We start from the raw sequence: 57,671 nt of genomic DNA, 5'->3' as shown, positions 1-57,671 counted from the left end.
AGATGCGATTCGCCACTGGTTTCTACAGGCCGCCGGACGTGGCTGGCTGGATGCAATGAGCGACGTCGAGCGCAACGACTTTCTCAATTTCGAAGGCAATGCCCAAGGGTTCCGGGTGCTCACGCAGCTTGAATACCACCAGTTTGAAGGCGGTACCCGGCTGACCTATGCAACCCTCGGCACCTACCTGAAATACCCCTGGACCGCGCGCCACGCCGACTCGCTAGGCTACAAGAAACACAAATTCGGCTGCTACCAGAGCGAACTGCCGATCCTTGAACAGATCGCACACAAGCTCGGCTTGCCGCAGCTTGAAGAGCAGCGCTGGGCGCGCCATCCGCTGGTGTACCTGATGGAGGCCGCCGATGACATCTGCTATGCCCTGATCGACCTTGAGGACGGTCTGGAAATGGACCTGCTCGAATACGCCGAGGTGGAATCCCTGCTCTTGGGCCTGGTGGGCGATGACCTCCCGGAAACCTATAGGCAGCTGGGGCCCAACGATTCTCGCCGCCGCAAACTGGCCATTTTGCGGGGGAAGGCCATCGAGCATCTGACCAACGCCGCCGCGCGTGCTTTTGTCGAACAGCAAGATGCGTTGCTGGCTGGTACCCTCAGTGGCGACCTGGTGGAGCACATGCATGGCCCCGCCAAGCGCTGTGTACTCGATGCCAAGGACATGGCTCGCAAGAAAATCTTTCAGGATAAACGCAAGACACTGCACGAGATCGGAGCTTACACCACCCTGGAAGTACTGCTCAATGCGTTCTGCGGTGCGGCACTGGAGCAATTCGGAGGGCGAACCCCTTCGTTCAAGCACCGGCGCATTCTCGACCTGCTCGGCAATAACGCGCCCGATCCCCACTGGCCTCTGCACACCTCGTTCCTGCGCATGATCGATTTCATCGCTGGCATGACCGACAGCTATGCCAGCGAGATGGCCCGAGAAATGACCGGTCTCTCCAGCCCGGTTTAACACCAGCAATCCAATGACCAGATGAGTGAACGCCCGGTCACTCATCTGGCTGCAGATCTGCGGTATGCCCGCCCACGTTGCAATTAAAGAGAGAGCCTACGCTCAGAACAGAAAAGCCCTATCGCTTGAGATACCGGGCTACCGAATAATTCGGCTCTGGTTCTTGGCCATTGCCGGCGAGAACACCTACCCACCTGAGGCCACTTGGCACCTTCGGCTCAAATCCAGGCTGTTCCCTGTCGGGCGCTCTCTTGAGTGAGCGTGAACCTGCCCCGCAGGTTTGATTTGCGCATGTGGCGCCGTCGCTTTTGCCCGGAAGATCCTGATGTCAAAAAATAATCTGCGCATTTTATTGGTGGAAGATCATCCTTTCCAATTGATTGCCACCCAGATACTGCTGAACAATCAAGGCTATTACCGTTTGACCCCGGTGCTGACCGCTGCTGAAGCGCTGGCGGCTATGGAAACAGCAACAGAGCCCTTCGACGTGCTGCTATGCGATCAATGCCTGCCTGATCTCCTGGGCCTTGAGCTGATAGATCTGGCAAGCCAGCGAGGCCTGATTCGCCGGGCGGTCGTGCTCAGTGGCTTGAGCCAAGAGCAATTGGACGCGCTGGAACGCACTGCAGATAGGCGCCAACTGCCGCTCCTGGGATGTTTGAGCAAGCCATTGGATGTCCAGGCCCTGACTGTATTGCTCGCCGCGAACGGCTTTTGCGAAGAAGCTTAAACACCGAATAAACATCCATTTGAAGCCAGCAAAAAAACAAGTTCTACCATGTAAGAAAACCCTGCATTCACTGTAGGGTAATTCCGAAACGCTATAAACAGCATGTACATTAATAGCAAATTTACACAGTTGAATTATTCATTATTTTAAACGTCATCTGATGATATTTGGATATTTACGTACGCCAATACGTTAATTCCTGTAGGAACTTTCCTATATCCACTTGGTAGCCCTATCGGTTCATGTGCCTGCCTGAACATCTGAGCTAAGGTGCGCGCTTTCTTCACTGCTTGTATGGAATTGAATTATGAACTCGGTTTTTATTGTCGACGACCACCCTGTTATTCGCCTCGCGGTACGCATGCTGTTGGAAAATGAAAATTACGATGTCGTTGGCGAAACGGACAACGGTGTGGATGCCATGCAAATGGTCCGCGAATGCATGCCCGACCTGATCGTTCTCGACATCAGCATTCCCAAGCTGGACGGCCTGGAAGTGCTGGCCCGCTTCAACGCGATGAACTTACCGTCCAAAATCCTGGTACTCACTGCACAGACCCCCAATTTATTCGCCATCCGCTGCATGCAATCGGGGGCCGCAGGCTATGTGTGCAAACAAGAAGACCTGAGTGAACTACTAAGTTCGGTGAGGGCCGTATTATCCGGCTACAATTACTTTCCAAGCCAGGCCCTGAATCCTGCTTCTCGCGCAGACGGGCCTCCTTCTGAAATCGAGCTATTCAAGCTGGTCAATGACCGCGAACTGATGGTGCTGCAACTATTCGCTCAAGGCAGAACCAACAAAGAAATTGCCAAAGGCATGTTTCTCAGCAATAAGACTGTCAGCACCTACAAGACTCGGCTCATGCAGAAGCTTAGGGCAAAAACCTTGGTAGAACTTATCGAGATGGCAAAACGCAATGCGCTAGTGTGAGATATCGGATGTCGAAGCGTTTAATGGATTATTTAAGGCTAGGCGCAGGTGTTTGCTTGAGCATTAATGTGCAGGCGGCTGAGCTTGCGTCCCAAAACTACACGTTGCTCAGTCGTTCCAGCCCCAGCCATATGGAGACCCGGCTGGACCGGGCTCAATGGCAGTGGCTGCAGAACAAACGTGAATTGAGGCTGGGCACTTCAGCCCCGGATTACCCGCCTTTTGACATGACCGGCACGGGGCACGATTACGAGGGATTTACCGCCGACTACGCAGGCATTCTTGCTCACGCGCTGGACACTCCGATCAAGGTCCAGCGCTTCGAATCCCGGGACGCGGCCATTCAAGCCCTGACTGAGGGGCAGATCGACCTTCTCGGCAGCGCCAATGGTTTCGAGGCCGAGGGCAAGAACATCACCCTGTCGGTGCCCTATGCCGTGGATCAGCCCGTGCTTGTAACCCGCGTGGGAGAAAACCGTCCACTCACCGAGGGCTTGGCCGGCTTGCGCTTGAGCATGGTTTACCACTATCTGCCGCTGAAGGAGGTCAAAGCGCTCTACCCGAACGCGATCTTGCAGACGTACCCCTCCTTTCAAAGTGCAATAAACGCGGTGGCATTCAACCAGGCAGACGTATTCCTCGGTGATACCATTTCGACCCACTACCTGATCAACAAGCGTTATCTGAGCAACGTGCAGATGGCCAACTTCGGGAAACATGAGGCTGACGGTTTCAGCTTCGCCATGCGCAGCGATGACACCCAACTGCTCGACGTGGTCAATAAGACACTGAAAGCAATCCCGATTGATGAACGGGTCAGCATTTCCAAACGCTGGAGCGCTGGCAGCGACGTGCTGCTCACCGATCAAAAGCTGCAATTGACCCAGCGCGAAGAGCGCTGGATTACCAGGCATCCGGTGGTGCGCGTCGTCATCAACGAGGCGTATGCGCCGTTGACGTTTCTGGACGCTAACGGCAACTTCCGCGGGATTACAGCCGATCTGCTTGAGCTGGTCCGACTGCGCACAGGTCTGAATTTCGAGATCAAACGCGTTCAGGGCATGGCCGAAATGATGAAACAGGTCATTGAGGGACAGGCCGATTTGATTGGCGCAATGATTCCCAGTAACGAGCGAGAAAGCCAACTCAGCTTCAGCCGCCCTTACCTGGACACCTCTTTTGTTCTGGTGACCAGCACAGAACCTTCCAGTCCAGCCCACCTGGATCAGCTTGCGGGCAAGCGCCTGGCCGTTAGCCGTGGCAGTCCGACCATGCCCTACCTTCAGCGCGAGTACCCACACATAAGCCTGGTGGAGACGGACAACCCCTTCCGGGCGCTGGACATGCTGGCCCAGGGACAGGTTCAAAGCGCAATTACCTCCCTACCCAGCGCCAACTATTTCCTGTCCTCGCAGCTGTTCGATGACAAATTACAGATGAGTGACACTGTCGGCGACGATCAGGCGCGTATCTCCATGGCAACCGCTCGCAATGCCACAGAGCTGAGTTCGATCCTCGATAAAGCATTATTGAGCATCGCCCCGGAAGACATGGCCGTAATTAACAATCGTTGGCGAACCTATGCCCCGCCAGGGACGGGTTACTGGCGCAATTACCATCAGCTGATTTATCAGATTGTGTTCGGCACTGGACTGTTGTTGCTAGGCTCGCTGGCCTGGAACGCCTACATGCGCCGCCAGATAAAACAGCGTGAAACGGCAGAACGCGCCTTGAATGACCAGTTCGAGTTCATGCGTGTCCTGCTCAATGGCACGCCTCACCCCATTTATGTTCGCGACCGTAACGGCCTGCTGCAAACCTGCAATGACAGCTACCTGGAGGCCTTCTCGACCCGACGCGAAGACGTCATCGGCAAAAGTGTCATGGACGGCGTATTGAGCAGTACGCTCGAGGCCCAGGAGTATGCCGCCGACTACCAACGGGTAATGGCCGACGGCACACCACTGATTCTTGATCGCGCGCTGCAGATTGGCGATCGCTACCTGACCATTTACCACTGGACCCTGCCCTTCCGGGACTCGCTGGGGGAGGTGCAAGGCATCATTGGTGGCTGGATTGACATCAGCGAGCGACGCCAACTGATCGAAGATCTACATGCCGCCAAGGACCTGGCCGATGATGCCAACCGCGCCAAAAGTACGTTTCTGGCGACCATGAGTCACGAAATCCGTACACCGATGAACGCCGTGATCGGGATGCTCGAACTGGCTCTCAAGCGTGCAGACCAAGGACATCTTGATCGTCCAGCCATTGAGGTCGCTTACAACTCGGCCAGAGACCTGCTGGAGCTGATCGGGGATATTCTCGATATCGCCAGGATAGAATCCGGTCGCCTCAGCCTGAGCCCCGAACGGGCCAATCTGCGGGAGCTAGTGGAGTCGGTGGTGCGCGTTTTCGACGGTCTGGCCCGCCAAAAGAGCCTGACCTTGCTACTGGACTTCGACAGTCGCATCAACGCCGACGTGCTGCTCGACCCGCTGCGCTTCAAACAGATTATTTCCAACCTGATCAGCAATGCGATCAAGTTCACTGAGCAGGGCCAAATCAAGATCAGCCTGCGCATCGATGACACCTCTGACTCGCAACAACTGCATTTGACTATGGGGATCCAGGACAGCGGCATCGGCATCAGCGATGACGATCAGCTGCGGCTGTTCGAGCCTTTTGCCCAAGCCGATAACTCCGGCCAACTGGCACGAAGCGGTGCGGGCCTGGGTCTGGTCATATGCCGCAGTCTGTGTGAAATGATGGGGGGCCGCTTGACCCTGAGCAGCCAGCCAGGGAAAGGCACACACGTCCAGGTTGAGTTGACCCTGACAACGTTGGATCAGACCCAGATCATCGAGCAACCTATTGAACTCCGGCCCAATGTCAGTACCCCATTGAATATCCTGGTGGTCGACGATCACCCCGCCAACCGGCTCTTGCTGTGCCAACAACTCGGGTTTCTGGGTTATCGCTATGAAGCCGCCGAACAAGGCGCTGCTGGCTTGCAAATCTGGTTGGACGGCCATTTCGATCTGATCATTGCCGACTGCAACATGCCCGTCATGAATGGCTATGACTTGACCCGCGCGATCCGCGCCCATGAGCAGGAAAAATCACGCCCTCGCTGCACCATTCTCGGGTTCACGGCCAACGCGCAACCCGAAGAGTTCCTGCGCTGCCGAAATGCCGGGATGGACGCCTGCCTGTTCAAACCCATTAGCCTGACGGCACTCCATGAGGAGCTGGCAAAAATAAATCCCCTGCCCCGGCGTCCGCGACAAAATATTTTTGCAGCCTTCAGTGTCGACGGCTTGGACATGTTGACCGGTGGGCGTCCGGAAATGATTCAACGCTTGCTCGCTCAGTTGCTTCTCAGCAGCCAGGAAGACCGCAAGGAACTCGCGGCGACCATGGCAAGTGGCAATCGGCAGCACCTTAGTGACATGGCCCACAAAATCAAAGGCGCAGCCCGAATCATCCAGGCCAGCGAAGTGATCGAACATTGCGAAGCACTGGAAGATGCCTGTAACGAAGCAACGTCGGCCGAGGTCATCACAGCCCGTCATCAGGCGATCGACGCCGCCATGATCGAGCTTGAACACGCGTTGCGCGCACAACAGGTTGACGGCAAATGAGTCATCAGCAGCCCACTCAATCACGCAGGCTTAAACCAAATGGTGCATTTGATCACAATGAGCGAGGCGCAACTCAAGACCTTCGCTGCTCACTCGATTGCGGGTTATGCACAAGATATTGAGCAGACTTACGGGCTAACGCCCAGCCTCGCGCTGGAGCACGCTACCGAGGGCTTTAACGAGTTGCTTCCAGACGGGCTAAACACCTCCGACCATCACCTGTTCAGCTTAAGAGCCTCATCAGGTGAAGACATTGGTGTGCTTTGGTTCGGAATTGATTCAGCCTACGGGATCAAGAAGCTCTTCATTTATGACCTCGAGATCCACCCTCAAGCACGGCGGTGTGGTCACGGAAAAAAAACACTGGAACAGGTCGAGCGCTGGGCACGCGCCCGTGGGATCAAACGTATCGAGTTGAATGTATTTGCGCACAACAAAGCAGGGCTCGCGCTCTACCGCATGTGCGGACTTGATCCGCACGAAATGACCTTGGGCAAACGTGTGGACTGAACGGCGGGAAAGGTGCCGAATAGCCACTAATCGAGCGAAGTCATCTGATTGCAGAGTCCACTGCCTTCGATATCTTTCCTTTATCACGTCGCAAAGAGAACACCTCCTCACTCAGCAACTCCAGTAAGCCTTGGCTATGCTGGAGTCACAAGCAATGCACCGCACGACTATGGAGAGATTTGCGATGCCCAGTCATCCGTGGCCCAATCAACGCAGCTACCCTCTGCATGTGCATATCAGCGTCATGTTCACCGTATTGCTCCTGCTCACAGGCGTCGTGCTGGGCATTTTCAACTACCTGCAAACGTCACAGATAATCCTGTCGAGCAGTGAGAAGCTTTTCAGCAACATTGCGCAGGATGTGCAAGTCGATTTACAGCGCACCTATCAGCCTATCCACAGCCTGCTCAGCCTGCTGGCGGTCTACGATGCAAATCAGTCCAGCACGCTGGAGCAGCGGCTGCCGCTACTCAAACCGTTTTCTCAATCGTTGCGGGACAACACAAATTTGGCGTCGCTGTATATCGGGTATGCGAACGGCGATTTCTTCATGGTCCGGCCCTTGCGCAGCGACACCCTGAAACGCTATTTCGAAGCGCCTGCCAAGGCGGCTTATCAGGTTTGGAGCATTGAACACGTCAACGACAGCCTGCGCTCTCAATCACTTTTTTTCGACGATTCACTGCACCTGATCAGCCACCGCGACAACCTCAACGAACATTACGATCCGCGTCAACGCGTGTGGTTCAAGAGTGCGCTCAGCGACACCGATCAGATCACCACGGCGCCCTACGTATTTTTCTCCAGTCGCAACGTGGGCACCACACTTGCCCGGCGCAGCAGCGACGGCACAGTGATAGCTGCCGACCTGACACTCGCGTCCCTGTCCTCGACACTGGCCAAGCATCAGGTCACCGCCAGCACCGAAGTTGTGCTCTTCGATGCCAGCGGAAATGCCGTGGCCTATCCCGACAGCTCAAAACTGATAGTAGAAAGCGGCACTGCTCACCTGGCAAAAGCTCGTGACCTGAGCCCGGCCCTCGCTCGCCTGTTCGACAACGGTGTTGACGCCAACAACCACTTGAGCGTGGGAAAGCGCTCCTGGGTCGTGGCCCAAAGCACCCTGCAGGAAGGAGGCCCGCAGGGGCTGAAGTTGGCGCTGTTAGTGCCGGAAGACGAATTGCTGGCCGACGCCCTGCGCCTGCGCTGGGAAGGGGCTCTGGTGACATTGACCACGCTGTTGCTGTGTCTTCCACTGGGCTGGCTGATGTCGCGAATCATGGTCAAACCCTTGCGGGCACTGGTCAGCGAAGCGGATGCGATTCGCAGCTTCGATTTCAAACATCCGACCAGCCACCGATCATGGGTGCTGGAGGTCGATCAACTTTCACTGTCCATGGCCCGTATGAAGGAAACACTGGCCAGCTTTCTCGAGATCACGGCCAGCCTGTCGGCCGAAACCCGCTTCGAGACGCTGCTGGAGCGTGTTCTGTTCGAAACCGTCAATATCAATCAGGCACAGGCCGGGCTGATTTATTTGCTCGACGGTGACAGCGGGTACCTTGAACCCAAGGGCCTGATCGTCAAGGGCGTCAAACACGACCCGCAGCAATACAGCATCGCCACTCACGACCCGCAAGCCAGTGAGACGCCCTTATGGCTGCAAGACCTCGCCATGAAAAAAGACCACTGCGTGGTCGCGCTTGGCTTTGATCAGGCACTCGATTTACAAAGCCTGATGAGCGCGCTGGAGGCGCCGCGGATACACCTGTTGGGCATTCGTTTGAGCAATCAGCGAGGGGAAACCATCGGCGTCCTCACCCTTATACACGCGGACACCGGCGCCGAGACCGATCTTGAAAAGCTCAGCCCTGATCGTATTGCATTTATCCAGGCAGTCTCCGGCGCAGCGGCCCTATGCATCGAAAGCCAGCGCCTGCAAGCCAGACAAAAAATGCTGCTGGACGCTTTCATCCAGATTATCGCGGGTGCCATCGACGCCAAAAGCCCTTACACCGGCGGCCACTGCCAGCGCGTGCCAGTACTTACGTTCATGCTTGCTCGCGCGGCGGCGGCCAGCCAACAACCGGCTTTTCGCAATTACCAGCCGACCGAGGACGAATGGGAGACCTTGCATATTGCTGCCTGGTTACACGACTGCGGCAAGGTCACCACGCCCGAGTATGTCGTGGACAAGGCCACTAAGCTGGAAACCTTGTACGACCGCATCCATGAAGTCCGCACCCGCTTCGAAGTGCTGAAACGCGATGCCTGGGTCGACTACTGGAAAGCCAAGGCGCAGGACGGCGACGAAGTGTCATTGGCCGCTGCCCGCAATGTTCAACTCAACGAACTGGATGCTGACTTCAAGTTTGTCGCCCTCTGCAATCTGGGCAGCGAAGCCATGGCTGATTCAGATTTAGAACATTTGCAAACGATTGCTGCACGGACCTGGATACGTACGCTGGACGACCGGATCGGCGTGTCCTGGGAAGAAAACAAACGTCAGGCTCGAAACCCGGCACCGGACTTGCCTGTCAGCGAATCTCTGCTGGCGGATCGGCCTGAGCATTTGTTCGAGCGGGCGGCAGCCGAAGATATCCCCGCCGACAACTGCTGGGGCTTCAAGCTTGAGGTTCCGCAGTACAAATTCAACCGAGGCGAGCTGTACAACTTGAGTATCACCCGGGGCACCTTGACTCGTGAGGAGCGCTACGTCATCAACCATCACATGGTGCAGACCATTCTGATGCTGAGCCGCCTCCCCTTCCCCAGCCATCTGCAGGGGGTCGCCGAAATCGCTGGCGGCCATCATGAAAAAATGGACGGCACGGGTTACCCGAAACGATTGAAACGCGACGAAATGAGTCTGGCAGCACGAATGATGGCCATCGCTGACATTTTCGAAGCCCTGACAGCGGCCGATCGACCGTATAAAAGAGGCAAAAGCCTGAGCGAAGCACTCACGATCATGGCTCAAATGTGTCGCGATGCGCATATCGACCCGGAGCTGTTTCAGTTGTTTGTCCAGACAGACATCTATCAGCACTACGCCTCTGACTTTCTGCAGCCACAACAAATCGATGCCGTCGACAAAAGCAGTATTTTGGCGAAAGCCGGATTGAGTACACAGGAATAAACGGGACATCGGCGCCAGAGCGTTGCACTCGGCGAAAAAAAGCAGGCCCTAAAGCCTGCCTTTTCTTACACCATCACACTACCGGATTGATCGACTTTTCCGGGTACCACACGTCGATCAACGGGCTGACGGTCAATTCTGTCAGTTCGCTGCGGCTTTTCAGCCAGGCTTCGACCTTGACACGCTGCTCTTCGTTGACCGAACCACGTTTGCTCAAGCAAACCAGACCGAAGTCATCGCCGCCAACATAGTTCAAACCGTTGGCTTCCATGGCATCTGTCAGGAAGGCGTCAAGGAAGGCATCAATAGCCTGATCGTCCAGGTCTTGTTTGAAGTCCAGGTTCAGCTCAAAACCCAGCTCCTGGAATTCATCCACGCAGAGTTTTTTGCGCAGACGGCGGGAACGGTTAGTGGCCATGGAACAATCCTCATAAGTAATAACGGGCGGCACTTTACCAGTTTGGGCCATTAAATGCCCGCCTCCGTGCCAATGTTTGCGTGCCGTCGGGGCCGACACAGCAAAATAACCCATCAATGGTAAAAAATAGCCGATTGGACGGCTACGCCACGGCGCAAGTCACCCGCGCTTGGGGCATAATGCCGCTCAATATCGAGCTTTTTAAGTACCGACCATTCATCTGTCGGTGAAACAGGGTATTGAATCGCCGTTTTCATTTCGGTTGACGTTGCGATGATTGAGGGAATCCATCCATGCCCTCCATTTACCCCCTCCTCAGTAGCAGGGTTTTATTTCACATGATCAAATCTTTACGTCACTTATTTTTCGCCGGCCTTTTTTTGCCCTTGGCGATGCCAGTCACTGCGGCCCCCGTCAATACCTCGCTACCGCCCAAGGTTCAACAGGCCCTCAAAGCCGCCAAGCTGCAGAATAATGCCTTGTCCCTGGTGATGCTGCCGCTCAACGGTCCCGGCACCCCGACCGTGTTCAATGCCGATGTCTCAGTCAACCCGGCGTCGACCATGAAGCTCGTCACCACCTATGCGGCGCTGGAAATGCTCGGCCCTACGCATCAATGGAAAACCGAATTTTTCACTGACGGCACCCTGAACAATGGCGTGTTGCGTGGCAACCTCTACCTCAAGGGTGGTGGTGATCCCAAGCTCAACATGGAAAAACTCTGGCTTCTGATGCGTGACTTGCGTGCCAACGGTGTGCAACAGGTGACTGGCGATCTGGTCCTGGATCGCAGCCATTTCATCCAGCCGCAATTGCCGGTGTTCAACGACGACGGCAATGATGAGAACAAGCCGTTTCTGGTCAAGCCCGACTCACTGATGATTAACCTCAAGGCCTTGCGCTTTGTCGCGCGCAACGACTCCGGCAAAGTGCTGGTGTCTGTAGAGCCACCGATTGCCAGCATTCATGTCGACAATCAGGTCAAGGCGCTGGCCTCGAACAAATGCACCGGAGACATGCGCTATAACCCGGTAACCCAGGCTGATGGCAGCATTACCGTCGTGGTCAACGGTCAGTTGGGCGAAGGCTGCAGTTCGCAGACCTATTTGTCGCTACTGGACCATCCGACTTACGCGGCGGGCGCAGTACGCGCAATCTGGCAGGAACTGGGCGGCACCATTCTGGGCAAGGATCGGGTCGATGTCGTGCCCGGCAACGCCAAGCTGCTGGCCAAAGCGTTTTCCCCGGATTTGGCAGAAATCATTCGTGACATCAATAAATTCAGCAACAACACAATGGCTCAGCAATTGTTCCTGAGCCTTGGCGCGAAGTTCCGCAATGAAGCAGACGGCGATGATGCCAAAGCCGCGCAACGCGTGGTTCGTCAATGGCTGGCGAAGAAGGGCATCACTGCGCCGCACCTGGTGATGGAGAATGGCTCGGGGCTGTCGCGCGCCGAGCGGGTCAGTGCGCGTGAAATGGCGACTTTGCTACAGGCTGCCTGGCGCAGCCCCTACGCAGCGGAATTCATGAGTTCTCTGCCGCTGGCGGGCATGGACGGCACCATGCGCAAGCGCCTCAAAACTACGCAGATGAGGGGCGAAGCGCACATCAAGACCGGCACCCTGAATACCGTCCGCGCAATTGCCGGTTTCAGCCGCGACATCAATGGCAATACCTGGGCGGTGGTCGCGATCCTCAATGACTCACGCGTAGGCGGCACATCTTCGGTGCTCGATGAAGTCCTGCTCGATCTGTATCGCCAACCGAAGCTGGTCAACACCGCCATTTCACTGCAACAGTAATCCTGATACCACGTCGCTCGGACGTCCCCCGCACCTTCACGCAGGCTTGCCTGCGTGAAGGTGGCGTATCACACGACAGAACTGTTTTACCTCATGACAACTCTGGCTCGACGCGATCACGCCCAGCCTGTTTGGCGGCATAAACGCCCGAGTCCGCCCGCAGCAATAGCGAATCACCGCCTTCAACAGGACGCCAGCTGGCAACACCGAAACTCGCCGTCACCACGCCCACACCCTCAATGGGTTCCCCCCGCAGTACCTGCCATAACTCGAGTGCGAGCGCATGTGCGTTTTCCCCAGTCGCGTTGGGACACAACACCATGAACTCCTCGCCACCTAGCCGACAGAACACATCATCTTGCCTTAAGCGCTGATTGATCCGCTGACAAAGCCCTTGCAGCACATGGTCGCCCATCGCATGACCGAATTGATCGTTGATGCGCTTGAAGTGATCGATGTCGAGCATGATCACCGACAACTCCCCGCCATGCCGATGAACCCGAGAGAGTTCGGCCTTGAGCCGCTCCTGAAAATAACGACGGTTGTACACGCCCGTCAGCACGTCCGTCACTGATAGCGCGCGCAGTTCATCCTCAACACGCTTCAAGTCAGAAATATCGGAGATAAAGCCATGCCACAGCACCCCGCCGTCGGGTAATCGCTCAGGCATCGCCTCGCCATGCAACCAGCGCTGGCCCTGGCGTGGCAGCTCGACGCGATACTCCTCACGCCACGGCGTCAGGTGCTCGGCGGAATAGCAAATCGACTTCTTGATTCGCTGCAAATCCATGGGATGGATCCGATCGAGTACGGCCTCTACACTTTGCTGCTTTACATCATGAGGCAGTTCGTAGATCCGCCACATACCGCTGTTGGTGTAGGTAAAGAAGGAACTGCCATCGCTGTTCAATTGGTATTGATAAATTCCTCCAGGCACCTGTGCGCTAAGCTTTTCCAGCAATTGATCGCGCGCAGCCAACGCTTGATGGGCGCGTTTGCCTTCAGTGATATCAACGCAGATTGCGAGATAACCCACCCATTGCTGACGCTCATCGCGCACCGCCGTGACCAGCATATTGACCACCAGCGAGCTGCCGTCACGACGCACCAGCGTCCATTCCCGTGCAGGATAGGCACCCTCCTCCATCGCCTCGACTAATATCGCCTCGGCAGTCGGCACCTCGCAACCATAACGCTGGCTCAATGCCTCGCCATGAGCTGAAAGCTCGGTGCCAAGGTGTAAATCCCCCAACGTGAACTGCCCCAGCACTTGATCGCCACTGTAGCCGAGCATCTGCTGTGCACCCACGTTGAAGGTACTGATGACGCCGCGCAGATCAGTCGCAATGATCGCCACCTGAGTCGCAGCGTTTAGCACGCTGCGCAATTCGGCCGTACGCCGCTCAACCAGCAGTAAGGCGCGTTGACGCTGATTGACCAGGCTATACAGCAAAACGCTGAGGATCAGACTCAGCAATCCCCCCAACACAATCACGCTGGTCGACGACGACCGGTTGGCAGCAATAAAAACAGCGGATGGACGAAGTTCCAGCAGATAACGTCGGTCTGCCATGCTCAACAGCGTACTGATGCGCAGATTGCTTTCCACCGCCTGGTTTGCCGACTGATACAGCAGCTCGGGCTGCTCTGGCGAAGAAAGGTCGAACAGCTGCAACGCCAGATTGTCGCGATCCTGGGCGGGCAACCCTTCGGACATCAATATGCGCAGACCGATCACCGCCATCACGTACCCAGACAATGCCTGTTTCTTCGCGCCGCCATCGACTACCGATAACAGCACGGGTGCCACCAGCAATAGACCACTGGTATTCGCGGGCTCAAGCCCCACCAGATCCATTCGTGGCGACACGGCCATGCTGCCTCGTTGCGCGGCACGCTCAAGCGTGGCTCGGCGAATACTTTCAGACATCACATCAAAGCCCAGCGGCAGCGGCTCTGTGCTTCTGGATTGGGTATACAGGACTGGGAAGTACTCAGGGCGATCAACAGCAGGCGTTAGCTGACCGCTCGGGGACAGATCGCGAACGGTGAAATCGGTCAGCCCCTGTGCGCGCGCGTGCGTCTCAAACTGCGAACGTTCTGCGCCAGGGACCCTTGGCGCCCAGGAATACGCCTGCGTAACCACCAGTAAAGGCGCCGCGTAACCATCGAACTCAGCTTGAGTGATCTGGTCGGAGAAAACGAAGAAACGGCGAAGGCCATCCAGGCGCTGGACTTGATCGTCGAAGCGCTCCTGAATACGACTGAAGCGTTCGCTGGCCAACAGATTGAAACGCTGATCAAGTCGGCGTTGGTGCATGTCGGCGCTGGCCGACACGAGCATCGCGGTCAGCACAGCACCTGCCGCAAAAGCCAGGATCGCTGCGGACGGCGCAAGCGCGTCTTCGTGGATCAAGCCGAGAATTCTGGACCGAACGCTGTTTGGCGACATAAGCAGAACTCATACGCCAGCGTTGTGGTGCAACCGTGGCCATGGCTCAGTTATAGCCATTTGCCACCAGTTTGCCTAGCCCCACGTGAGTTCCCCCCCTAACTAATTAAGCCAGGGGGGGGCGTATCGCGGGTTCAGCGGGCTGTAATACGCCATGCACGGTGAATCTTGCTGTTGCGAGCAAAGTCCGGGTCAACGGTTTGCGCCGTAATTTCTTCGACCGCATAGCGCTCGCTAAGATTCTCATCGAGCTGGAACTTGCGGAAATTGTTGGAGAAGTACAACACACCGCCCGGCGCCAGACGCGCCATCGCCAAGTCAAGCAACTGCACCTGATCGCGCTGCACGTCGAAGATCCCTTCCATACGTTTGGAATTGGAGAACGTCGGCGGGTCGATGAAAATCAAGTCGTACTCGTCACGACTTGCTTCCAGCCACGCCATGACGTCGCCCTGCTCCAGACGGTTCTTGTCAGAGAAACCGTTGAGCGACAGATTACGTCGAGCCCAATCCAGGTAGGTCTTGGACAGATCCACACTGGTGGTTGTGCGTGCGCCACCCTTTGCCGCATGCACACTCGCGGTCCCCGTGTAGGCGTACAAGTTCAGGAAGCGCTTGCCCGCGGCCTCACGCTGAATGCGCATGCGCATCGGCCGGTGATCGAGGAAAAGCCCGGTATCCAGGTAGTCGGTCAGGTTCACCAGCAGTTTGACACCGCCTTCGCTCACCTCAAGGAACTGTCCTTGGGCGCTCTGGCGTTCATACTGCTTAGTGCCGCTCTGGCGCTCACGGCGCTTGATCACCACCCGGCTCTTGTCGATATTCAATGCTTGGGGAATCGCTGCCAGCGCATCGAACAGACGGGCCGACGCCTTTTCCGGATCGATAGTCTTGGGCGCGGCGTATTCCTGAACGTGAACCCAATCGTGGTACAAATCGATGGCCAACGCGTACTCGGGCATGTCGGCATCGTAGACCCGATAGCAATCAATGCCTTCACGACGGACCCACTTGCCCAGCAATTTGAGGTTTTTCTGCAAGCGGTTGGCAAACATCTGCCCGCCTTCACTCAACCGCGCCTGTTCAATAACCGGCTCAGGTTTGCGAATGGGGTTGCCGTTCTTGTTGTACTTTTCGTACTTGCCGGGCGCTTCGACTTCAACCGATACATCCGCCTCGATCTGCTCACGCTCAATCTGACGCTGCTCAGGTGTGCGGCGCTCGCCGGTGACGAACTGATCCGGCTGAACCTTGATCAGCAATAATTTGCACGGCAAGGCGCCGTTCCAGAAGGCATATTGCTTGTGGCTGCGAATACCCATGCGCTTGCCCAGATCCGGCGCGCCGGTGAACACCGCCGCTTCCCAGTTCAGGCATGCCTGACGCAGACGTTCGCCGAGGTTCTGGTAGAGATAGAGCAAGCTCGCCTCATCACCCAGACGTTCGCCGTAAGGAGGGTTACAGATGACCAACCCTTTCTGGTTCTGATCGGGACGTGGCTCAAACGTCGCGACTTCGCCCTGATAGACCTTGACCCACTCACTCATGCCTGCGCGTTCAATGTTGTTGCGAGCGGGCTGAATCAGGCGTGGATCGGCTTCATAACCGCGAATCCACAGCGGTGGCTTGGCCAGACCGATATCGGCCCGCGCCTGCGCCTCTTCGTGCAGTTTCTTCCACAAGGCAGGGACGTGCCCGAGCCAGGCCGAAAAACCCCAGCGTTCGCGCTTGAGGTTTGGCGCGATATCCGCAGCCATCATCGCCCCTTCCACCAGGAAGGTGCCGACGCCACACATCGGGTCTGTCAGCGCGCCGCCTTGAGCAGCGATGCGCGGCCAGCCGGCCCGCACCAGAATCGCTGCCGCCAGGTTTTCTTTCAACGGCGCCGCACCCTGCTGCAAGCGGTAACCACGTTGGTGCAAACTGTGTCCAGACAGGTCCAATGACAGAATCGCCTCGCCGCGGTCCAGGCGCAGGTGAACGCGCAAGTCCGGGTTGAGCTTATCGACCGAAGGACGCAGGCCCGACGGGGTACGCAGCTTGTCGACGATCGCATCCTTGACCTTCAGCGCACCAAAGTGGGTGTTGTCGATCCCCGAACCGTTACCGCTGAACTCCACCGCGAGACTGCCTTCAGCGTCCAGGTGATCTTCCCATTCGACATCGAGTACACCGTGATACAGGTCCTCGGCATCTTTCATCGGGAACCGCTTGAGCACCAGCAACACCCGGTTGGCCAGGCGCGACCAGAGGCACAGTCGATAGGCCGTCTCCATGTCGCCCATGCCACGAATGGCCGAGGTGTGCTCGCGGGTCTCCTCGAGGCCAAGCCCGGTGGCTTCCTCAGCGAGCAAACCTTCGAGGCCCTTGGGGCAGGTAAGAAAGAGTTCGTAACGGTCCGACATGGGTAATCCAGGGCCTTAAGCGATAAGCGGCGGGGCAACGCATTGCCCGACCAGATTTTAAACAGACGCCTTTCTTGGAGACCGCCTGCGTGGCACACATATTGTGCCGGTCCACCGTCATCGGCGCGTTGCGTCGATGCAGCAGTCAGTCCATCAGCTTGGTGGCCAAAAGACAATTGATCGTTCGATCATCGACCATTTAGGTTGAAGGTCGCTGTAATAAAAAGTCACATCCTGACCCTTCGTCGTTTTACGGCTGAAAGCAATCCGCCATCATTCGCGTTTGAAAAACCGTATCGGCCTTCATTCAAAGCCTCGGCTCAGGGGGCCTGTGGCAAAAAAAACCTGCGAATGAGTGTCATGCTTATGGCATTACCACGCCAATAGTTACGTTCTTATGACAAAACGATCATTCACAGAGCTAAGCGCATTGGTTAGAACTCGTCACAGGTTGTCACCGCAACGGTGACAACACCAAGCCCGCGACGCCGGCAGCGGGCACCAACGGCAGAAGATTCTGCCCGACCTCAACATGAGGTCATCAGGGACATTACAGTCAACAAACGAGGGCAACACCCTATGAGAAGACTTAAGCGTGATCCGTTGGAAAGAGCATTTTTACGCGGATATCAATTTGGTGTTCATGGTAAATCCCGTGAGCTTTGCCCCTTTACTCTACCGTCGGTACGCCAAGCCTGGATCAATGGCTGGCGAGAAGGACGCGGCGACAACTGGGACGGTATGACCGGCACTGCGGGTATCCACAGACTCAACGAACTTCACGCGGTCGGCTAATCAGGTACATTCCGATCAAGTTTTTTTAAAATTTTGAAAGATGACCTAAACCATGCACGCCCCACCCGGGCGGCGGGCTAAAGCCCAAGGGGTTCCGTCAAGGAACCCCTTTTTTATGCGCTGTGCCGGGACGACATCCCCGCTATTGCATCAACCGACTGGCGAATCAACGCAGGTCCTTTATAAATAAAGCCCGAATATATCTGCACCAGACTCGCACCTGCAGCGATTTTCTCAGCCGCATGCTTGCCTTCTGTGATCCCACCCGCCGCAATGATCGGCAACCGCCCGGCCAATTCACCCGCCAGTACTCTGACCGTATGGGTACTCTTTTCACGAACCGGCGCGCCCGACAGGCCACCTGCTTCGTCCGCATGGGGCAACCCTTCAACACCTTTGCGACTGAGCGTGGTGTTGGTCGCAATCACCGCATCCATGCCTGATTCAACCAGCGCAGCAGCGACCTGCACGATTTCTTCATCCGTCATGTCAGGCGCAATCTTGATGGCCAGCGGCACGCGCCTGCCGTGTTTTTGCGCCAGGTCCTCCTGACGCAGGCGCAGGGCTTCGAGCAATTGCTTGAGCGAGTCACCGAACTGCAGACTGCGCAAGCCAGGCGTGTTCGGCGAACTGACATTCACGGTCACGTAGCTGGCATGGGCATAGACCTTATCCAGACAGATCAGGTAGTCGTCCACGGCGCGCTCTACCGGGGTATCGAAATTCTTGCCGATGTTGATCCCGAGGATGCCGCGGTACTTGGCAGCCTGTACCCGGCTGATCAGGTGATCGACACCCAGATTGTTGAAACCCATCCGGTTGATGATTGCCTCGGCATGCGGCAGACGGAAAATCCGTGGTTTCGGATTGCCCGGCTGTGGGCGCGGGGTCACGGTGCCGACTTCGACAAAACCAAAGCCCAACTGCGCAAACCCATCGATCGCCGTGCCATTTTTGTCCAGCCCCGCGGCCAACCCGACCGGGTTAGGGAAGTTCAGGCCCATGACCGTTACCGGTAACTGCGCAGGCGCCTTGGTAAACAAACCATTGAGCCCCAAACGCCCGCCCGCGCCGATCAGATCCAGCGACAGGTCATGGGAGGTCTCGGGGGAGAGTTTGAACAATAACTGGCGGGCCAGGTTATACATGGGCGGGATTGGCTCGTGAGCGGCTGAATTCAGGGCAGCGATTATAGACGGGCTAGGGCTCATAGGCGAGTTCGAACTTGCAGCGCGCTTGCCCTGTGCCCTTTCTGAAACGGCAAGCGCATTGGCGAGTCTGAAACTTCAGGTTACCAAGTCACATTGACCGGAACCAGGCTGAGCGACAGCTCTCCGGCTCGACACAAAGTGATACAGGGACTTGTCATGAGCAAGGACAACTCAAAAAAAACTTTCGACAGTTTTTTCGCATCAAGCCGGAATCTTCCGAACGGTGGTGGCTCGTGGGCAGCCTGGAATAAACCCTCTGAGCCAGAGCGGATTTACATCGCCGAAGATCGATGGCCGCCCCCCAAAAAACGTACAGACCTAGTCTTTGCCAAGTCCTGCATTTCTGGCAAATGGTGCCGCACTGAAGCCGGTACCGCCCCAGAGCCCACCTCAAACTTCGGCAACGTGATGGTGGCGGGTGCCATGCTTATTCCATCTGCCAACACCGCTATAGCAACGGCCCTCGGTGCCGATCTGGCGCTGGGTCGAATGGCCGGTGGCGGCATCATGCAGCGGGGGCTTAATTGGGCAATACGCGGCGCGGGCGGCCCTGCCAGCATTTTCATACTGGGGATGCTCCCGGCCAAAATGGGCGACGGCACACTCTACACCGACAATCAGTTGCGCAACATGACTCACGCGCCCACGCGTGTGCGCTTCCAGTTCCGCCGCGATGCCGAGGGCGCGCTGCAGGTCTACGGCATCCATACCGGCGCCTCGGGCGACGACACAGTACGCACGGTGCAGGCCACGTGGAACGCCGACAAAACCGCGATGGAGACCAAGCTCAACGGCATCACCATTCTCTGGACCCCGCGGCGCAGCGGACTGGTACAAATGCCGCCGCTGGTTTATCCCGACAACAATGGCGGACGGTTGGGCACTATCCTGGTCCACCCGATCCCCGAAGGCACAGACTCGCAGATTGAAGGCCTTCCCGGAGAGGACATCACCACCGACGACTGTATTCTGGTGTTTCCAGCAGATACGGGGCTGAACTCGCTGTATTTGGTGCTTTCAAAGCCTGCTGGCGGGGGTGATATCAAGTACCACAAGCCGCCATTGGTGTTGCCTGCATTTCCAGATACCTTTCCTGTTAAATCCAAAAGCAGCGTTCAGGGTGGTGGAGGTATGCGTAGCCGCTGGAAAGACCGCAAGGGCCGAATGTACGAGTGGGATAGCCAGCACGGCGCTGTTGAAATGTACGATCCGCAGGGGAAACACCTTGGTGAATTCAACGCGGAAACGGGCGAACAAACCAAGCCAGCAAAACCCGGCAGAACCACACCAAAATAGGATATGAGGCCAATTATGTTTTTATGGATCAGTGGGTTTTTAAAAGGCGATGATGAGGACGACTCGTTAAAATACGACCTCACCATTCAGCCTGAGCATGAAGCCGCTGTAATGGGAATTCTTGGCTGGAAAAATATGAATGAGAGCCCAGATGGGGAATGGTTGCTAACCAGCAAACAAGCACAGCAGATAGCCGTAGCGATCAATGAGCAATTGCCAATGGGACTAGACCTGTTTATCGGAGTACGGGCATAGCCGTAGGTCCCATCTTGATCCATGACATTTATCGTAATCAGTGGATTTTATCCCGAACCCAATCCGGAAATTCATTGCAGTACGAAAGAGCTGTACCGCAAGAGTTAGAGTCAGCAGTACTCGCCGCAATGGGGTGGGCGTCCCTGACGGACGTGCCTATGGGCGAAAACGATCTAACGTAAGGTCAAGCCGTAGCGGTAATGGCGGCACTCAGTGAGCCCATCAAAGATGACTTGATGTATTGCATTGGACTTTACAGCTAGCGCACTACAGGTCATGTGTCGCGGCAAGGATGGCATATGCCTTGCACATCCCACCGTTATCTACACTCGTTCCAACGGCGGAGCGAGGCATCGGACAATGGCGTCGTGACTGTCTTTGCTTGTGCAAAAGACTGCACGATGCTTTTTTATGGATGGCGCTTTGACCATGAATAAATCGGCATGAACACACTACCGAACAACGCTCTAGCCTGGGTCGCAGGCAGCGACGCGCCGGAAAAAAATACCATCGACCTGGGCTTCATGGCCCTGACCGACTGCGCACCACTGGTGGTTGCAGCCACCCAAGGGTTTGCTCAGCCCTATGGCTTGACCCTGAACCTGAAACGCCAATCGTCCTGGGCCAATCTGCGCGACAAGCTGGTGAGTGGCGAACTGGACGCCGCTCATAGCCTTTACGGGCTGATCTATGCGGTGCAATTGGGAATCAGCGGCTCCGTGAGCACCGACATGGCGGTGCTGATGGGCCTGAACCAGAACGGGCAAAGCATCAACTTATCCAAAGCGTTGCAGGACGCGAACGTGACCAGTCCTGAGGCGCTCGATCGGTACGTGCACCAAAGCCGTACAAAACTGACGTTTGCCCAGACCTTCCCCACCGGCACACATGCCATGTGGTTGTACTACTGGCTCGCGAGCCAGGGCATTCATCCGCTGAACGACGTCAACAGCGTCGTCGTGCCGCCGCCACAAATGGTCGCGCACCTGCAAGCCGGGCGTATCGACGGCTGCTGCGTCGGCGAACCCTGGTGCGCCAGCGCGGTGAATCAAGGCCTTGGCTTTACCTTGGCGACGACGCAGACGATCTGGCCCGACCACCCGGAAAAAGTGCTCGGCTGCACCCGTGAGTTTGTCGAGCAGTACCCCAATACCGCACGGGCGCTGGTCATGGCAGTGCTGGAAGCCAGCCGCTTTATCGAACAAAACGATGAAAATCGGCGCAGTACCGCGCAATTGCTCAGCGGCAGCGATTACTTAGATACGCCGGTGGATTGCATAGAACCACGCCTCATGGGGGATTATGCCGACGGTCTCGGTAATCGCTGGCATGACCTGCATGCCGTGCGCTTTCATGGCGCAGGCGAGGTCAACCTGCCTTACCTGTCCGACGGCATGTGGTTCATGACCCAGTTCCGGCGCTGGGGCCTGTTGCGCGAAGACCCTGACTATCTTGGGATCGCCACGCAAGTACAGCAACTGAAGCTGTATAGCCAGGCAGCGGCCGCTGTCGGCGTTGCAGTCCCTGAGTCTGCCATGCGCAGCAGCCAGCTGATTGATGGCAAAGTCTGGGACGGTAGCGACCCCACGGCCTATGCACACAGCTTCAAGCTGCACGCGCTGGCCGATGCCGTCCCCACCCGTGTCAGTCGCTGAAGGAAGTCGCGAACATGCTGCGTATCCTGCTGATAAATGACACGGCAAAAAAAGTCGGACGTCTCAAGGCCGCACTCAGCGAGGCCGGTTTCGAGGTGATCGACGAGTCCGGGCTGACCATCGACTTGCCTGCACGGGTAGAGGCCGTGCGCCCCGACGTCATTTTGATCGACACCGAATCCCCCGGCCGAGACGTGATGGAGCAAGTGGTACTGGTCAGCCGCGATCTGCCGCGCCCTATCGTGATGTTCACCGATGAGCACGACCCGCTCGTCATGCGCCAAGCCATCAAATCCGGGGTCAGTGCCTACATCGTTGAAGGTATCAATGCCCAACGACTGCAACCGATTCTGGACGTGGCCATGGCCCGCTTTGAGAGCGATCAAGCGCTGCGTGCCCAATTACAGGCACGCGACCAGCAATTGGTGGAGCGAAAACGCATTGAATTGGCCAAAGGCCTGCTGATGAAAATGAAAGACTGCAAAGAGGAAGAGGCCTACACCCTGATGCGCCGCCAAGCCATGAGCCGCCAGCAGAAGCTGATTCAGGTGGCTGAGCAGATCATTGCCATGAGTGAGTTACTGGGATGAATTGACTGCTATCACGCGCTGCGCGAGAGCAATCCCCTGATGATGGCCCGGCTTTTGCTTCAGAGATTACACAGGTAGCCAACGGCGGTTGCCCCACTTACGACAAAGACGTCGCATACCCCTCTCGCAAACGCGAATCGGGTTGCGGCGTTTTTTTTTGCATTCGGGCCTCAGGCCACCACTCTTTTTTGCAGATGAGGTGTTCAATGAATACAAGCTTCTGGAAAGCCGGCCATAAGCCGACTCTGTTCGCAGCCTTCCTGTATTTCGACCTGAGCTTCATGGTCTGGTACCTGCTCGGCCCAATGGCCGTACAGATCGCCGGCGATCTGCACCTGACCACCCAGCAGCGCGGATTGATGGTCGCGACGCCGATTCTGGCGGGTGCCTTTCTGCGCGTATTCATGGGTCTGCTTGCGGACAAATTGTCGCCCAAGACGGCCGGCATCATCGGTCAAGTGGTCGTCATTAGTGCGTTGTTGACGGCCTGGCAGCTGGGCATTCACAGCTATGAGCAAGCCTTGCTGCTCGGAGTGTTCCTCGGCATGGCAGGCGCCGCGTTCGCAGTCGCCCTGCCGCTGGCCTCGCAATGGTACCCGGCCGAGCATCAAGGCAAGGCCATGGGCATTGCCGGTGCAGGCAATTCCGGCACCGTGTTCGCCGCCCTGATCGCCCCCGCACTGGCCTTGGTCTTTGGTTGGACCAACGTGTTCGGCTTCGCCCTGATTCCGCTGATCCTGGTCCTGATCGTTTTTACCTTGATGGCCCGCAACTCCCCGCAACGGGCCAAAACAAAATCCATGGCTGACTATATGAAAGCCTTGGGCGACCGTGACACCTGGTGGTTCATGTTCTTCTACGCAGTGACCTTCGGTGGCTTCATTGGCCTGGCCAGCGCCCTGCCCGGCTATTTCAACGACCAATACGGCCTGAGCCCGGTGACTGCAGGCTACTACACCGCAGCCTGTGTGTTCGGTGGCAGCATGATGCGCCCACTGGGCGGTGCTCTGGCGGACCGGTTCGGCGGGATTCGTACCTTGTCGGGGATGTACGCAGTAGCGGCCATCGGTATTGCGGCTGTCGGGTTTAACCTGCCCAGCTCTTGGGCTGCCCTGGCCCTGTTCGTTTCGGCAATGCTTGGCCTGGGTGCCGGCAACGGTGCAGTGTTTCAGCTGGTGCCACAGCGCTTTCGTCAGGAAATCGGTGTCATGACGGGCTTGATCGGCATGGCCGGTGGCGTGGGCGGCTTCCTCCTGGCAGCCGGTCTGGGTGCAATCAAGCAGAACACCGGCGACTACCAAATGGGTTTGTGGCTGTTCGCCAGCCTCGGTGTGTTGGCCTGGTTCGGCCTGCATAACGTCAAACGCCGCTGGAGAACCACATGGGGCTCGGCAGCGGTGACGGCGGCACGGGTTTAACCTCTCCGATGAGCTTGCAACTGAGCTTCGCCCATTTCAGCGCCAGCGGTCCGCGCACGGAAAATCAGGATGCGGGTCGCTTGGTGACGCCGATGCCGGCACTGGCGGCGAGCAAGGGCTACCTCTTCGCCCTCGCCGACGGTGTCAGCCATTGTGCCGACGGCGGGCTGGCGGCCCGCTCGACCTTGCAGGCACTGGCGCTGGATTACTACGCCACCCCGGAAACCTGGGGTGTCGCGCAGTCGCTGGACCGCCTGTTGCTGGCACAGAATCGCTGGCTGCAGGCCAATGGCCTGCTGACTACCTTGAGTGCCATCGTCTTACGGGGCCGGCGTTTCACCCTGGCCCATGTCGGCGATTGCCGGGTTTACCGCTGGCACGCGGGGCAACTGCTGCGCGTCAGCGAGGACCACGTCTGGGAACAACCGGACATGCAACACGTCCTCAAGCGCGCGCTGGGACTCGATCAATACGTGGTCATGGACTACCTCGACGGCGAACTGCGCGAGGGCGAGCGCTGGCTGATACTCAGTGATGGCGTGTGGTCGACGCTCAGCGAAGCCAGCATCAGCTCAATCCTGCGTGAGCAGGACAATCTCGATAACGCGGTGCAGACCCTGGTCAGCGCCGCGCACCTGGCGGGCAGTCAGGACAACGCCAGCGCCCTGCTGATTCAGGTCGATGGGCTGGGGCAGGATAACCTTGGCGACACCCTGATCCAGCTTCAGCAATGGTCAATACCTCCCGCGCTGAAGCCAGGCCAACGGTTCGAGGGCTGGCAGGTGGAAACGGTACTCGGGCAGTCGCGGCAATCCCTGCTATACCGGGTCCGCGATCAGCAGCAACAGCCCTGGCTACTGAAAACCCTGCCTGCAAGTCGTCATGCCGAAAGTAATGCCGGACAAAGCCTGCTACTGGAAGAGTGGTTCTTGCGGCGCGTGGCCGGACGGTTTTTCCCTGAAATACATCCCGCCCCCGAACGTCAGCATTTGTATTACGTGATGCGCGAATACCCCGGTCAGACCCTGGCCCAGGTGTTCGAGGAAAACGGTCCACTGCCGTTGCCGCAATGGCAGGATATGGCCATAAGCTTGCTGCGCGCCCTGGGTCTACTGCATCGGCGCAACATCGTGCATCGCGACATCAAGCCGGAGAACCTGCTGCTCGATGACGGTGGCGAGCTGCGCGTGCTGGATTTCGGCCTGGCGTATTGCCCCGGTTTGTCAGTCGATACCGCCAACGACTTACCCGGCACACCCAGCTATATCGCCCCCGAAGCTTTTGACGGCGTAGCACCCAGTGGACAACAGGACTTATACAGCGCCGGAGTGACCCTGTATTACTTACTCACCGGGCACTATCCCTATGGCGAAATCGAAGCGTTTCAACACCCGCACTTTGGCGTGGCGGTTCCAGCCAGTCGCTATCGACCGGACGTACCGGACTGGCTGGAGCGCAACCTGAGCCGGGCGCTGAGCGCAGACCCGACCCAGCGTTATGAGACCGCCGAAGAGTGGTTATTGGAACTGGAGCAGGCCGAACTGACCACGCTCAAGGTCAAGCCCAGACCGCTGCTGGAACGGGAGCCGCTGAAGGTATGGCGAGCACTGGCGCTGACGTCGTTGCTGGTGAATCTGTTGCTGATTATCTGGATCTTGCGTGGATGAGGTGGCGACCCAAGATCGCACCACTTGCGCGCAATCCGCGTTAAAAGAGTGCAATCAACCCCGCACAACGCCTGGAAAACCCCCGTAATCATGGGCGCCCACCGACTTGGCACAACCACTGCATTAGGTTCATCAAGCAATTTATAAAGTGTCCGCTTTCAACGACGAAAGCTGCACTTCCCGAGAGAACGGGACTGGACAAAGGCGTCCTCGCTAGGTGACTAGCGGGACGCCTTTTTTTTGTTTGCGCGGAACTTGTCGAGCACGCCCCTCGTGGTATCTCGGAGGCACTATGAAAAAAATCAAACTGGTGATGATTGGCAACGGCATGGCCGGCGTTCGCACCCTCGAAGAGCTGCTCAAACTGAGCGCCGACCTGTACGACATCACCGTGTTCGGCGCAGAGCCACACCCCAATTACAACCGCATTCTGCTGTCGCCAGTATTGGCCGGCGAGCAAACGTTCGATGAAATCGTGCTCAACGATTTGAGCTGGTACCTGGAAAACAACATCCAGCTACTGCTCAACCGTAAAGTAGTGAAAATAGATCGCGCCAAGCGCCTGGTAATCGCCGACGACGGCACCGAAGCCCACTATGATCGTTTGCTGATCGCGACCGGCTCGACCCCCTTTATCCTGCCAATCCCTGGCAATGACCTGCAGGGTGTGATCGGCTACCGCGACATCGCCGACACCCAGACCATGATCAACACCGCCAAGACCCACACCCACGCAGTGGTGATTGGTGGCGGCCTGCTCGGCCTCGAGGCCGCCAACGGCCTCAAGCTGCGCGGCATGCACGTGACCGTGGTGCACATCGGCGAATGGCTGCTGGAACGCCAACTGGACCAGACTTCCGCGCATTTACTGCAAATGGAATTGGAAAAACGCGGCCTGACGTTCCGCCTGAAAGAACAGACCCAGGCACTGCTCGATGACGGCAAAGGCCGGGTGAAAGCTGTGCAATTCAAGAACGGCGATGTGATCCCTGCTGATCTGGTGGTCATGGCTGCCGGCATCCGCCCCGCCACCGAATTGGCCGAACAGGCTGGCATCCCCTGCAACAGGGGGATTCTGGTCAACGACACCCTGCAAACCTACGACCCGAGCGTGTATGCCATCGGCGAATGCGCCAGCCATCGAGGTATTGCCTACGGACTGGTGGCGCCGCTGTTCGAACAGGCCAAGGTCTGCGCGAACCACCTGGCGCAACTGGGCTTTGCGCGCTATCAAGGCTCGGTGACCTCGACCAAGTTGAAAGTGACCGGCGTCGACCTGTTTTCCGCTGGCGACTTCATGGGCGGCGAAGGCACCGAAACCATCACCCTGTCCGACCCGATTGGCGGGGTCTATAAAAAGCTGGTGATCAAGGATGACATCCTGGTCGGTGCCTGCCTGTATGGCGACACCGCAGACGGCGGCTGGTACTTCCGGCAAATCCGCGAAAACCATCAGATCAATGAAATCCGCGACCACCTGATGTTCGGCGAAAACGCCTTGGGCGATGTCGGCCACCAGGGCCAGGACAAAGCCATGAGCATGGCCGACAGTGCCGAAGTCTGCGGCTGCAATGGGGTCTGCAAAGGGACCATCGTCAAGGCGATTCAGGAACATGGCCTGTTCAGCGTCGATGACGTGAAGAAGCACACCAAGGCAGCCAGCTCATGCGGTTCTTGCGCCGGTCTGGTGGAGCAGATTCTGATCAACACCGTGGGCGGCGCGGCGGACGTCAAACCGAAGAGCGAAAAAGCCATCTGCGGTTGCAGCGACCTGAACCATGGACAAATCCGCAAGGCCATCCGCGATCAGCATCTGCTGACCATCACCGGCGCCATGAGTTACATGAACTGGCGCACCCCCAACGGCTGCGCCACCTGCCGTCCAGCGCTGAACTATTACCTGATTTCCACCTGGCCAGGCGAGGCAAAGGATGATCCGCAATCGCGCCTGATCAACGAACGCGCTCACGCCAATATTCAGAAAGACGGCACTTATTCGGTGGTACCGCGGATGTGGGGCGGAGTGACCAACCCGTCCGAGCTGCGCCGTATTGCCGATGTCGCCGACAAGTACAACGTGCCCATGCTCAAGGTCACCGGCGGGCAGCGTATCGACCTGTTGGGGATCAAGAAGCAGGATTTGCCGGGTGTCTGGAAAGACCTCGACATGCCTTCTGGGCATGCCTACGGCAAATCGATCCGCACGGTGAAGACCTGTGTCGGCAGTGAGTTCTGCCGCTTTGGCACGCAGAACTCGACCCAACTGGGTATCGAACTCGAGCACGATCTTTTCAATATGTGGTCACCGCACAAGGTCAAACTGGCCGTGTCCGGATGCCCGCGCAACTGTTCGGAAGCCGGGATCAAGGACGTCGGCATCATCGGCGTCGACTCCGGCTGGGAGATGTACATCGGTGGCAACGGCGGGATCAAGACCGAAGTCGCCGAATTCTTCGTCAAGCTGAAAACCGCTGAAGAAGTCCGCGAATACAACGGCGCCTTCCTGCAGCTGTATCGCGAAGAAGCATTCTACCTGGAGCGCACCGTGCACTACCTGCAGCGGGTCGGCATGGAGCACATCAAAAAAGCAGTGCTGGAAGATCACGATAACCGCCGGGCCCTGAACGCGAAATTGCAGTTCTCACTGTCATTCGAGCAGGACCCATGGAAAGAGCGCATCAAGCAACCGCTGCTGAAGAAAGAATTCGAACGCATCCCTGTGGAGGTGCTGGCATGAACTGGCTCGATATCTGCGCTCTGGAAGACATCAACCCACTGGGCTCGCGCATCATCGAAGGGCCCAAGGGGGACATCGCCATCTTTCGCACCAGCGACGATGAAGTCTTCGCCCTCGACGACCGTTGCCCACACAAAGGCGGCCCATTGTCTCAGGGGTTGATCTATGGGAAGCGCGTAGCGTGCCCGCTGCACAACTGGCAGATCGACCTGGAATCGGGTGCAGCGCAGGCGCCCGACGTGGGCTGCACGCACACACACTTGGCCCGGGTAGAGAACGGCCGCGTGCAACTGGCATTGAAGGAAGCAGCATAATGCGCCCACCCGCCGCTACAACGCAGATCACCGCGTCGACCTGCTGTTATTGCGGAGTCGGCTGTGGCGTGCTGATCGAACATGACAACGAGCGCATTCTCGGCGTCAGCGGCGATCCCCGGCACCCGGCCAACTTCGGCAAATTGTGCAGCAAAGGTTCAAGCCTGCACCTGACCGGCGACTTGACGGCTCGGGCGCTGTACCCGGAACTGCGCCTGGGTAAATCCTTGGCCCGCAGCGTCACCGATTGGGACACAGCGCTTGACCACGCGGCCAACGTGTTCGCCGACACCATTCGCGAACACGGCCCGGACAGCGTTGCGTTTTACGTCTCCGGGCAACTGCTGACCGAGGACTATTACGCGTTCAACAAACTGGCCCGGGCACTGGTCGGCACCAACAATATCGACAGCAACTCGCGGCTGTGCATGTCTTCCGCAGTGGTCGGCTACAAACGCAGCCTGGGTGCAGACGCACCACCGTGTAGCTACGAGGACATTGAGCTCAGCGATTGCGTGCTAATCGTTGGCAGCAACATGGCTTATGCCCACCCGGTGCTCTTCCGTCGGCTGGAAGAAGCGAAAAGCCAGCGGCCGGACATGAAAATAATCGTGGTCGACCCGCGCCGCACAGACACCTGCGAACTGGCGGACTTGCACCTGGCGATCCAGCCCGGCACCGATGTCGCGCTGTTTCACGGCATCCTGCACCTGCTGCTTTGGGAGGACTGGATCGATCGCAGCTTTATCGATCAGCATACCCAGGGCTATGCAGAGCTAAAAACCCTGGTGCGCGATTACACCCCGCAAATGGTCGCCGAAATCTGCGGCATTCCCGTGGAGCAACTGCACGCCTGCGCGCAATGGATTGGCACCGCCCCGAGCTTTCTGTCGCTGTGGTGCATGGGTTTGAATCAGTCCACCTCGGGTAGCGCCAAGAACAGCGCACTGATCAACCTGCATTTGGCAACCGGGCAAATCGGCCGTCCCGGCGCAGGCCCCTTCTCTCTCACCGGTCAGCCCAACGCCATGGGCGGCCGCGAAACAGGCAGCTTGTCCAATTTGCTGCCGGGCCACCGCGAAGCGGCCAACGCCACGCATCGCGCAGAGGTTGCCGCGTATTGGGGGGTCGATGCGTTACCCGACTCTACCGGCCTGACCGCCATCGAGTTGTTCGAGCAATTGCAGGCGGGCAAGATCAAGGCCCTTTGGATTGCCTGCACCAACCCCGCGCAGTCGTTGCCCGATCAACAGAAAATTCAGCAAGCGCTGACCACGTGCCCCTTTGTGGTCCTGCAGGAAGCCTTTCGCACCACCGAAACCTGCCGCTTTGCCGACCTGCTGTTGCCTGCGGCGAGTTGGGGCGAAAAAGAAGGCACGGTCACCAACTCGGAACGACGCATCTCTCACGTGCGCCAGGCGATACCGGCCCCCGGCCAGGCACGCGCGGATTGGGCGATTACCGTGGACTTCGCCCAACGCCTGGAACAACGGCTACGTCCAGGCACGCCCAGCCTGTTCGCGTTTGATCAACCTCAAGCGCTGTTCGATGAATACAAACAGCTGACGCGCGAGCGTGATCTGGATCTGTCGGGCATCAGCTATGCCGTGCTCGATCAACAAGGCCCACAACAATGGCCCTTCCCAGCCGGTGCCCGGACAGGAACACCGCGCTTGTATGGCGACGGCATCTTCCCCACCGAGTCGGGCCGCGCCAACTTCATTGCCGAACCCTACAGAGCCGCCAAGGAACTGCGTGACGCACGCTTCCCGCTGACCCTGAACACAGGGCGCCTGCGCGATCAATGGCACGGCATGAGCCGTACAGGCACCGCTGCCCGGTTGTTCGGCCATGTCAGCGAAGCCGTATTGAGCTTGCACCCTGACGAGATGCGCCGCCATCGCCTGCAAGCGGGCGATCTGGTAAGTCTGAAAAGTCGTCGCGGTAGTTTGATCGTACCCGTCAGCAGCGATGACAGCGTACGACCAGGCCAGGCGTTTTTGCCGATGCACTGGGGTGATCGCTTTCTCAAGGGAGGCGTTAACATCCTCACACAACCGGCGTTCGACCCACTGTCCAAGCAACCGGAGCTCAAGCACACCGGTGTGCGCATTGAGGCAGTGACGTTGCCGTGGCAACTGTTTGCGCTGGTCGAAGGCGACGTACAAGCTCATCTTGAAGCCCTGCGCCCGCTGTGCGAAAACTTTGCCTACGCCAGCCTCAGCCTGGCCGGTCGCGAGCGTCCTGCTCTGCTGATCCGCGCTGCCAGCACCCAAGCGCCGGACAATCAATTACTCACACAGATCGACCAGCTACTTGGCCTGAATGAAGGCCCGGTACTGTCCTATGACGACCCACGCCGCTCTATTGGCAAGCGGGTGCGCATCGAAAATGGCCGAATCACCGCCATCCGCCTGGCCGGGGAAACCATCGCCCAGCATTGGCTGCAGAACCTGTGGCTGGAAGGCCGCGCCGATGAACAACTGCGCCGCTGGCTCCTAGCGCCGATCAGCACCCCACCCGGTAACGCAGCGGCCACGCCTCACAGCAGCAAAACCTTGTGCAACTGCATGAATGTCAGCGAAAGCGCTGTGCTAGCCGGGATTGGTCGCGGACTTGATCTGATTGAGCTGAAAACACAACTGGGCTGCGGTAGCCAATGTGGCTCATGCGTACCGGAAATCAAACGACTGCTGGCGGCCAACCCGCTGCCAATGGCAATTAGCTAATGAGGGCTGCAGCATGAGCGCAAAAGTCTGGCTGGTGGGCGCAGGCCCTGGTGACCCTGAACTGCTTACGCTCAAGGCCGTGCGGGCCTTGCACGAAGCCCAGGTGGTGTTGATCGACGACCTGGTCAATTTTGCGATACTGGAACACTGCCCTACAGCTCGAGTGATCGCCGTCGGCAAGCGCGGCGGCTGTCGCTCGACACCTCAGGCCTTCATCCATCGACTCATGCTGCGTTATGTCCGACAAGGCAAGTGCGTGGTGCGACTTAAAGGTGGCGACCCGTGCATCTTCGGACGCGGTGGCGAAGAAGCCGAGTGGCTGAGGGCGAAAGGGGTTGAGGTCGAACTGGTCAACGGAATCACTGCCGGACTGGCCGGAGCAACTCAGTGCGGTATATCTCTGACTTTGCGTGGCGTCAGTCGTGGCGTGACCCTGGTCACCGCTCACACGCAGGACGACAGCAGCCTGAATTGGCAAGCGCTGGCACAAAGTGGCACGACACTGGTGGTCTACATGGGCGTCGCCAAACTGTCAGAAATACGCGACAACCTGCTCGCGGGTGGTTTGGCTGCGAACACGCCTGTGGCCATGATCGAAAACGCCTCACTGCCCCATCAACGCGAATGCCGTAGCACGCTGGCTGACATGCAGCTGGACGCCGTCGCCTTCGAACTGAAAAGCCCGGCGATTCTGGTGATTGGAGAAGTGGCGGGGGGCTACAACTCTGCGGGAGCCGATGTGTTGGCGAATAGCCTTAAGCACTGTGGCTGACCTACCGCACACAACGAGGCATCAAAGCATCAAATCGCAGACAAAGAAAAGCCCGGCCAAAGCCGGGCTTCTCTTGAAGCGGGGGCTAATTACTTAGCTTGAGCTTCTACTTGAGCTTCTACGCGACGGTTGATAGCGCGGCCAGCGTCAGTTGCGTTATCAGCAACTGGGCGGGATTTACCATAGCCAACCGAATTCACGCGGTTAGCACCAACACCGTACTGGTTAACCAGAACCTGTTTGACAGCGCTTGCACGCTTCTCAGACAGTTTTTGGTTGTAAGCGTCAGGACCGACGGAGTCAGTGTGACCTTCAACAGTAGTGCGGGTCTGTGGGTACTGCTTCATGAAGTCAGCGAGGTTCTTGATGTCGCTGTAGCTGTTAGGCTTGACAACGGCTTTGTTGAAGTCGAACTTCACGTCCAACTCAACACGTACAACCTCAGCAACAGCTGGTTCTGCAACGGGTGCTGGCTCTGCAGCAACTGCCTCTGGAACCGGTGCCGGAGCTGGCTTGGAGCCACCGCCGAAGTTCACACCCAGACCGATGGTAGGAGCGTAGTCCCACTTACCGTTGTCCAGTTTGTACGAAGCGTCAACGCCAGCACGAGCGTACAAGTTGTCAGTGATGTACCACTTGGCACCGCCACCGACTGTAGCGAATGTGGATTGGTCACGACCCGAATGGCCATCAGCCTGCACGTTGGTCAAGCTCTGGTGAGCGAAACCACCGGAAACGTATGGACGAATAGCGTCACCAACAGTACCGAAGTGGTACATACCGGTCAGAGAAGCTTCGTCGCCGCGAATTTTCTGCCAGTTGGTGTTGTTGTTCGAGCGCGTGTAATTGGTTTTGTCGTAGCCCAAAATCACTTCGACGTCATCGGTCAGGAAGTAGCCGATGGAAGCACCAGGATTGTAGCCATCCTCAACGTCGTCGACGCTACGGTTGAAGTGTTTCTGGTAGAACAGCTCACCCTCGACCGCGCCTTGGCCTTGTGCCAGAACGCCGAACGAAGTCACGGCTACAATAGAACCAATGGCAATGCCCAAGGTGTTTTTCAGTTTCATCCGTTAAATCCCCATCTGGTGATTGTTAAGCGATCCTTCGTACTGAAGGACAGCTCGTCGGCAAGTCTATCAGAACTTACCAGCACGTTAGAGATATTTGCCACGACTTAAGTTTCAGTCATGCCTGCAAATTTCTCACGTAGTTTATCAAGAGCCCGTTTATAGCGCATTTTTGTGGCGCTCAAGCCCATGTACATAATATCCGCGATCTCCTGAAATTCCAGCTCTGCGACAAAGCGTAGCACCAAAATCTCCCGATCAATCGGGTTCACATACACAAGCCAACGATCAAGGCTGCCCCGTTCTTCAGGAGTAGGCGCCTTCTCTTCAGCCGCCTCCTCAAGTGGGTCCAGGCTCAACGCGTCCATCAAGCGACGCTTCCGCCGTTCCTTTCGGTACTGCGTAATGCATTCGTTGTAAGTGATGCTGTAGAGCCAGGTCTTGAACTTCGACTTACCTTCGAAATTTTTCAGCCCGTACAACACTTTCAGCATCACTTCCTGACAGACATCGTCAGCATCGCGATCGTTCCCTAAATAACGCGCGCACACGTTAAAAAGGGTCCTTTGGTAGCGCCGCATCAACTCTTCGTATGCGCGCGTCACATGAAACAGCTCGACGTGCGCCCGCGCCACCAACTCCTCATCGGAGAGTTCGCGGGGGTCGTAGCGCATGGACAGCGATTGGGGTTTATTCAAAACAAGTCGTGCCGACAGTCAGGTCAATGTCCGCCACTGCCGATGTTTCCGGCAATTTGGTGGCGGCATACATTAGCAGGATTCGCCGTGTTAGCGGCTGCTCACTCGCTGCTCGAGGAGGATTCGGTTGGACAATGACACCAACTCTCCCTCATCGGTCAGCAAGGTTGTTTTCACCGTGCCAATTTCTTCGATCTGCCCTTCGACCTCGCCCACACGCACTTGTTGCCCAACCTGATACAACTCCCGCACATAAATTCCCGCCAGAATCTGTCCGGCGATTTCACGACTTCCAAGCCCCATTGCCAACGCAACGGCCAGACCAACGGTAATCAAACCGATCACAATCACGTGGTTAAGCAGGTCTGTTTTGACCTCTAACTGGCTGATTGCGACTGAAATACTAATGATAATGACCAGCCCTTGAGCGATGCGCCCAAGGCCAGCAGAATAGTCGAGGCCTACGCCTTCAGCCGCGCCACGCACCAGGCCATTGGCTAATTGCGCCAGCAGTACGCCCACAAGCAGCACCAATGCCGCGCCAAATACCTTCGGCAGGTACAGGGCCAACATGTCCAGGGTCGCAGATACGCGCTCCAACCCAAGGGATTCAGCGGCTGACACAAGAAAAATCAGTAACACGAACCAATAGACGATTTTGCCGACCAGGGTCGAAATCGGTACCTGAACACCCGCCCGCGCAATCAACTTGGTCAACCCGGTGCCGCCCATTAGGCGATCCAGACCCAGCTTGGCGAGCAATTTAGACAGCAGCGTGTCGAGTAATTTGGCAACAACAAAGCCCAGCAGCACCACAATGAGGGCGCCGAACAGGTTCGGAATAAAGTTTGCAACTTTGGTCCACAACACAGTCATGGCGGTCACAAGGCTCTGCGTCCAGAGGTTCAATTCCATGTTCAATCAGCCTTATCAGCAGGGCGAGCAGAGGAAAGCGTGCTACGCGAAACAGGTGCTATATGCGCCGAACCGTTGTTGAGGCCGATCATCAGTGCTTGCGACCAGCGGCCGAGCAAACTGAACAAATCCCCTGCACCTACCTGACGGTTGGCAGTTTTCAAAACACGGCCCAAGCAAGCATCGTCATCCCGACTGGAGGATGAAGAGTTGAGCATGTCGCGCAGTGATTGTTCGAATGGATCGTGCATAGGTAACCTCACGCAATGTCACTGAAAGACGCGACAAGAATCGACCGAGTCACAAATGGGTCATTTAGTAGCAAAAAGCCTTCATCTCTATACCCAGCGCAAGCGACGGAACAACCACCACTGGCCAAGCCCCACTGCCGCCATTATCGAGCAAGCAATCAGAAACCCGTATGGATTGCTCGCACCAGGCATGCCTCCCACGTTGACGCCCAGCAAACCGGTCAGAAAGCTCATCGGCAGGAAAATACCGGTGATGATACCGAAGCGATACATCACCCGGTTCATACCCTCGCGCATCCGTCGGTCCTCGGACTCAAGGACCAGGCCGACACGCTCACGAGTCAATTCCAGCTCTTCCAGGTAGCGGATCAAACTGTTGTTAAGTTCATTCCAGTAACTCGCATCATCATGGGCAAACCAAGGCAATTTGTTGCGAGTCAATTGCGCGTAAATCTCGCGTTGCGGCGCCAAAAAACGGCGCAGACCGGCAGCACGTCGACGGATATGCAACATGTCACCATGATCGGAAGCGTACCGTTCGTCGGCATCTATCTTTTCTTCCTCTTCGTCGACCAATTCCGACAGTTCACTGACCAGCGTCTGGACCTTATCCGTGAGGTATTGAGCGAGATAAAGGATCAATTCAGAGGTGTTTTTTGGACCGTTGCCTTGATTCAGGTGTTCGATCAGCTCATCGGTGGCTCGCAAGGGACGCAAACGCAGAGAGATAACCTGTTGCGCCGCAGCAAAGATGCGTACCGACACCATATCCTCGGGCTCGGCACCCGGATTGAGGTTGACCCCACGCAGAAACAGCAGCAACTCGGCGTTGGGCAATGGCACCAAACGCGGCCGTGTGTTCTCTTCAAGCAGCAGGTCACAGCTGAACTCGCTCAGCCCGCTGGAGGAGCGCAACCAGGTCTGGGTTTGCGGATGACCGCGATCCCAGTGCAGCCAGACACTTTCGTCTGGCTGCATTTGAAGGTCATCCAGTTCGGTTCGAGCGATGAAACGCGCCCCGCCTTTACCATCCAGCACCAAGGCATGTACCAGCCCCCATTGCGCGTTTGCTTCGTCGAACATTGGGTGTCCTGTTTATTCCGGCATCTTCAAAGGGCTTGGGGAGATGATCACGCCATTATTGTCAGCGTATACGTACTCGCCCGGACGGAAGGTCACACCCGCGAATGTCACCGCCACGTTAAGGTCGCCGATACCGCGCTTGTCGGTTTTCATTGGGTGGCTGGCCAGTGCCTGCACGCCCAGATCGGTTTGCGCGATGACGTCGACGTCGCGGATGCAACCGTAAATCACCAGGCCTTCCCAGCCATTCCTTGAAGCTTTTTCGGCGAGCATGTCACCCAGCAACGCCTTGCGCAGCGAGCCACCGCCGTCGACTACCAACACTTTACCCTTACCGTCGAGATCGACCTGCTCTTTGACCAACGAGTTGTCCTCGAAACACTTGATGGTGACGATTTCACCACCAAAGGAATCGCGGCCACCAAAATTGCTGAACATCGGCTCAACGACCTGCACCAGTTCCGGGTAGGCATCGCACAAATCGGGGGTGAGGTAATGCATGGGTGAACTCCTATCATTAAAAAAAGAGGATCTGAGGTGTTGCGAGACATTTGACCGTTTCAAATCAATGGCTCTTTAGAAAAACGTCATGCAGATGCCTGTGTTAAGCCGTGGGCACGCTGGCGCAGCTAGACATCGATACCAATTCGATCACCTTCATAGGTCAGGGTAAAAAACTTCAGGCCCGGGCATGACGCCTGCAAGGGACGCCCGCTCGGTAATTGGAACTCAATACCATGACGCTTGCATCGCAAGACCGTACCCACAAGAGTCCCGCTGTGCAAGGGCGCGCCTTGATGCGGACAGCTGTCCTCGAGCAGCAGGGGCAGGTTATCGACGACCATCAACAACATATCTCGCCCAGCGACTTTGAAGGTTCGCCGGTAGCCTTCATTCAAATTGATCAGGCGCTCAAGTGGCACGAACATAAATGCAGGCCCGGAAAGCGAAAATGGCTGAAACAGTTTAATGCGTCATAGCTTAGCCGCAACGCTACTTTAGCGAAACTGCCCGACCGCTCTGTATCAGCGCTTCATCGCCAAACCGTGGGTGTTACTGCTCGGTCAGAGGCACAGACGGATCCCGCAACCAGCCCGCTACTAACGGCCATACTTGCGTTTGCGCGCCTCTGCTGACGAGCATTTCGACATGGCCAAAGTCTTCGGCAAAGCCCTGATCACGACCGAGGCAGACAAACTGGCGTCGCTCTGAACCGAACTGCTCGTACAGCTTACGACAAGCCCATACGGGGTCTTGATCATCCCCAGTGGCGGCAACCGCGAGCACCGGCACTCGGACCTCGCTCAACCCCGCCCACCAATCTCGCTCGGCATCGCCAAAGCGACGGAAAAGCCCATACCAACGCATGCTTTCCAATGCCAGCCCAATAGGCTCATCTTCGGGCCCTCGCTTCAAGCGCGAGCCGGAGATATGCCTGAAGCGCTTGAGCAACAGGCGCCCGCCCCACTCAACTGGCGGGATCTTCAACGGCCAATACGTACGACTGATCTGACTGCCGAACAGCGCAACCGAGGCCACGCCCTCCGAGTCAAGGTAATGCCCACCAAGCGCCGCCGCGAGCGTGATACCGCCCAGCGAGTGGCCAATCCAGTGCGGGGGCTGCCCACTTTGCTCTCGCACAAAGGCGCCAATTGCCGGCAGGTCATAGCGCGCGTAATCGGCCACACGGTTGTGCCGGTAAGCTTGATTGCGCGAAGACAGACCATGCCCGCGCATTTCCGGAATCCACACATCGAAACCCGCGCGCGCCAGATACGCGCCCAGGCCAATGCCTTTGGGTGAATACCAGAAGCGTCGATTGGAGAAACTACCGTGTAGCAGGACCACTGGAATGCCCCGCGTATCGGGCTGTTCGGCCAGTCCGAGACGGGTCACGGCCAGTTCGACACTGATGTCCGGGCTGTTGGCGGGTTTCAAACGGTACACGTCCTCAATCAGATCGCCACGGCGTTCGGCGCTGATCAAGGCCACAGGAAAGAGATTGCTGCTGCTTTGCATATTGCTCTTGCACAAAAAAGGCGGTTTCTTTGAGAAAACCGCCCAAGAAAACGCGACGAAGCGCCGACCTGCCAAAGCAAGCCGACGCCTCACTCATCACATCAGACCGGCGCCTGAGCTTCCGCCAGGAAGAACCAGGTTTCCAGCACGGAGTCAGGGTTCAATGAAACACTTTCGATGCCTTGCTCCATCAGCCACTTGGCCAGATCAGGGTGATCCGAAGGACCCTGACCGCAAATACCGATGTACTTGCCAGCCTTGTTGCACGCCTGGATTGCGTTCGACAGGAGCTTTTTGACAGCAGGGTTACGCTCGTCGAACAGGTGAGCAATGATCCCTGAGTCGCGATCCAGGCCCAGGGTCAGCTGAGTCAGGTCGTTGGAACCAATCGAGAAGCCGTCGAAGAATTCAAGGAACTCCTCGGCCAGGATCGCGTTGGAAGGCAACTCGCACATCATGATGATGCGCAAACCGTTCTCGCCACGGACCAGACCGTTGGCCGCGAGCAGATCGATGACCTGACTGGCTTCGCCCAGGGTGCGCACGAACGGCACCATGATTTCGACGTTGGTCAGGCCCATCTCATTGCGCACACGCTTGAGGGCGCGGCATTCGAGCTCGAAACAGTCACGGAAGTTTTCGCTGATGTAACGCGAAGCACCGCGGAAACCCAGCATCGGGTTTTCTTCTTCCGGCTCGTACAGCTTGCCGCCGATCAGGTTGGCGTATTCGTTGGACTTGAAGTCCGACAGGCGCACGATGACTTTTTTCGGCGTGAACGCCGCTGCCAAAGTGCTGATACCTTCAACCAGTTTCTCTACGTAGAAGCCGACCGGGTCGTCGTAGCCAGCGATACGCTTGTCGACACTGGCCTTGATGTCTTGCGGCAGACCGGCGTAGTTCAGCAGCGCCTTGGGGTGCACGCCGATCATCCGGTTGATGATGAACTCCAGACGCGCCAGGCCGACACCGGCATTGGGCAACTGGGCAAAATCGAACGCGCGATCAGGGTTACCGACGTTCATCATGATCTTGAACGGCAGATCAGGCATGGCATCGACCGAGTTCTTCTTGATGTCGAAGCCCAGTTCGCCCTCGAAAATGTAGCCGGTATCGCCTTCGGCACAGGAAACGGTCACGCCCTGCCCTTCTTGCAACACTTCGGTGGCGTTGCCGCAACCGACCACGGCCGGGATACCCAGCTCGCGAGCGATGATTGCCGCGTGACAGGTACGTCCACCACGGTTAGTGACGATGGCGCTGGCGCGCTTCATCACCGGCTCCCAGTCCGGGTCGGTCATGTCGGAAACCAACACATCGCCCGGCTGCACTTTGTCCATCTCGGATACATCTTTGATGATCCGTACTTTGCCAGCGCCGATGCGCTGACCGATAGCGCGACCTTCCACCAGCACAGTGCCGGTTTCCTTGAGCAGGTAGCGCTCCATAACGTTGGACGACGTACGGCTTTTCACGGTTTCAGGGCGGGCCTGAACGATGTAAAGCTTGCCATCATCACCGTCTTTGGCCCATTCGATGTCCATCGGGCACTTGTAGTGCTGCTCGATAATCATTGCCTGCTTGGCCAGTTCGCTGACTTCGGCGTCGGTCAGGCAGAAGCGCGCACGATCAGCCGGCTCTACGTCGATAACCTTGACCGATCTACCAGCCTTGGCTTCGTCGCCGTAAATCATTTTGATGGCTTTGCTGCCCAGGTTGCGGCGCAGAATCGCTGGGCGACCGGCTGCAAGGGTATTTTTGTGAACGTAGAACTCGTCAGGGTTGACCGCGCCCTGAACCACTGTTTCACCCAGGCCATAGGCGCCTGTGATAAACACCACGTCACGGAAACCGGATTCGGTATCCAGCGTGAACATCACGCCGGCAGTGCCGGTTTCCGAGCGAACCATGCGCTGCACACCTGCAGACAGAGCGACCAGTTTGTGATCGAAGCCTTGGTGCACACGATAGGAAATAGCGCGGTCATTGAACAGCGAGGCGAACACTTCCTTTGCTGCGCGGATGACGTTTTCGACACCGCGAATATTAAGGAAGGTTTCTTGCTGGCCGGCGAACGATGCGTCGGGCAAGTCTTCAGCGGTGGCCGAAGAACGCACGGCAACAGCCAGGTTCGGGTTGCCGGCCGACAGCTCGGCGAACGCCGTACGAATTTCAGCGTTGAGTTTTTCGGGAAACTCGGCCTCCATGATCCAGGCGCGGATTTGCGCACCCGTCTTGGCCAGAGCGTTGACATCATCGACGTCAAGCGCATCAAGGGCGGCATGGATCTGATCGTTCAAACCGCTCAACTCAAGAAAATCACGATACGCTTGAGCCGTAGTGGCAAAGCCACCGGGGACCGAAACACCGGCGCCCGCGAGGTTACTGATCATCTCGCCGAGGGATGCGTTCTTGCCCCCCACGTGCTCCACATCATGGACGCCGAGCTTATCGAGGGAAACTACGTACTCTACCAAGGTGATCTCTCCACTAACTGTGTTGGGAAAAGCTCAGGGCGCTGAAACATCTATTAAGAGCGGTTCCGAGCGTTTGTGGCCTGGACCTGGAAAATAAGTGAGAATGCTGGCCATCAAGGTCCGCAAGCGGGCCTATCATATCCAAGATTCGTCACCAGCTTAAGGCCCACGGCGCAAATGAAACGATCTGCTTTCTTCATCTCCGACGGCACTGGCATCACAGCCGAGACACTCGGCCAAAGCCTGTTAGCGCAATTCGAAAACATCACGTTCAATAAGTTCACGCGACCGTACATCGATAACGTGGAAAAGGCGCGCGCTATGGTACAACAAATCAACAGCGCCGCCGATAAGGATGAACTACGACCGATCATTTTCGACACCATCGTCAACCAGGAAATTCGCGAAATCCTGGCGACCTCAAACGGCTTCATGATCGATATCTTCTCAACCTTTCTCGCCCCGCTGGAGCTGGAGCTTAGTTCACACTCCTCGTATTCAGTCGGTAAATCCCACTCTATCGGGCACAACTCCAACTACATGGAGCGGATCGAGGCGGTTAACTTCGCGCTCGACAATGACGACGGCGCCCGTACGCACTACTACGACAAAGCCGACCTTATCCTGGTGGGCGTCTCGCGCTGTGGCAAAACGCCAACTTGTCTATACATGGCCATGCAATTCGGCATTCGTGCGGCCAACTACCCGTTGACCGAAGACGACATGGAGCATTTGCAATTACCGGCTGCGCTCAAGCAGCATCGAAACAAACTGTTCGGCCTGACCATTGATCCGGATCGATTGACGGCGATTCGCAACGAACGCAAACCCAATAGCCGCTACTCCAGCTATGCCCAGTGCGAGTTCGAAGTCCGCGAAGTAGAAAGCCTCCTCCGCCGTGAAAACATTCCGCACATCAACTCCACGCACTTTTCGGTTGAAGAGATTTCAGCAAAAATCCTCGTAGAAAAAGGCGTCGAGCGACGGTTCAAGTAATGCGTGAACCCTGTAGGAGCTGCCTTGTCTGCGAATCGGTCCGGGTCGCGTCCGACCGAAGCGCTCGCAAATGGCTGGATTAACCACCGCACGAAGGACCTTCGGCCCTTATCGCAGACAAGTCAGCCCCTACAGTTTCAGATTTCAGCCGTCATTTCAAATCACGAACAAATCAACAAAACGGTTGACCGGCGTAGCTTCCAGCTTCGCCTGATCCTTGCACAGGGCGAAGATTTCGCTGGTGCGCTGGGCGGTGAATCTGGTTGCCAGGTTGGCCTTGAACTTGTCTTCGAGCAACGGAATACCTTCGACGCGACGACGACGGTGACCAATCGGGTACTCGACCACAACCTGTTCGGTGCTGGAACCATCCGTGAAGAAAACTTGAATCGCATTGGCGATGGAGCGCTTGTCGGCCTCCAGGTATTCACGGGTATAGCGCGCGTCTTCCACAATCACCATCTTCTCGCGCAGCTCGTCAATGATCGGATGAGCGGCGTGGAAGTCGTCTTCGTACTGCTCGGCAACCAGGTTACCAAACGCCAGCGGCACCGCCGTCATGTATTGAATGCAGTGATCGCGATCTGCCGCGTTGGCCAGTTTGCCTTGCTTGGAAATGATCCGAATAGCCGACTCGTGGGTCGTGATGACGATTTTCTCGATCTCGTGCAGGCGATCCCTGACCTGCGGATGCAGGGTTACAGCGGCTTCACACGCAGTTTGCGCGTGGAATTCAGCAGGAAAGCTTATTTTGAACAGCACATTCTCCATCACATATGTGCCGTATGCCTGAGAGAGGGCGAACTCACGCTTGCCCTCTGGCTTGAGCGCCAGATCCTTGTTGGTGTGGCTAAACAATACGTCGTAGAAGCCCCACTGCGGCGCACTCAGCACGCCAGGAATACCCATCTCGCCGCGCATGGCGATATCGGCCAGACGCACGCCACGGCTTGAGGCGTCGCCCGCAGCCCAGGACTTACGAGAGCCGGCATTCGGCGCATGACGATAAGTACGCAACGCCTGACCATCAACGAACGCATGAGACAGCGCAGCCAGCAGCTGTTCGCGGTTAGCACCCATCAGCTTGGCGGTGACAGCCGTCGATGCCACTTTCACCAACAATACGTGGTCAAGACCGACGCGATTGAACGAGTTCTCCAGCGCAATAACACCCTGGATTTCATGAGCCATGATCATCGATTCAAGCACGGCACGCACGGTCAACGGAGCATCACCGTTGGCGACGCGCTTTTGCGACAGATGGTCCGCCACGGCGAGAATGCCGCCGAGGTTATCGGACGGGTGACCCCACTCAGCGGCCAGCCATGTGTCGTTGTAATCAAGCCAGCGCACAATGCAACCAATGTCCCAAGCCGCTTTTACCGGGTCAAGACTGAAACGGGTACCAGGAACACGTGCACCGAACGGCACAATAGTCCCTTCGACGATTGGGCCAAGATGCTTGGTGCACTCAGGGAATCGCAGTGCCAAAAGGCCACAGCCCAGGGTATCCATCAGGCAGTTGCGCGCAGTGTCCAGCACTTCCCTGGACTCGATCTCGAAGTTCAGGACGTAGTCAGCGATATCTTGCAAGACCTTGTCGTAGTCTGGACGATTGTTCAGATCAACGTTGGCACTCATGGTGTTTTCGACTCTCTCTATAAATAGGAGGATTGATTAACGCAGCTCAACGGGTACAAAACGGCGTTGCGCGATGGTCCATTGAATACGTCGTAACACGCTCTCGGGCAGGGCCTGAAAATCGTCTCATATGAGACTCGTGATTTCTATAAGACGCAGCACATTGTCAACATCTTCCCGATAAAAGCTAGCCATAAAGGGTAGATCAGTCAATTAAAAACACAACATTGTCGACAATTGCCTGATGAGCGCTGCTTTTGACGCGTCATCAACAAGGACGTTTCCCACAGCGTTTGAAGGCTGCTTACTATCCTCACGGCGCAAAACCTTCATGCTAGAATGCCGCGCGCCTCTGTCGACTGGAACCGGTACCAATGCCCGTCTACCTGTATGTCAGGCGCACGAGGAAGCTTGCGCGCTATGTGAAAACCGCCCTCGCCCCGAAGATAGTCCTTTCACCGCGCCAGGATTTATGAGACTCAAGCCCTTCCCCACATTATTCTGTTTATTCCTTTTACCCGGTGTAAGTGCTGCGGCTGACAAGACTGTGTATGGCCTTAACGAATACGCCACACTCTCCGACATCGATCTGCAAGTCGCGGCAAAACTCGACACCGGCGCCAAAACCGCCTCCCTCAGCGCCCGCGACATCAAGCGCTTCAAACGCAATGGCGAAACCTGGGTGCGCTTCTACCTGGCCATCGACGATGCCCACGCACATCCGATCGAGCGACCATTGGCACGGGTCAGCAAGATCAAGCGCCGCGCCGGCGATTACGACCCTGACGATGAAAAAAAGTACACCGCGCGCCCGGTCATCAGCCTGGATGTGTGCATGGGTACTGCTATTCGCAGCATCGAAGTGAACTTGACTGACCGAAGTGCATTCCAATACCCGCTTTTGATAGGTTCCGAAGCACTCAAACGCTTTGATGCGCTGGTCGATCCGAGTCTTAAATACGCAGCGGGCAAGCCTGCCTGTGCCACCGACGCTCATACCGCAGAGTAATACCCATGCGCTCGATTACCCTCCATCTGAAAATCCTGATTGCTGTCCTGGTGACACTGGGGATAGCGATCACGGCGTATCAGATTTTCGTTCTCGGCATTCCAGTGACCGAGGATGAAACGGACGACTTGTGGAACATCGACGCCAAAGTCGAGTTCGTCGCCAACACCAAAGACCCAGTCAAGATCCAGATGTTCGTACCGCCCCTGAGCCACGACTACGTCAGCCTCAACGAGAGTTTCATCTCCAACAATTACGGTGTAAGCGTCAACCGCGTCGACGGCAACCGCAAAGTCACCTGGTCGGCCCGACGCGCCACCGGCAACCAGACACTTTACTACCGCCTGGTACTGACCAAACGCTACAGCGGCGATAAACCCAAGATCAAAGGCTCGGTTTTCCGTGACAGCATCGCCATTGAAGGCGCGGAAAAAATTGCCGCCGAAGCCCTGCTCGAACCTATCCGCCAGCACTCGGCGGACATCGAAACCTTTGTTACCGAAGCCATCAAGCGGGTCAACAACCTCAGCGACGACAACGTAAAGCTGCTGTTGGCGGGTGACACGTCGACCTCGAACAAGGCAAGAATCATTGAGTTATTGCTGTCCATTGCCCACGTACCGGTCGAAAAACTGCACACCATACGCCTGACGACCGATCAACCTCAGACCCCCGAGTTGTGGCTGCGCAGTTTCAACGGCAAAGACTGGTTGTACTTCAACCCGGACAACGGCGAACAAGGCCTGCCGACAGATCGGCTGACGTGGTGGATCGGCGATGAGAACCTGGTGAGTGTCGAAGGCGGAAAAAAAGCCACGGTGAACTTCACCCTCAACAACAGTGAAATGAACGCGATCCGCCTGGCCAAGCTGACCGACGCAAACACCGACGACCACTTCCTTGGGTACTCGCTCTACGGGCTGCCGCTACAAACCCAGCAGACGTTCATGATCATGGTGATGATCCCGATTGGCGTGCTGGTGATCCTGATCCTGCGTAACCTGATTGGCCTGGAGACCCTCGGCACCTTTACCCCGGTGCTGATCGCCCTGGCGTTCCGAGAGACACAGCTGGGCTTTGGTATCGTGCTGTTCACGATCATCACCGCGCTCGGCCTGTCATTACGCTCCTATCTTGAGCATTTGAAGCTGCAAATGCTGCCGCGATTGTCGGTGGTGCTGACCTTCGTCGTGGTACTGATTGCGGCCATCAGCCTGTTCAGCCACAAGCTTGGCCTTGAACGTGGCTTGTCAGTGGCGCTGTTCCCGATGGTGATTCTGACCATGACCATCGAGCGGCTGTCGATCACCTGGGAAGAGCGTGGCAGCGGTCATGCGATGAAAGTCGCCATTGGCACCCTGTTCGCAGCGTCTCTGGCACACCTCATCATGAGCGTGCCGGAACTGACTTACTTCGTCTTTACCTTCCCCGCCGTGTTGCTGATTCTCGTGGGCTTCATGCTGGCGATGGGACGTTATCGCGGCTACCGCCTGACCGAACTGATGCGCTTCAAGGCGTTCCTCAAGGACGAGCCAAAATGATCGGCTTCTGGAAGACCTGGAAGGCCCTGGAAGCCAAGGGCATCATGGGTATCAACCGGCGCAACGCAGATTACGTACTCAAGTACAACAAGCGCAGCCTGTACCCGATCGTCGATGACAAAATCATCACCAAAGAGCGTGCGATCCTGGCCGGTATCCATGTGCCGGAGATGTACGGGGTCATTTCCACTGAAAAAGAAATCGAAAAGCTCGACGAGATCATCGGCGGGCGCAACGACTTCGTGATCAAGCCGGCGCAAGGTGCGGGTGGCGACGGAATTCTGGTGATCGCTGACCGCTTCGAAGACCGGTTTCGCACGGTTTCGGGCAGAATCATCAGCCACGAAGAAATCGAACATCAAGTCTCCAGCATCCTTACCGGTCTGTATTCACTGGGCGGGCACCGTGATCGTGCGCTGATCGAATACCGGGTCACGCCGGACCAGATCTTCAAGAGCATCAGCTATGAAGGCGTGCCCGACATCCGCGTCATCGTGCTGATGGGCTACCCGATCATGGCCATGCTGCGCTTGCCAACACGCCAATCCAGCGGCAAGGCCAACCTGCACCAGGGCGCTATCGGCGTCGGGGTCGACCTCGCCACTGGCCTGACCTTACGCGGCACCTGGCTGAACACCATCATCAGTAAACACCCGGACACCACCAACGCTGTGGACGGCGTGCAATTGCCGAACTGGGACGGCTTCATGAAACTCGCCGCTGGCTGTTATGAGCTGTGCGGGCTGGGCTACATCGGCGTCGACATGGTCCTGGACCAGGAGAAAGGCCCGCTGATTCTTGAACTCAATGCCCGCCCCGGCCTGAATATCCAGATCGCCAATGACTGCGGCTTGACCCATCGGGCTCATGCCGTCGAGGCTCGCCTTGAACAGTTGGCACTTAACGGCGAGCAGGAAACCCCGGAAGAGAGGGTGCGTTTCGTGCAAGAGCTGTTTGGGCATGTCCCCGTGGTTTCCTGACTTCCCGCTAGGAGTCGAACCCTCTGAGGATTACAATCCTCGCCCTCACGCCGACACTGATTTGTTTCGAATGCCGACCTGCTCTGTACACCCTCTGCCCTACCATCCCAACCCCGCCGAGTATTTCTCGAGGGTTCGCCATGCACCGGGGGCCGTGCTGCTCGATAGCGGCAGACCCAGCGCTGAACGCGGGCGATTCGATCTACTAAGCGCCTGGCCGACTGAACAGTTATGGGTCCAACATGACGAAACCGGCAGCGACTTCCTCCAACGCCTGCGCCAGAGTCTTGATCAACTAGGCACCGCGCAACTGCCTGAAGAATACCCGCTGCCATTTGCAGGAGGACTGATCGGCTACCTTAGTTACGATTTTGGTCGGCGTCTGGAGCCTCTGCCCGCCCACGCCATCGATGATCTGCAACTGCCTGATGCGCGCTTCGGTGTTTATGCCTGGGCGATGATCAGTGATCACCAGCAAGGCACCAGTCAATTGGTATTCCATCCCGCATTACCCGACAGCGAACGGCAGCGCCTGCTCACGCTGTTTTCACAAGCGTCTGCCGCCGATTCGGCGACCTTCAAACTGATCGGCGCCTTCAAAGCCGACCTGACTGAACGTGATTACCGCCGCGCGTTTATGCGCATTCAGGCCTACATCCAGTCCGGCGACTGTTATCAAGTCAATTTTTCCCAGCGCTTCCAGGCCGATTGCCAAGGTGACCCTTGGGCGGCTTACTGCGCCTTGCGCAGGGCGTGCCCGACGCCCTTTTCCGGCTACATGACCTTGCCTGATAACAACACCGTGCTGAGCCTGTCCCCGGAGCGTTTTGTGCGGGTCAGTAACCGCCAAGTGGAAACACGCCCGATCAAAGGCACCCGCCCTCGCAGCAAGGACACGACGCAAGATGCCGCCTATGCCGCCGAGTTACTGAGCAGCCCCAAGGACCGCGCAGAAAACCTGATGATCGTCGATTTGCTGCGAAATGATCTGGGCCGTAGCTGCAAGACTGGCTCGGTGACAGTCCCGGAACTGTTCAGCCTGGAAAGTTACCCGAACGTGCATCACCTGGTGAGCAGCGTGACGGGGGAACTGGCTGCGGATAAGGATTCGCTGGACCTGATCGCCGGCAGCTTTCCCGGAGGCTCGATCACTGGCGCGCCGAAAATTCGAGCGATGCAGATTATCGACGAGCTGGAACCCTCGCGTCGGGCGCTGTACTGCGGCTCATTGATATATCTGGATGTGCGCGGCGAGATGGACAGCTCCATCGCCATTCGCAGCCTGCTGATCAAGGATGGACGGGTTTCATGCTGGGGCGGTGGCGGCATTGTCGCCGACTCGGAGTGTGAAGCCGAATACCAAGAGTCAATCACCAAGGTGCGGGTGCTGCTCGATACGTTGCAGGCTCTTTAAGCGTAGCGCGCTGGCCTTTGCGGCCAACGCGCTGCGGGTTCAACCTTACAGACTCAATTCACGGCTCGACGCCTTGAGGAATTCCTTCTTCAGGTCCTCGAAGGTGTGTACCGCTGGAAACTGCGGGAATTCGCGGATCACGTTTTCCGGCGCATGGAAGAGGATACCCGCGTCAGCTTCACCGAGCATGGTGGTGTCGTTGTACGAATCACCGGCTGCAATGACGCGATAGTACAGACTCTTGAAAGCCAAAACCGACTGACGCTTCGGGTCTTTCTGACGCAGCTGATAGGTGGCGACACGGTCCGTCTCGTCGGTGATCAGACGATGGCAGAGCAAGGTCGGGAAGCCCAGCTGCCGCATCAGTGGCTGTGAAAACTCGTAGAAGGTGTCCGACAGAATCACCACCTGGAAACGCTCGCGCAGCCAATTGACGAATTCGATGGCGCCGTCCAGTGGGCTGAGGGTCGCGATCACCTCCTGAATATCGGAAAGCTTCAAGCCGTGCTCATCGAGAATCCGCAGACGCTGCTTCATCAGTACGTCGTAATCGGGAATATCCCGGGTGGTCGCCCTCAGCGATTCGATACCGGTTTTTTCAGCAAAGGCGATCCAGATCTCCGGGACCAGCACGCCTTCCAGGTCGAGACAGGCAATTTCCACAGAACACTCCTAGAGGGGACTTCAAAAAAGAAGCGGCACTTTAGGTCGTCTGATCAATTATTTCCAGCAGTGCAGCACCGACGCCAACCGGCAATTACCCAAAAGATTTTGTTACTATCACACCTATTACGAGCGCGAAGCGCCATACCTGTTAGGAAGCCGCCTGATGAGCCAACCCTTCAACGTCGCCGAACTTGCAGCGACTTACGCAAACAAATCTGCACAGGACATTCTGAAGCTGGCCTTCGAGCATTTCGGCGATGAGTTATGGATCTCATTCAGCGGTGCCGAAGATGTAGTGCTGGTAGACATGGCCTGGAAGCTGAACAAAAACGTTAAAGTGTTCAGCCTCGACACCGGTCGTCTGCACCCGGAAACCTATCGGTTCATCGAACAGACGCGTGAGCATTACAAAATTGATATCGAGCTGATTTCGCCGGATCAGCGCGTGCTCGAACCTTTCGTCAAAGAAAAGGGACTGTTCAGTTTCTACAAGGATGGCCATGGCGAATGCTGCGGTATCCGCAAAATCCAGCCGTTGCGCCGTAAACTGGCAGAGGTCAAAGCCTGGGCTACCGGTCAACGCAGGGATCAGAGCCCTAGCACCCGCAGCGAAGTTGCCGCCCTGGAAATAGACAACGCCTTTTCCACCCCTGAGCGCACGCTGTACAAATTCAACCCGTTGGCGCAGATGACCAGCGAAGAGATCTGGGGTTATATCCGCATGCTGGAGTTGCCTTACAACACCTTGCATGAGCGTGGCTTCATCAGCATCGGCTGCGAGCCTTGCACGCGTCCTGTGCTGCCGAACCAGCACGAACGCGAAGGCCGTTGGTGGTGGGAAGAATCTACGCAGAAAGAGTGCGGACTGCACTCAGGAAATCTGATCGCCAAGGTGTAAGACTTGCGCCGCCTTCGCCAATTTATTCGCGAAGGGTTTGATGCGGTGTGCCAGGCACACCGTCTTGATCGCAATCAGTGAACTGGCAACTCGACACCCTCGAACAATTCTTCGAGCTCTTGCTTGTTGTGACACTGGATGGCTTTGGCCATCACTTCGCGGGTCAGATGCGGTGCGAACTTCTCGATGAAGTCGCACATGAAACCGCGCAGGAAGGTACCGCGACGGAAACCGATCTTGGTGATGCTCGCTTCGAACAGCTCGCTGGCATCAAGCACCACCAGATCGCTGTCGAGCTTGGCGTCTACTGCCATTTTTGCCACGATACCGACACCCAGGCCCAGACGGACGTAGGTTTTTATCACGTCCGCATCGGCGGCAGTAAACACCACTTTCGGGGTCAGGCCACGGTGGCTGAACGCTTCGTCCAGCTTTGACCGGCCAGTAAAACCAAAGACATAGGTCACGATGGGGTATTCGGCCAGTACTTCCAACGTCAGTTTTGGCACCTTGGTCAGCGGATGACCTTGCGGCACAACGACGCAACGGTTCCAGCGGTAGCACGGCATCATCACCAGATCACCGAACAACTCCAGCGCTTCAGTCGCGATAGCGAAGTCCACAGTACCATCCGCCGCCATTTCGGCGATCTGCATCGGCGAGCCCTGATGCATGTGCAGCGCGACGTCCGGGTATTGTTTGATGAAGCTGCTGATCACTGGCGGCAGGGCATAACGCGCCTGGGTGTGGGTGGTAGCAATCGACAACGTGCCTTTCTTCTCGTTGGAAAACTCCTGGGCGATCTGCTTGATGCTCTCGACTTTGCGCAGGATCTCGCCAGCGGTAGTAATGATTCTTTCACCGGCCGGCGTGACCCGGGTCAGGTGTTTGCCGCTACGGGCAAACACTTCGACGCCCAGCTCGTCTTCAAGCAAGCGGATCTGCTTGCTGATCCCTGGCTGCGAGGTATACAGGCTCTGAGCCGTAGCGGAAACGTTGAGGTCGTGGTGCGCCACTTCCCAGATGTAGCGCAATTGTTGAAGCTTCATATGTATCCCTCAAAGCAGTAGACGCCACGGTCATCAGCGACGGTATATAACTATATTAATGGTTAGACTGATAAATCTAGAACTTTTTATCACTTTTACAGAGCAATGGCACGCTCAATTTCAGCGACACATAGACTTATTCGCGCCCTCGATGCATGGGTACCATGTAGACCGGAACCTCCGACAATTGCAGAACCCTGGCGACGGTACGGCCCAGCGGCGTATCGCCTTCTGTGCCATGGCTGTGACTGCCGACGATCAACAAATCGACGGCCAGCTTTTGCGCTTGCTCGAGGATCACACTGGAAGGATCCCCCTGCATCACCCGCACCGTGCGAATCAACGCGAGATCCTGATGACTTTCGCCTAACTCATCTCGAAAGCCATTCAGAACGCGCTGTTCAATCGTTTCCATGACGGTGTTCAAGCCCTGGTTGTGCAACTCTTTCAACGTATCCTCATCAAGATAGCTCTGCAAAACAGACTCGGCGAACAACCCTATCGGCTCAACCGCATGAATCACATTCAGCTCGGCATTGAAGGTTCGCGCCAGCGCCAAGGCATGTTGCAGGACATAAGGCGCATAAAGACCGAGGTCAGTGGCATACAGCATTGAACGAATCATACGACCTCCTCGATTGCCAATAGTGGCGGAGATTGACTCAGCTTAGCAGCGCCTTGACGACTGCGGCGGCCGCTATCTCACGAGAAAACAAAGGCTCAAGGCTTTACTTCATTGCTGATGCCATGCGGCACATGCCCCGTTGCGACGACATCACGCGCCTTTTCACAATGCCCAGGCTGATCGTCAAAAAACACATCGGCGGCGAAGGCTTCAAGAAACGCCGATTTCTCCAGACCACCCAGAAACAATGACTCGTCCAGACGAATATTCCATTCTCGCAATGTGCGAATCACCCGCTCATGCGCGGGCGCAGAGCGCGCGGTAACCAGTGCGGTACGGATTGGGCAAGCGTCCTCGGGAAACTCGCGCTGCAACAGGTTCAGCGCGGCAAGAAAGGGCTTGAACGGCCCCCCACGTAACGGCTCGCGCGCTGACTCACGCTCACTGGCCTGAAACGCCTCCAGCCCGTCGGATTGATAGACCCGCTCGGACTCATCGGAAAACAGCACCGCGTCGCCATCAAACGCGATACGCAATTCGGCGCTGGCTGCACGGCGTGCACCGCCCGACAGAATCGTCGCCGCGGCAAAGCCGGCATCCAGCGCGCTGCGTACATCCTCGGCGTGGGTCGAGAGAAACAAATGACAGCCAAACGCCGCCAGATACGGATAAGGGCTGCGTCCGCCGACGAAGGCAGCACGCGTGATGTCCAGGCCATAATGCTGAATCGAATTGAATACCCGCAGCCCCGTGTCGGCGCTGTTGCGCGAAACCAGGATGACTTCGACCCGCGACGCCTCAAGCCTGGCATTGAGGCTAAGGAGTTTCTCCACCAACAGGTACGCATCGCCCTGCTCAAGGATCTCTTCCTCATGCTCGATCTGGTATTGGCGATACGCCGCCACGCCATCAGCCTCGTACACCGCATGGCTTTCACGCAGATCGAACAAAGCTCGCGAAGAAATCGCCAGGACCAATTTTTTACCTAGACCCGTAGCCATATATCACCCTGCCTGGCTGTATCAGCCGTTACGCGTATCGATGAAGGCCAATGCTTGGTACAACGCGCGAATTTTCGGCATGTCATGCCCGGATTTCAGCGCTGCCGCCAATGGCTTGGCATAGATAGCATCCAACTCCAAGGGTCGTTTTTCCAGAAAATCAAGGTACATGCTCGGCCTGTAATCCGGCATTTTTTCTGTCACGGCAAACAGATGTTCAGCGTACCCCTCGGGCAAGGCGTGCCCACATGCCCGAGCCCCCTGCACCACTTCGCTCATGACTGCCTGAATCAACTCGCGGCTATTCGCGTCGCCCATTAATGGTGTGGTGCTCGCCCTCAGCAGCACGGACAGACCGTTATACGGAACATTCCACACCAATTTCTGCCAGCGCGCCTGAGACAAGCTGGGCGTCGCCTGAGATTCCAGCCCGGCCTTGCGAAACAGCTCAGCCCCCTCCTCGGTGATGCTCAACCGAGACACCGCGTCAGTTGCCGGACCGCTGTGGTACCCGAGATTTACCGCACCCAACGCCTGATGCGTGATAACCCCCGGCGCAGTTCGGTGGACACAGACAAAGCACAAACCACCCAACAGGTGCAGCGACGCTGGCAACAATGGCTGCAGATCGTCCTCGACGCCCAGACCATTTTGCAGCAACAGCACTTTAGCGCCAGGCGCTGCAGCCTGGGTGATGATCGGTGCAAGGTCCACATTACTGGTGGTTTTAGTACCGACCAGCAACCAATCGCAAGGCGGCATATCCGCAGCCGAGGAATAAGCCTGCACCGGATTCAAGGTCAGAGCGCCATGAACGGCACTGTCCAGATGCAGGCCATTGTGTGCAACTGAGGCAAACTCGCTGCGCAACAGAAAATGCACATCAAAGCCGGCACGTGCCAGCATCAAACCGTAAAAACCGCCAATTGCACCGGTGCCTATAATTCCGATCCGTACCCGTTTTGCTTTACTCACCCTCGCAACTCCCCGTCATGGCAACTCTTCAGCATCAACACTCAACACCCGATTCAAGCCAGCGCTGAGCTCGGACAACGTCAGCCGAGCATGCAAGGCCCCATAGAATTCACCGTCACGCACCACAAACAACGCCGGCAGATGGAACACCTGATAACGCTGAACCACGCCCCCATTTTCAGCAGCGTCAATCCAGCACACACGCTCGACAGGCAGATCGAGGCTAGGCAACACTTGCCTGGCCCAACGACAGCTGGCACATCCGATGCTGGTAAAAATGACCAGCGAGGTGCCCGGCAACGTCAGCAAACGCTGATCCACATCGAAGTCGGTCAGTTCCAATTCATTCACAAAAGACTTCCTGAAGATGGCCGTACACTATCCGTCTCGACGGGCCTGCTTGTAAATTCCTCTTTAAATCGTGTACGGCCTGGCCTTTATAGACACCCCATCTGTCCGTCAAAGATAGCGATCAGGCCATGCCGCCGGGATTAAAGCCGCGTTTGCCCATTGTCGAACAGCCGGATAACGCGCTAAGGTTCCGGTCCCCGCTGTGCTAAATCGTGCTGGGCTCCGCCGCACGGGGATCGTTGGCGGCCAGCACCCGTGACCTGACGAGTAACACGATGGCTGATTTACCGATTGACGACCTCAACGTTGCTTCCAATGAAACCCTGATCACGCCGGATCAGCTCAAGCGCGAGCTCCCGCTCACAGAAGCTGCTCTGCGCACGGTGACCAAGGGCCGCGAAGTGATACGCAATATCCTCGATGGCAAGGATCACCGCCTGTTCATAGTGATCGGGCCGTGCTCGATCCATGACATCAAAGCTGCTCACGAATACGCCAATCGCCTCAAGGCCCTTGCCGCTGAAGTGTCGGACAGCATGTACCTGGTGATGCGCGTGTACTTCGAGAAACCGCGCACAACCGTGGGCTGGAAAGGCCTGATCAATGACCCGTATATGGATGACTCGTTCAAGATTCAGGACGGCCTGCACATTGGCCGCAAGCTGCTGCTTGATCTGGCTGAAATGGGCCTGCCAGCAGCCACTGAAGCTCTTGACCCGATCTCACCACAGTACTTGCAGGACTTGATCAGTTGGTCGGCCATCGGCGCGCGCACCACTGAATCACAAACACACCGCGAGATGGCTTCTGGCCTGTCTTCAGCCGTTGGCTTCAAGAATGGCACTGACGGCGGTCTGACCGTTGCCATCAACGCCTTGCAGTCGGTCTCCAGCCCCCATCGTTTCCTGGGCATCAACCAGGAAGGCGGGGTATCTATTGTCACCACCAAAGGCAACGCCTACGGTCATGTGGTATTGCGCGGCGGCAATGGCAAGCCTAACTACGATTCGGTCAGTGTCGCCGTATGCGAGCAGGCGCTGAAAAAGGCCGGTATTCGCCCTAACATCATGGTCGACTGCAGCCACGCCAACTCCAACAAGGACCCGGCCCTGCAACCGCTGGTGATGGAAAACGTTGCTAACCAAATCCTCGAAGGCAACCAGTCAATCATTGGCCTGATGGTTGAAAGTAACTTGAACTGGGGCAGCCAGTCGATCCCTAAAAACCTTGAAGAGCTGCAATACGGCGTGTCCGTTACCGATGCCTGCATCGACTGGGAAAACACTGAGAAAACCCTGCGCAGCATGCACGCAAAACTCAAGAATGTGCTGCCCAAGCGCCAACGCAACTGATTACTGCAGAGACAAAAACGCCGAGCAAATGCTCGGCGTTTTTTATTATCGTGGCGGCATCCTGATCAGATTTTTACCGCATGTCGCTGGTGACGCTCCATGTACCGCTCAACATAAGAGCAAGACGGAATCACCGTGTAGCCCATGCTATCGGCGTACGCGAGCGCCTGTTCGGTCAATGCAGCAGCGATACCTCTGCCTCGCAGGGCATTGGGCACAAACGTCCGATAGATATCCAGGGTCTGCTTGCCTAGGTCCATATAAGTCAGATAGGCACGATGGCCGTCCACATTGGTCTCGAATTGATGGCCAACATGGTCATGGTGGATGGACAACGCCTCGCTCATCACTGCTCCTCGCGGGTCTTGAAATTAGACCCCTACCTTACCGATGTTTTTCCGGCGAAGGAACCTCTACGCCACCCCTGTGCCTGTTTTGGACATCGAGAACAGCTTTGCCATTCTCCTACACACGAGCACCTGCAAATAGTAGGCGTCATTTCGGTATTTGCTCAAGCTGTTGCACAGGAGGCGCTGAAAAATCCGACGGTCGCTCTGACCGTTGACGTGAACATTGCCGTGGGCTGCCGACTGAGACGAATCTCCGATGAGAAAGTTCCCCCTGTACCCGCGCAAAAAAGCAAACTCACGACAAACACGGAACATGTGCCCGATGGGGAGGTGCCATATACTAGCCCGCGAATCGTCTATTCTCTTCGTTACCCGGTCAAGGGCGTCCTTGAGCCCTGCCCGATTTAGTGCGAGCGCCGCCAAGTTGATGCCGGCGATTGGATATTTTTTATACAAAACCCCCGAGAAGTTGTTCGGAACAGTTTAAAACACAAGAAATTTGCCCGCTTCTTGCGCTTCCTCAGTTTACTTACTACAAACAATGGGTAGTATGTATCGCGGTCATTTTCTCACTTTCGAGAGATGACTATTCATTAGAAAGTCCTGGAAGGTGAACACGATGAACAACGCTCTGAAATTCTCTGCTTTGGCTCTGGCCGCAATTCTGGCTACTGGTTGCAGCAGCGTCTCCAAAGAAACCGAAGCTCGTCTGACTGCTACCGAAGACGCAGCTGCTCGCTCCCAAGCACGCGCTGATGAAGCCTATCGCAAGGCTGATGAAGCTCTGGCTGCTGCTCAAAAAGCTCAGCAAACTGCTGACGAAGCCAACGAACGCGCTCTGCGTATGTTGGATAAAGCAAGCCGTAAGTAATAATCTTTCGGGATTATTGAGAAGCCGATCCAGTTCTGGATCGGCTTTTTTATTGCCTTCGTTTTACCCCAGACAATAAAAAACCCGCCTACCCAGCCTTGGAATTCAAGGCAAGGCAGACGGGTTCGCTTGCAGGCGATTACTGAATATTGAGCGGCTCGCTCGACACCACCGACCCGCTCGGCACTGCGATCTCAACCGGCATGCCATCCTCTGCAGCCACCACATCCCGCACCACGTCCCAGTTCATGCGCAGGTTGTTGGCCAGATCCTCACGCTTTAGCAAGGCATTGATCACTGCAGTGTGCTTGTCGACGACCGATGGATTGCCCTTGTCGTCCAACGGCGTATGCGCTTCCAGATAGACCTTGCCGCCACTGATGCCGAATTTGTAGGGTTCGTTCAATATCCGCACTGGCGTACCGACCGGCACCATACCTGCCATCTCCAGCACGTTGTTGTTGTACATGCGGAAGCAGCCGTGACTGGTACGCATGCCAATGCCGAATTTCTTGTTCGAACCGTGGATCAGGTAACCCGGCAAACCGAGACTGAATTTGAACGGCCCCAACGGATTGTCGGGACCGGCCGGTACGACGCTAGGCAGCGGATCATTGTCAGCCGCATGCTCGGCCTTGATCGAAGCAGGCGGCGTCCAGGTCGGATTCGGTATCTTTGCTGTCACTTTGGTCAACGCGAGAGGTGAACCCCACCCTTCACGACCAATCCCCAACGGATAGGTGTGAACCACGTTCAAGCCTTTGGGGTAATAGTAAAGACGGTACTCAGCCAGATTGATCACGATGCCTTCACGCGGACCAGGCGGCAATACGAAACGCGTTGGTAATACCACTTGGGTACCCGCCCCCGGCAACCACGGATCGACACCGGGGTTAGCTGCGATCATCTCCAGATAACCCAAATCGTAGCGGGTCCCCAAGTCGGCGAAGGTATCTTCATATTTTGCGGTTACGGTCTGAACCTGAC

At 56.8% G+C, this 57,671-nt stretch carries 49 protein-coding genes (2 of these 49 cut by a window edge); 27 read left to right on the top strand and 22 right to left on the bottom strand.

Annotation, left to right across the window (positions count from 1 at the left end):
• The 6 genes from RGU44_RS05160 to RGU44_RS05135 all read left to right on the top strand — a co-directional run.
• A protein-coding gene (locus tag RGU44_RS05160) for a deoxyguanosinetriphosphate triphosphohydrolase (protein WP_322179457.1) crosses the window boundary here: on the top strand, nucleotides 1-976 show its 3' portion. 356 nt of this gene lie to the left of the window's left edge; the window shows 976 of its 1,332 coding nt (coding positions 357-1,332); the start codon falls outside the window, past its left edge; it ends in the stop codon at nucleotides 974-976.
• A gap of 325 nt (nucleotides 977-1,301) precedes the next feature.
• Complete coding sequence (locus RGU44_RS05155; protein ID WP_322179458.1) at nucleotides 1,302-1,706, top strand: response regulator; 405 nt, start codon at nucleotides 1,302-1,304, stop codon at nucleotides 1,704-1,706.
• A 307-nt stretch (nucleotides 1,707-2,013) separates the two neighbouring features.
• Entirely contained in the window at nucleotides 2,014-2,640 is a 627-nt protein-coding gene (locus RGU44_RS05150) for a response regulator transcription factor (protein WP_322215945.1), read from the top strand.
• Between the two features lie 8 nt (nucleotides 2,641-2,648).
• Nucleotides 2,649-6,284: a transporter substrate-binding domain-containing protein gene (locus RGU44_RS05145; RefSeq protein ID WP_322215943.1), complete on the top strand. Its 3,636-nt coding sequence runs from the start codon at nucleotides 2,649-2,651 to the stop codon at nucleotides 6,282-6,284.
• Nucleotides 6,285-6,341: 57 nt separating this feature from the next.
• Nucleotides 6,342-6,794: a GNAT family N-acetyltransferase gene (locus RGU44_RS05140; protein ID WP_322179461.1), complete on the top strand. Its 453-nt coding sequence runs from the start codon at nucleotides 6,342-6,344 to the stop codon at nucleotides 6,792-6,794.
• A 184-nt stretch (nucleotides 6,795-6,978) separates the two neighbouring features.
• Nucleotides 6,979-9,933 (top strand): HD domain-containing phosphohydrolase, encoded by a 2,955-nt coding sequence (locus RGU44_RS05135; RefSeq protein WP_322217751.1) that lies wholly within the window; start codon nucleotides 6,979-6,981, stop codon nucleotides 9,931-9,933.
• 73 nt (nucleotides 9,934-10,006) lie between these two features.
• Here RGU44_RS05135 and RGU44_RS05130 read toward each other — a convergent pair whose 3' ends face one another.
• Nucleotides 10,007-10,351, bottom strand: a complete 345-nt coding sequence (locus RGU44_RS05130; protein WP_219060210.1) for a YggL family protein — start codon at nucleotides 10,349-10,351, stop codon at nucleotides 10,007-10,009.
• Between the two features lie 338 nt (nucleotides 10,352-10,689).
• On the opposite strand from RGU44_RS05130, the gene dacB reads away from it, so the two are divergent.
• Nucleotides 10,690-12,156 (top strand): D-alanyl-D-alanine carboxypeptidase/D-alanyl-D-alanine-endopeptidase, encoded by a 1,467-nt coding sequence (gene dacB / locus RGU44_RS05125; protein ID WP_322179462.1) that lies wholly within the window; start codon nucleotides 10,690-10,692, stop codon nucleotides 12,154-12,156.
• A 91-nt stretch (nucleotides 12,157-12,247) separates the two neighbouring features.
• Here dacB and RGU44_RS05120 read toward each other — a convergent pair whose 3' ends face one another.
• Nucleotides 12,248-14,608, bottom strand: a complete 2,361-nt coding sequence (locus RGU44_RS05120; protein ID WP_322215939.1) for a diguanylate cyclase — start codon at nucleotides 14,606-14,608, stop codon at nucleotides 12,248-12,250.
• 134 nt (nucleotides 14,609-14,742) lie between these two features.
• Nucleotides 14,743-17,013: a bifunctional 23S rRNA (guanine(2069)-N(7))-methyltransferase RlmK/23S rRNA (guanine(2445)-N(2))-methyltransferase RlmL gene (gene rlmKL, locus RGU44_RS05115; protein ID WP_322179464.1), complete on the bottom strand. Its 2,271-nt coding sequence runs from the start codon at nucleotides 17,011-17,013 to the stop codon at nucleotides 14,743-14,745.
• Between the two features lie 579 nt (nucleotides 17,014-17,592).
• Here rlmKL and rmf point away from each other — a divergent pair.
• The gene (gene rmf, locus RGU44_RS05110) at nucleotides 17,593-17,808 is read left to right on the top strand and encodes a ribosome modulation factor (protein ID WP_080290409.1); all 216 of its coding nucleotides are present in this window, start codon (nucleotides 17,593-17,595) and stop codon (nucleotides 17,806-17,808) included.
• A gap of 113 nt (nucleotides 17,809-17,921) precedes the next feature.
• Here rmf and RGU44_RS05105 read toward each other — a convergent pair whose 3' ends face one another.
• A complete protein-coding gene (locus RGU44_RS05105; protein WP_322215937.1) occupies nucleotides 17,922-18,956 on the bottom strand; it encodes a quinone-dependent dihydroorotate dehydrogenase in 1,035 nt (344 codons plus the stop codon).
• Nucleotides 18,957-19,175: 219 nt separating this feature from the next.
• Here RGU44_RS05105 and RGU44_RS05100 point away from each other — a divergent pair, with 219 nt between their 5' ends.
• The 11 genes from RGU44_RS05100 to cobA all read left to right on the top strand — a co-directional run bounded on the left by RGU44_RS05100 (nucleotide 19,176) and on the right by cobA (nucleotide 32,452).
• Nucleotides 19,176-20,315: an S-type pyocin domain-containing protein gene (locus tag RGU44_RS05100; protein WP_322215935.1), complete on the top strand. Its 1,140-nt coding sequence runs from the start codon at nucleotides 19,176-19,178 to the stop codon at nucleotides 20,313-20,315.
• A 15-nt stretch (nucleotides 20,316-20,330) separates the two neighbouring features.
• Nucleotides 20,331-20,570 (top strand): pyocin S6 family toxin immunity protein, encoded by a 240-nt coding sequence (locus RGU44_RS05095; protein ID WP_322179467.1) that lies wholly within the window; start codon nucleotides 20,331-20,333, stop codon nucleotides 20,568-20,570.
• A gap of 14 nt (nucleotides 20,571-20,584) precedes the next feature.
• Entirely contained in the window at nucleotides 20,585-20,752 is a 168-nt protein-coding gene (locus RGU44_RS24915; RefSeq protein ID WP_369125136.1) for a pyocin S6 family toxin immunity protein, read from the top strand.
• Nucleotides 20,753-21,013: 261 nt separating this feature from the next.
• The gene (locus RGU44_RS05090; RefSeq protein WP_322215933.1) at nucleotides 21,014-22,225 is read left to right on the top strand and encodes a CmpA/NrtA family ABC transporter substrate-binding protein; all 1,212 of its coding nucleotides are present in this window, start codon (nucleotides 21,014-21,016) and stop codon (nucleotides 22,223-22,225) included.
• 14 nt (nucleotides 22,226-22,239) lie between these two features.
• On the top strand, nucleotides 22,240-22,815 hold the full coding sequence (locus RGU44_RS05085) for an ANTAR domain-containing response regulator (protein WP_322179469.1): 576 nt from the start codon (nucleotides 22,240-22,242) through the stop codon (nucleotides 22,813-22,815).
• Nucleotides 22,816-23,021: 206 nt separating this feature from the next.
• A complete protein-coding gene (locus RGU44_RS05080) occupies nucleotides 23,022-24,233 on the top strand; it encodes a nitrate/nitrite transporter (protein ID WP_322179470.1) in 1,212 nt (403 codons plus the stop codon).
• An 8-nt stretch (nucleotides 24,234-24,241) separates the two neighbouring features.
• Entirely contained in the window at nucleotides 24,242-25,900 is a 1,659-nt protein-coding gene (locus RGU44_RS05075) for a bifunctional protein-serine/threonine kinase/phosphatase (protein WP_322217749.1), read from the top strand.
• A 292-nt stretch (nucleotides 25,901-26,192) separates the two neighbouring features.
• On the top strand, nucleotides 26,193-28,637 hold the full coding sequence (gene nirB, locus RGU44_RS05070) for a nitrite reductase large subunit NirB (protein WP_322215929.1): 2,445 nt from the start codon (nucleotides 26,193-26,195) through the stop codon (nucleotides 28,635-28,637).
• Complete coding sequence (gene nirD, locus RGU44_RS05065; protein ID WP_322179472.1) at nucleotides 28,634-28,951, top strand: nitrite reductase small subunit NirD; 318 nt, start codon at nucleotides 28,634-28,636, stop codon at nucleotides 28,949-28,951. Before nirB ends, nirD begins: the two co-directional genes overlap by 4 nt.
• Nucleotides 28,951-31,680, top strand: a complete 2,730-nt coding sequence (locus tag RGU44_RS05060; RefSeq protein WP_322215927.1) for a molybdopterin-dependent oxidoreductase — start codon at nucleotides 28,951-28,953, stop codon at nucleotides 31,678-31,680. The genes nirD and RGU44_RS05060 overlap by 1 nt, the downstream gene beginning before the upstream one ends.
• 13 nt (nucleotides 31,681-31,693) lie before the next feature.
• Nucleotides 31,694-32,452 (top strand): uroporphyrinogen-III C-methyltransferase, encoded by a 759-nt coding sequence (cobA, locus tag RGU44_RS05055; protein ID WP_322215925.1) that lies wholly within the window; start codon nucleotides 31,694-31,696, stop codon nucleotides 32,450-32,452.
• A gap of 89 nt (nucleotides 32,453-32,541) precedes the next feature.
• Here cobA and RGU44_RS05050 read toward each other — a convergent pair whose 3' ends face one another.
• From RGU44_RS05050 to ppsA, 9 genes are all read right to left on the bottom strand, one after another.
• Entirely contained in the window at nucleotides 32,542-33,522 is a 981-nt protein-coding gene (locus RGU44_RS05050; protein ID WP_322179475.1) for an OmpA family protein, read from the bottom strand.
• Between the two features lie 107 nt (nucleotides 33,523-33,629).
• The gene (gene sigX / locus RGU44_RS05045; RefSeq protein WP_322179476.1) at nucleotides 33,630-34,220 is read right to left on the bottom strand and encodes an RNA polymerase sigma factor SigX; all 591 of its coding nucleotides are present in this window, start codon (nucleotides 34,218-34,220) and stop codon (nucleotides 33,630-33,632) included.
• A 90-nt stretch (nucleotides 34,221-34,310) separates the two neighbouring features.
• A complete protein-coding gene (locus tag RGU44_RS05040; protein WP_219060226.1) occupies nucleotides 34,311-35,135 on the bottom strand; it encodes a mechanosensitive ion channel family protein in 825 nt (274 codons plus the stop codon).
• A 2-nt stretch (nucleotides 35,136-35,137) separates the two neighbouring features.
• Entirely contained in the window at nucleotides 35,138-35,386 is a 249-nt protein-coding gene (locus RGU44_RS05035; RefSeq protein WP_322179477.1) for a CrfX protein, read from the bottom strand.
• An 87-nt stretch (nucleotides 35,387-35,473) separates the two neighbouring features.
• Nucleotides 35,474-36,469: a zinc transporter ZntB gene (locus RGU44_RS05030; protein WP_322179478.1), complete on the bottom strand. Its 996-nt coding sequence runs from the start codon at nucleotides 36,467-36,469 to the stop codon at nucleotides 35,474-35,476.
• 12 nt (nucleotides 36,470-36,481) lie between these two features.
• Nucleotides 36,482-36,970: a ribonuclease E activity regulator RraA gene (gene rraA, locus RGU44_RS05025; RefSeq protein ID WP_219060230.1), complete on the bottom strand. Its 489-nt coding sequence runs from the start codon at nucleotides 36,968-36,970 to the stop codon at nucleotides 36,482-36,484.
• Nucleotides 36,971-37,098: 128 nt separating this feature from the next.
• On the bottom strand, nucleotides 37,099-37,398 hold the full coding sequence (locus RGU44_RS05020; RefSeq protein ID WP_322179479.1) for a Rieske (2Fe-2S) protein: 300 nt from the start codon (nucleotides 37,396-37,398) through the stop codon (nucleotides 37,099-37,101).
• A gap of 124 nt (nucleotides 37,399-37,522) precedes the next feature.
• Nucleotides 37,523-38,488 carry an alpha/beta fold hydrolase gene (locus tag RGU44_RS05015; RefSeq protein WP_322179480.1) on the bottom strand — a complete coding sequence of 322 codons (966 nt, stop codon included), beginning with the start codon at nucleotides 38,486-38,488 and terminating at the stop codon, nucleotides 37,523-37,525.
• A 101-nt stretch (nucleotides 38,489-38,589) separates the two neighbouring features.
• Nucleotides 38,590-40,965 carry a phosphoenolpyruvate synthase gene (gene ppsA, locus RGU44_RS05010; protein WP_322179481.1) on the bottom strand — a complete coding sequence of 792 codons (2,376 nt, stop codon included), beginning with the start codon at nucleotides 40,963-40,965 and terminating at the stop codon, nucleotides 38,590-38,592.
• A gap of 177 nt (nucleotides 40,966-41,142) precedes the next feature.
• Here ppsA and RGU44_RS05005 point away from each other — a divergent pair, with 177 nt between their 5' ends.
• Entirely contained in the window at nucleotides 41,143-41,961 is an 819-nt protein-coding gene (locus RGU44_RS05005) for a pyruvate, water dikinase regulatory protein (protein WP_322179482.1), read from the top strand.
• A 156-nt stretch (nucleotides 41,962-42,117) separates the two neighbouring features.
• Here the strand turns inward: RGU44_RS05005 and prpD are convergent, their stop codons facing one another.
• The gene (gene prpD / locus RGU44_RS05000; RefSeq protein ID WP_322179483.1) at nucleotides 42,118-43,602 is read right to left on the bottom strand and encodes a 2-methylcitrate dehydratase; all 1,485 of its coding nucleotides are present in this window, start codon (nucleotides 43,600-43,602) and stop codon (nucleotides 42,118-42,120) included.
• A 472-nt stretch (nucleotides 43,603-44,074) separates the two neighbouring features.
• Here prpD and RGU44_RS04995 point away from each other — a divergent pair, with 472 nt between their 5' ends.
• From RGU44_RS04995 to pabB, 4 genes are all read left to right on the top strand, one after another.
• The gene (locus RGU44_RS04995; protein ID WP_322179484.1) at nucleotides 44,075-44,611 is read left to right on the top strand and encodes an ATP-dependent zinc protease; all 537 of its coding nucleotides are present in this window, start codon (nucleotides 44,075-44,077) and stop codon (nucleotides 44,609-44,611) included.
• Between the two features lie 5 nt (nucleotides 44,612-44,616).
• Complete coding sequence (locus RGU44_RS04990) at nucleotides 44,617-46,152, top strand: inactive transglutaminase family protein (protein WP_322179485.1); 1,536 nt, start codon at nucleotides 44,617-44,619, stop codon at nucleotides 46,150-46,152.
• On the top strand, nucleotides 46,152-47,132 hold the full coding sequence (locus RGU44_RS04985) for an alpha-L-glutamate ligase-like protein (protein ID WP_322182714.1): 981 nt from the start codon (nucleotides 46,152-46,154) through the stop codon (nucleotides 47,130-47,132). Before RGU44_RS04990 ends, RGU44_RS04985 begins: the two co-directional genes overlap by 1 nt.
• A 70-nt stretch (nucleotides 47,133-47,202) precedes the next feature.
• Complete coding sequence (pabB, locus tag RGU44_RS04980) at nucleotides 47,203-48,546, top strand: aminodeoxychorismate synthase component I (RefSeq protein ID WP_322182717.1); 1,344 nt, start codon at nucleotides 47,203-47,205, stop codon at nucleotides 48,544-48,546.
• Between the two features lie 45 nt (nucleotides 48,547-48,591).
• Here the strand turns inward: pabB and thrH are convergent, their stop codons facing one another.
• Entirely contained in the window at nucleotides 48,592-49,209 is a 618-nt protein-coding gene (gene thrH / locus RGU44_RS04975; protein WP_322179486.1) for a bifunctional phosphoserine phosphatase/homoserine phosphotransferase ThrH, read from the bottom strand.
• A 166-nt stretch (nucleotides 49,210-49,375) separates the two neighbouring features.
• On the opposite strand from thrH, the gene RGU44_RS04970 reads away from it, so the two are divergent.
• Nucleotides 49,376-50,110: a phosphoadenylyl-sulfate reductase gene (locus RGU44_RS04970; RefSeq protein WP_322179487.1), complete on the top strand. Its 735-nt coding sequence runs from the start codon at nucleotides 49,376-49,378 to the stop codon at nucleotides 50,108-50,110.
• A gap of 74 nt (nucleotides 50,111-50,184) precedes the next feature.
• Here RGU44_RS04970 and cysB read toward each other — a convergent pair whose 3' ends face one another.
• The 5 genes from cysB to RGU44_RS04945 all read right to left on the bottom strand — a co-directional run bounded on the left by cysB (nucleotide 50,185) and on the right by RGU44_RS04945 (nucleotide 54,111).
• Complete coding sequence (gene cysB / locus RGU44_RS04965; protein ID WP_219060251.1) at nucleotides 50,185-51,159, bottom strand: HTH-type transcriptional regulator CysB; 975 nt, start codon at nucleotides 51,157-51,159, stop codon at nucleotides 50,185-50,187.
• Between the two features lie 136 nt (nucleotides 51,160-51,295).
• Entirely contained in the window at nucleotides 51,296-51,784 is a 489-nt protein-coding gene (locus RGU44_RS04960; RefSeq protein ID WP_322179488.1) for a universal stress protein, read from the bottom strand.
• 95 nt (nucleotides 51,785-51,879) lie between these two features.
• On the bottom strand, nucleotides 51,880-52,785 hold the full coding sequence (locus RGU44_RS04955) for a 5'-nucleotidase (protein ID WP_322179489.1): 906 nt from the start codon (nucleotides 52,783-52,785) through the stop codon (nucleotides 51,880-51,882).
• 21 nt (nucleotides 52,786-52,806) lie between these two features.
• Nucleotides 52,807-53,760: a putative 2-dehydropantoate 2-reductase gene (locus tag RGU44_RS04950; protein ID WP_322179490.1), complete on the bottom strand. Its 954-nt coding sequence runs from the start codon at nucleotides 53,758-53,760 to the stop codon at nucleotides 52,807-52,809.
• A 15-nt stretch (nucleotides 53,761-53,775) separates the two neighbouring features.
• Entirely contained in the window at nucleotides 53,776-54,111 is a 336-nt protein-coding gene (locus RGU44_RS04945; protein WP_322179491.1) for a thioredoxin family protein, read from the bottom strand.
• A 275-nt stretch (nucleotides 54,112-54,386) separates the two neighbouring features.
• Here RGU44_RS04945 and RGU44_RS04940 point away from each other — a divergent pair, with 275 nt between their 5' ends.
• Nucleotides 54,387-55,463 carry a 3-deoxy-7-phosphoheptulonate synthase gene (locus tag RGU44_RS04940; protein ID WP_322182719.1) on the top strand — a complete coding sequence of 359 codons (1,077 nt, stop codon included), beginning with the start codon at nucleotides 54,387-54,389 and terminating at the stop codon, nucleotides 55,461-55,463.
• A 65-nt stretch (nucleotides 55,464-55,528) separates the two neighbouring features.
• On the opposite strand, the gene RGU44_RS04935 is transcribed toward RGU44_RS04940, so the two are convergent.
• Nucleotides 55,529-55,810 carry a GNAT family N-acetyltransferase gene (locus RGU44_RS04935; RefSeq protein WP_322179492.1) on the bottom strand — a complete coding sequence of 94 codons (282 nt, stop codon included), beginning with the start codon at nucleotides 55,808-55,810 and terminating at the stop codon, nucleotides 55,529-55,531.
• Between the two features lie 622 nt (nucleotides 55,811-56,432).
• Between RGU44_RS04935 and RGU44_RS04930 the strand changes: the two genes are divergently transcribed.
• Entirely contained in the window at nucleotides 56,433-56,684 is a 252-nt protein-coding gene (locus RGU44_RS04930) for an Lpp/OprI family alanine-zipper lipoprotein (RefSeq protein ID WP_219060265.1), read from the top strand.
• A 139-nt stretch (nucleotides 56,685-56,823) separates the two neighbouring features.
• Here RGU44_RS04930 and RGU44_RS04925 read toward each other — a convergent pair whose 3' ends face one another.
• A protein-coding gene (locus RGU44_RS04925; RefSeq protein ID WP_322179493.1) for a L,D-transpeptidase family protein crosses the window boundary here: on the bottom strand, nucleotides 56,824-57,671 show its 3' portion. Its footprint extends 115 nt past the window's final position; 848 of the gene's 963 nt are visible here — the last part of the coding sequence; the start codon falls outside the window, past its right edge — the gene reads right to left on this strand; the stop codon is at nucleotides 56,824-56,826.

This window comes from Pseudomonas sp. 5C2 (assembly GCF_034314155.1).
GTDB lineage: Bacteria > Pseudomonadota > Gammaproteobacteria > Pseudomonadales > Pseudomonadaceae > Aquipseudomonas.
Note: the sequence above shows the minus strand (reverse complement) of the source record. Positions and strands in the feature narration are given on the sequence as shown.

Excerpts from the sequence above, each read along its gene's own strand:
- RGU44_RS05155 (WP_322179458.1), top strand. The coding sequence starts at position 1,302 with ATGTCAAAAAATAATCTGCGCATTTTATTGGTGGAAGATCATCCTTTC.
- RGU44_RS05150 (WP_322215945.1), top strand. The coding sequence starts at position 2,014 with ATGAACTCGGTTTTTATTGTCGACGACCACCCTGTTATTCGCCTCGCG.
- RGU44_RS05145 (WP_322215943.1), top strand. The coding sequence starts at position 2,649 with ATGTCGAAGCGTTTAATGGATTATTTAAGGCTAGGCGCAGGTGTTTGC.
- RGU44_RS05140 (WP_322179461.1), top strand. The coding sequence starts at position 6,342 with ATGAGCGAGGCGCAACTCAAGACCTTCGCTGCTCACTCGATTGCGGGT.
- RGU44_RS05135 (WP_322217751.1), top strand. The coding sequence starts at position 6,979 with ATGCCCAGTCATCCGTGGCCCAATCAACGCAGCTACCCTCTGCATGTG.
- RGU44_RS05130 (WP_219060210.1), bottom strand. The coding sequence starts at position 10,351 with ATGGCCACTAACCGTTCCCGCCGTCTGCGCAAAAAACTCTGCGTGGAT.
- dacB (WP_322179462.1), top strand. The coding sequence starts at position 10,690 with ATGATCAAATCTTTACGTCACTTATTTTTCGCCGGCCTTTTTTTGCCC.
- RGU44_RS05120 (WP_322215939.1), bottom strand. The coding sequence starts at position 14,608 with ATGTCGCCAAACAGCGTTCGGTCCAGAATTCTCGGCTTGATCCACGAA.
- rlmKL (WP_322179464.1), bottom strand. The coding sequence starts at position 17,013 with ATGTCGGACCGTTACGAACTCTTTCTTACCTGCCCCAAGGGCCTCGAA.
- rmf (WP_080290409.1), top strand. The coding sequence starts at position 17,593 with ATGAGAAGACTTAAGCGTGATCCGTTGGAAAGAGCATTTTTACGCGGA.
- RGU44_RS05105 (WP_322215937.1), bottom strand. The coding sequence starts at position 18,956 with ATGTATAACCTGGCCCGCCAGTTATTGTTCAAACTCTCCCCCGAGACC.
- RGU44_RS05100 (WP_322215935.1), top strand. The coding sequence starts at position 19,176 with ATGAGCAAGGACAACTCAAAAAAAACTTTCGACAGTTTTTTCGCATCA.
- RGU44_RS05095 (WP_322179467.1), top strand. The coding sequence starts at position 20,331 with ATGTTTTTATGGATCAGTGGGTTTTTAAAAGGCGATGATGAGGACGAC.
- RGU44_RS05090 (WP_322215933.1), top strand. The coding sequence starts at position 21,014 with ATGAACACACTACCGAACAACGCTCTAGCCTGGGTCGCAGGCAGCGAC.
- RGU44_RS05085 (WP_322179469.1), top strand. The coding sequence starts at position 22,240 with ATGCTGCGTATCCTGCTGATAAATGACACGGCAAAAAAAGTCGGACGT.
- RGU44_RS05080 (WP_322179470.1), top strand. The coding sequence starts at position 23,022 with ATGAATACAAGCTTCTGGAAAGCCGGCCATAAGCCGACTCTGTTCGCA.
- RGU44_RS05075 (WP_322217749.1), top strand. The coding sequence starts at position 24,242 with ATGAGCTTGCAACTGAGCTTCGCCCATTTCAGCGCCAGCGGTCCGCGC.
- nirB (WP_322215929.1), top strand. The coding sequence starts at position 26,193 with ATGAAAAAAATCAAACTGGTGATGATTGGCAACGGCATGGCCGGCGTT.
- nirD (WP_322179472.1), top strand. The coding sequence starts at position 28,634 with ATGAACTGGCTCGATATCTGCGCTCTGGAAGACATCAACCCACTGGGC.
- RGU44_RS05060 (WP_322215927.1), top strand. The coding sequence starts at position 28,951 with ATGCGCCCACCCGCCGCTACAACGCAGATCACCGCGTCGACCTGCTGT.
- cobA (WP_322215925.1), top strand. The coding sequence starts at position 31,694 with ATGAGCGCAAAAGTCTGGCTGGTGGGCGCAGGCCCTGGTGACCCTGAA.
- RGU44_RS05050 (WP_322179475.1), bottom strand. The coding sequence starts at position 33,522 with ATGAAACTGAAAAACACCTTGGGCATTGCCATTGGTTCTATTGTAGCC.
- RGU44_RS05040 (WP_219060226.1), bottom strand. The coding sequence starts at position 35,135 with ATGGAATTGAACCTCTGGACGCAGAGCCTTGTGACCGCCATGACTGTG.
- RGU44_RS05035 (WP_322179477.1), bottom strand. The coding sequence starts at position 35,386 with ATGCACGATCCATTCGAACAATCACTGCGCGACATGCTCAACTCTTCA.
- RGU44_RS05030 (WP_322179478.1), bottom strand. The coding sequence starts at position 36,469 with ATGTTCGACGAAGCAAACGCGCAATGGGGGCTGGTACATGCCTTGGTG.
- rraA (WP_219060230.1), bottom strand. The coding sequence starts at position 36,970 with ATGCATTACCTCACCCCCGATTTGTGCGATGCCTACCCGGAACTGGTG.
- RGU44_RS05020 (WP_322179479.1), bottom strand. The coding sequence starts at position 37,398 with ATGTTCGTGCCACTTGAGCGCCTGATCAATTTGAATGAAGGCTACCGG.
- RGU44_RS05015 (WP_322179480.1), bottom strand. The coding sequence starts at position 38,488 with ATGCAAAGCAGCAGCAATCTCTTTCCTGTGGCCTTGATCAGCGCCGAA.
- RGU44_RS05005 (WP_322179482.1), top strand. The coding sequence starts at position 41,143 with ATGAAACGATCTGCTTTCTTCATCTCCGACGGCACTGGCATCACAGCC.
- prpD (WP_322179483.1), bottom strand. The coding sequence starts at position 43,602 with ATGAGTGCCAACGTTGATCTGAACAATCGTCCAGACTACGACAAGGTC.
- RGU44_RS04995 (WP_322179484.1), top strand. The coding sequence starts at position 44,075 with ATGAGACTCAAGCCCTTCCCCACATTATTCTGTTTATTCCTTTTACCC.
- RGU44_RS04990 (WP_322179485.1), top strand. The coding sequence starts at position 44,617 with ATGCGCTCGATTACCCTCCATCTGAAAATCCTGATTGCTGTCCTGGTG.
- pabB (WP_322182717.1), top strand. The coding sequence starts at position 47,203 with ATGCCGACCTGCTCTGTACACCCTCTGCCCTACCATCCCAACCCCGCC.
- RGU44_RS04970 (WP_322179487.1), top strand. The coding sequence starts at position 49,376 with ATGAGCCAACCCTTCAACGTCGCCGAACTTGCAGCGACTTACGCAAAC.
- cysB (WP_219060251.1), bottom strand. The coding sequence starts at position 51,159 with ATGAAGCTTCAACAATTGCGCTACATCTGGGAAGTGGCGCACCACGAC.
- RGU44_RS04960 (WP_322179488.1), bottom strand. The coding sequence starts at position 51,784 with ATGATTCGTTCAATGCTGTATGCCACTGACCTCGGTCTTTATGCGCCT.
- RGU44_RS04955 (WP_322179489.1), bottom strand. The coding sequence starts at position 52,785 with ATGGCTACGGGTCTAGGTAAAAAATTGGTCCTGGCGATTTCTTCGCGA.
- RGU44_RS04940 (WP_322182719.1), top strand. The coding sequence starts at position 54,387 with ATGGCTGATTTACCGATTGACGACCTCAACGTTGCTTCCAATGAAACC.
- RGU44_RS04935 (WP_322179492.1), bottom strand. The coding sequence starts at position 55,810 with ATGAGCGAGGCGTTGTCCATCCACCATGACCATGTTGGCCATCAATTC.
- RGU44_RS04930 (WP_219060265.1), top strand. The coding sequence starts at position 56,433 with ATGAACAACGCTCTGAAATTCTCTGCTTTGGCTCTGGCCGCAATTCTG.